The following is a 57671-nucleotide window of genomic DNA, read 5'->3' as shown; positions in this document are numbered from 1 at the left end:
AGCTGATACACCTACCAATAGACCGCTGATTATTTTGATGGAAGGTCTTTTAAAGAAATTCATTCGTTTTGATTACCTCCTGGATTCGTTTTTTCTATCTTAATTTTTCTATTGAAGAGTTTGTTTAATATCCCGCTTGCTTTAGTTTTCAAGAGTTTATTAGGAAGTAAAAGTTCTAATATAGGTACCAAAAGTTCATTTACTTTGCTTTTATAATCCTTATAGTCGTTAAGGAATATCCCTTGATACTGTGCTTCATATACATCTTCATCTTCAAAAGAGGGAATTATAGAGATTAATTTATCTTTAAATAAATCTTGAATTAAGGGATTTTTCTTTATTTTTTCATTGAAACGATTACCAATGATATGTGTTTTCTCAGATTCGATAAGGCTAGAGAATAGTGGATTTTCACCAAGCCCTTGAAGTTGGGTGACATCTGAGTCAAGAACAATGAATAGATGATCTGCTATCTCTAATAAATCAGTGACTACCTCATTGTCTAAGTTGCTACCAACATCAATAATCGTTACAAGTGATGAATTAGTGTAGAGTAACTTTATATAATCCTCAAAGCTAATTCCTACTGGTTCCTCACTTAAAGTGGGATTATGACATATAAGTTCAACACCATCACGAAACCACTCTGTTTGAATATCTGAAGTATTCTCTTGTTGTGCACTCCACTTATTTACGTAATTTGGAGCAAATTCATGGCCATAAAAACGGTCATATGTATAGGGATTTAGCAAGGGATCTTCCACATATAATGTGCTAACTTGGTAATTTGCTATGCTACGAGCTAATATATGTGAAATAAATGTTGTACCATTGCGTTGGTAAAAGCTACCTACAAGGATAGTTTTCTTCCTAACTGGAACACCTACTACTTTTTCACTGGGTGCATTATGTACGTGAATTGAGTATTCCCTTTTTATGACATTTTTTTGAACGATTCTTTGTACGATAGTTTTTTCTTTAGTGTTTTTTTCTTTGTGTGTTTTACCGTTCTCATTTTCGTTAACAGATTCCTCTTCCGAATCTTCTTCCAGTAGAGAGGGAATCACTTCACCATCGATACTAAGAGAGTTATTGATAAAACGTGCTACTTCTGCGAATGAGACTTTCCCTTTTAACTGGTTTATAAATTGTTCAATATCTATTCTTTGGGTATTGAATATATCAAGTACTCCCATACTAACTAGTCGAGAAAGAAGCGGATCATTGCTTGATCGTTCGCATAGGAAAACAATTCTTAATGCGTCGTCGAAATCAAGTCGGAGTTGTTTTATAATACTTAACAGCTCAATATCTTTATCTTTTTGATTTTCTTGCATGGATTCTAAATAAGTATCATGCACAATTAGTATTGAAGGAGTTTCTTCTTTAACAATTTCATAGAGATATTTTCGATGTAAAATTTCTTGTTTACTTAAAGTGAAATCTTCAGGATACTTTGAAAAGGTCTCAATTAAAATCTTGGTATAGGTTTTATCACCTACCGCTATAAGAACCTTCTTTGTCATACTAAAACTCCTTTAAAACAAAAAAACACCCGAACACAAGGCAATTACAAAGAATTGTCTTACATTCGGGTGCTTCCCGTTAGTCATTATATTAATTTGCGTATTTTCGGTATGAAAGTCTTCTAGAATCCTAGAAGACATTTACATTTAAAAGAGAAAGATTGACGACGATTCAATCTTTAAAATTATAGTATCATGTTACTACTCCACATTCAAGTTAATTATTAACAAAAAGTATTGAAAAATTTAATTATCGCTTAAATCAATTTCTGTTACATATGAAAAGTTATATTTAGCTTCTTTTAAGGAGTCTCTTACAAAGAATAAGAAAAAAGTATTAGAAGTTGATATTGAAAAAGCTAGAAAATGCTCCTTAACAATAAATAAGAGATTATTAGTTGTTTTAACATAATATATTTTGAAATATTCTAAATATACCTGTTAAATTACAAATATAAGATTAATTAATATAATAGATATGTATATAAAAATACCTGTAGTTAGCATTCTTTTTAAAATGTCCTAACTACAGGTATCTCTGTTTATTCTGTTTAATCAATTATTTTATCTTATAAAAGTTCCAAGTGTATTCTAATGTTCAGAATTATATTTATCTATCCCTTTTTGAATTTGTGCTTGATCTTTTGGATCATCGAAAAAACTCTTGTAAAATTTTATGTCAGAAGTTCCAACACCGATTTGTACTAACCCAGCTGCAGACTTTAAAGTTGTAGCACTAAAAATAGATCTTCCAACATACCCATAATGAAAATTACCAATTGCTTCACCTGTCATTAAAGATTTATTTAAATCTGAAACTGTATACTTTGTTGTTGTTCCTAATTGAACTTTATAATCCCATACTCCACCGGGTTTAACTCTTTGTGCGAAATATGAACCAGCAACTAGATGTCTAGTTCCAAATACAGCATTGTCATATACTTTTTTAAGTGATTTTGCATGACTTCTAGTTGAAGACATAATACTAATAATTTGCGCCATAGGTCTTATAACAATTTCCCTAGGTACATCTGTAACATAGTTAATTAAAAGATCTTTGTCTACGGTAATTGCTTTTTCAGTAATTAGTACATTTATTTTTTCAATAAAATTCTTTAAAGTATTAAGATCATTCTCCGATAATTTTTCAGCATCTACAAAACTATTATAATTAACATTGAGTGTTTTATCGGAATTTAATGAAACTAGATCTTTATGTTTAAGAAGTAGTGTATAAGCATCTTCATCAGAAGAAACGGCTGTAACATTTAAATCAATTGAATCATTATATATGTCTTCTATAGAATTATTAATTTCATTTAAAACACCATTTGAAGAGTCAGGTTCAGCAGCATAAATATTAGTAGGTGTAAGAATAAATAAACAAGCTATAACAATTATAAATTTAGTTAAAAAAATTCTATTACTCTTCATAACTTTATTACCTCACTATTAAATTATTTTTTAAGATTACTAACCATTGAACCAATCTGGACTAAAAAGTAACCAGACAATAAAAGTATAAGACATAATAAAAATTGAAATTAAGTACCCAATAGTCAAAAATATATCTACACTTTTAAATTTCTTTATAGTTATGGCATTTTTTAAATACATAAGAAATAAAACTAGACCAATTATTAAGCAGACAATATTTATAATTCCTAATAAATAATATCCAGGATATATTGGACTTATAATGTAAATAAAATAGATCAATAAATAAACAAAATCTACTAATAATAACTGAAATAATCTTTTTCTAATAGACATATTTCCCCCCCTTTCTATACTGTAAATTTATTGCTAACTATTCCATTATATAGAAATTTTGTTGTTTTTTCAATTTTTTTTGAAAATTATCAATATTTTAGGTTGGATAATTGATAATAGGTGGGGATAAATTTTGAGAAATTGAGGGGAAATTATTTAAGTCTTTAACTGGTAATAAAATGTAGTTCTTAGACTAACTTGTTCGTCATTATAGTCAATAGTCATTAATACACACAATAGCATAGGACGTTCATTATAGGTCCTTCAAAATATCGATTATAATAATTTTTCTATAAATAAACATGTATTACTAGGATTTCAATCTTGAAAGTTTATTTTGCCTTACTGTTGCAATCAGTGTAAGGCAAAACAAAGTAGTTAGTCCATTCTGATTTTTCTTTTTATTTATCAGCATTCAATCTTCTAATTATACCTGGTATTACGTTTCCTAAGTTACCTTTCTTATACTGTTGTATAAAATCACGATATAGTAATCTTAATATATCCTCTACTACAAATTCATTTTCTGGTTCAACATCTGTAATATCAGATAGCATTACCTCCAATCTAAGTGCTACTTTTCTTCTTAGTGAACATTTAATCTGTTTTGTTTTGGTTGTTTTATTTGGTTTAGCAAAAGTAAGAGGTTGATGCTTATCTTCCGAATAACTATATATTTTTACAAAATAATCATTTCTCTGTTTTAATTCATGATATAAGTCGTAAGGATTGTTCCTATCTTTAACTTGAAATAGAAAGTCATCGACTAAAATACTTATAAGATCTCGTTGGGTAAATTCATAATTTCCCATTGCCTCCGCGACATCTTCACAAAATAACTCCCCTCTCAAATATTCAGAAACAGGGATGAAAAAGGAATAAGGAAGTTTAACTGGGTTAGTTAATTTATTTAATGAAAAGTTTAATAATCTGTCAAAAAATCCATCTGGTCGATACGATAACTCATTAAGTTCCTCTTCATAAACAGGATATATTGGTTTATTTGATTTAGCCATATAAATGACCATCTCTTTCTTTTATTAACATGAATTTCAATAGGCGGTATGCTGCTTCTTTAAGGCTACAATCCCATTCAACTGTCTTATCAAAGAGTAGGTCATGATAGTAAACTTCTAATTTAGCAGGATAAGGCTTGCCTTTTGGGTCATAGGAGTCATCAAAAATTTGGGCATCTTTATATTCTGTTAGAGCTTTTTTTACTAAGAGTGAACAAAAAGGTGTTGGTTGTAGTCCTCTCCTATTTGCCAATCTTTTAATGAGTTTTCTTTCTTCATCTGAAAGAGGAATCTTAACATCCTTTTTTTTATCTATCCTCGTTTTGCGTCCCTCATCTTTTGTTATTGGTATTTTCCGAACATTCCTTATTAGTAATGGATCTTCTTTCTTTTTATGATTGTTGTTAAAAATAGGATTTAATGGCTTCCTTCCATCCATAGCCCTCTCTTCCCCCTCTTCTTTTTTTGTTTTGCCCTACTTTATCTCAGTGTCAGTATGCCAAATTGTTATATTGATAGAGTATGAGGAGGAGGAGAGGTTTAGAACGTATAGAAACTAGAATTTTGGACAAACTTTAAATAGACGAATAATTTTATATAAAAGGAGCTTTTTATATGGCAAAAAAAAACACTGTAATTAGTCCTGTATCTAAGGAAGTTTTAAAACAGTTTGGAGAGCTAGGGAAAAAATCAGCAGCAGTTAAGAAAGTAAAAATAAAAAAATAGCGGTTCTGGATAAGGGCCGCTATACATAATTAAAAGTTCATCTCTTTTAAGGTAATTTGTTCTTTTATGATACTTACAGCATTTTAATAATGATATATAATTACAGGGAAATTTAATTAATAATTCCCCTGCAAATGAACATTTATTCTTTGTAATTTTTGATGTTTCAGTGGTTGATAATAGGCACTCTCTAAATTTTCATTTATTAATTCTTCAACTAAGAAAAGAATATTAAATGGTAATGTATCTAATAACAGTTCTTTATGAATTGCTTCAGCAATAGATATGGTAGATGTATATATAATTACGATTTGCGGATTTTCAGGAAAATCTGAAATTGGTAAATTACCATATTTATTATAGACATATTTCCAATTCTCAAACTTATCTCTGAAATAACCAATAAAGTTTTGGTTCATTTGTGCTCTGTCAATAAGAAAGTTAATATTCCCATTAGGGGTTTTTACTTCTGCTGCACTCATTGGGAACTTATACCGAGCATTATTTGCTAGACGAGCATTCCATTTCCATTTAGAAACAACTTTCTTTTCTATGAATTGGCAGCGAAGCTCATTCATTGATACATATCGTTTTAATCCACCTACACCATAATTATCCCATCTATCAGGGGCCATAAAGAACTGATCGCTATAATAATGTTTTAGTAGCCTATAACCCGCTACCCCTAATGTAAAGGGAGCGGGAGGTCGTGTTTCTTCATCACCCCGTATTCTAACTTTCCATCTATCTACAACACCATTGGTTCTCAATCGATCTAAACGCTTAGAGGTTTCTGACCTACTCATTAGAGAAGACATATATCTCCTAATTTGGTCCTCATTTGCACAAACAGCGTCACCTAGAACTTTAATAAGGGTAAAATCCGCTTCATCAATAATTTTTCTGTTTAATAGTGTCATAGCACCTTCTATCCCTGTATATGGGTAATATTTCGAAGGTTTTACATAACTACTTTTAAGTAGTGGATGGTCCCAGAAAGGGATTTCACCATTTCTTGTGGTGAAAACAGGGAAATCGTCCATTACTAAGTTATTTTGTTCAGAAATATTCATTATTCAAAGAGGAATGAAGCGACATCTTTGATTTTCTTTTTACCCCTTGGATACCCCGTAATAGTTACTTTGGCATGTCTTTTATCTTTATCGATGGAGCGGATAGTGCAAGAAACAATATCTCCAACTACTGGCTCTGGCAAGTGACGGGGACGGATCCCTTTAACTTCTAATCCTGCATCTAATTTAACAAATATTCCATGTATGGGGTCTAGATTCGTTACTTTACCAGCGACTGTACTGTTTTGATTATAAAGTTCGATTAATTTTTTAAATGGATCATCTTGAGTATCCCTTCTGCTAACTTGAATAAGATTATTTTCTTTATCAAATCTCAAAACTTTTACTTGTATTGTTTCTCCTCGATTAATTTCATGCTGAATATTTCCATTTTCCCAGCTCCAATGTCTAGCGTTCATAAAGCAATCTGCACCATTAATACGGACAAAAACCTTCCTCGTGTTTGGATTATAACCTCTTACTACACCGTCAAAAATTGTTGACTTTAAGGAATCTTCAGCTTCTAGTGTTACTAATTGTTTCATGAATTCCGCTTTTCTGATATCATCCGCTTTCCTAACTGATACCAATACAATATTGTCTTCAATGTCTATTTGGTCTACAATCACTTCTTGAATTGATCCTGTAAAACCGTTTAATGAACGGAAATCATGATCAGAAAATTCGTTGCTTGGGCAATATGCTGTAATGTTTGTACCTTCTAAGAGAAATGTTGCTACTTCCATCTGTTTTTTTACATATTTTCCATCTTCTAATACTTTGGTTTCCCTTGTTGATACTGCAGTTACAGCTCCTTTAATTATAGTTCTATCTCGCTTAATCTTTGCTAGTTCATTTAATTGGTTGTCATTAACCCATGATGTTTTTAGTGTTTCAGCCATCATTTTCCCTCCTAATAGTGAATTTACTGTAAACATAAAAAACGACCCAAAACAAAAGCAGTTATTCAAACTACTTCGTCTTGGGTCGTTCCCATTAAATATTTAATTTTATTATTTGTTTTTTATGTTTACTAACTTATTGGAATTTTAACCTATATTTTTAATTTTTTCAATACTTACTGAAAATTACCTAGGATATATATTTAACTTTTATCAGAAAATGGAGTAATAAAGTCAAAAGGACTAGATTTTCCTTCTTCCTTTTTCTCAACCTTCCCCTCTTTTGTAGTATCATCAATTTCTTTTATTAAATCATTATAGAATGATTCTTCTTTTTCATCTAATTCTGATACTGATTGATTAGCTAATTCATTCGAAGGTGGTATATTTTTTGAAAATAGTCTTGATACATCAAGGTCAACCACCTCATCATTTATGTTAATTGCTTTTTCGCCTAAAGAAGTTCTTTTTTGTGATATAGGCTTCGTTTTATATGCTTCTTCTTTTATCTCTTTTTTAGATAAATATTTATCGGGGTATCTATCAAATTCAACTAATTCTAATTCTATATCCTCTACAGCATCTTTTTCTGGAAGAGGAATTCCTATTAATGGTTCTTCCTCTTGAAGTGGTATATCAATTATTTCGGATAGCGCTTTATCTGTTTCGTGAAACAATTCCGTATTTAAGGATTTTGACTCTAACCAAATACTAGCACTTTCCTGGATTACTTTTACTTTCGCTTCTTTAAATTCAGCCTTTGGAACAAAGTTTGCATCAATCTGCCTTACAGGTATCGGTTTATTATTAACAACTATTTTCACAGCAGCTTGGAATGGCTCCTGAAAAATTAACTTATTTGGTGTTAGAATGACATCTGTTTTTTGTTGATAGCTACTACCGGATCGCATAACAGGTTCTTCTTGAAGAGGGCTAACAGTCTGTTCGTTTTTCCCTTCTTCATAACTATCCTCTTCTCCTAATAATTTTGAGAATAATTGTGCGTCAAAATAAGAGATATCTCCATAAACCATTTTGTGTCTAAAACCAGTTAACAAAGTATGCATGTACATTTCTCCGTATTTGTCTGCCAATTGAGCTACTGTTTGTGCTGCAACAGTAATAATAGCTTTATATTTTCTAGCTTGCGATATAAATTCTTTAAATGGTAAATAAATATAGTCTGGAAATTCATCGATGATTATATGTGCAAAAGTACTAGTTAGAGGTGTTCTCCTATATACAGCATTCTGTAGGCTTAGCAAAACAAACTTCCCTAAAACGTTAGAAAGACCTCCTAAATCATCTTTTGCCGTATTGACTAATAATATACCGCCTCTATTTAAGTGCTCGTCAAAAGAAAACTCTGATTTATCAAATAGTACGCGTCTTATCAGTTTATTTGCTCCTATATCATTTAGAACGTTTCTTAGCCCCTGAACATATTCTCCTTGTGCGTCAAAATAAGCTGTTTCCCCATAGTATTCGCCTTCTTTAACTTGTTCATTAGCTCCATTTCGACTAGTTTTAGGAATATGGTTCATGTTAAACCAATTATCAATTTGTTTTACGATATCCCAATGGTTTCGTTCATCCCTATCTTTAATAAGGTGATAATCTTTAGGGATAGTTTCCTTTAACTTTAAATGCATATGCCTAACAATTTGAGGATCATTGTACATTTTTAATAAAGTATCAAATTGTGCCTCTGTAGACGGGTCGTGTAATTTTAATAGATAAATATAGTTTTTTAAGTGGTTTCTTTGACTTTGTTGAAAGAAAAAGTTTCCTGTTCCCCCTTCTTGAATTCCATCCATTACCATTGCAAATGCTTCGGCTACCTGGTCAACTGGTCCTTGCATGGGATTAATAGATGGTGTATTGGGGTTCGTAGGGTCAATATAGAATACAGCCTCTTCAGGTATATCATGAGCTTTAACTAATTGAAATGCTTTCTGACACAAATCGTTAGATGGTTCAATTATACTAATACTACTTAAATATGTTCCTCTTATTTCCTCCGTTTTATAATTGGATAATTTAGAGACTTTAGGAAATACATTGATAAACTTTGTTAGCCAGTGCAAATCCTGATTAATGATAGGTAATATTAATGCTGATGTTTTTCCTGTTCCTGGTGGTCCGAATATGCCATTATGTAATGATCTATCTTTACCAGGTTGAATAATAAGTTCTTTAGTTTGAGAATCGGGACCTAGAACAACGTCTGGCCAAACCTCTTCTTTACTATTTCTAAACCATTTTTGTAAATATACATTTTTAAATTCAAATTTTTCAAATGCTTCTTTAATTTGTTTAGAGTATTGGGAATATTGTCCACCCAACCAAATTAAAATAATACTTGTAACTATTGAGGGAGTAAAAACTAAGGTGTAAAACAAAGTGTTAATATCCCCAACAGCTACATTAAACCAAATATTATCTACATGTATGCTATTGATAAGATTTCCTAGGTAAGGAATGAGCGTATTATAAACAGGTGCTGTGATTAACCACATATAATAGGCTGTTATTCCAATGAACATATTCCAAAACCATAGGCTTCTCCACAACTTTTTTTGTGTTTTTTCATATTTTGTACTTACTAACCAAGAGATAATCAAGAAGACTGTACATGTAAGAAAACCAATTAAGCCTGGACTTAAGCTGTTACCAAATAAAACGAAGCTAGGAACACTATTGTAAAACTGCCCAATAACTAAGAAAAGATAGTTACAAATACTTCTAACTGATAAAAAAACAGAGACTAACCCAGTAACTAAAATAGTGATCCCAGGGAGCTTAGGATGAACCTTTAGTTCTTTCAAGTACTCTGCCCCCCTTTTTCTTCTCCAATGTTAGCTGCTTTTCTCCTTGGAGAAGTAATGGCCAATTTTTAGTATCTGTAAATTTTAGTGTTTCATAATTTTTCATTACAATGTCATTTTCTAGTTCTGATCTACTCTGATAAACAATAAGAAGGTGTGAAACCTCTTGTTTAAATTTATTATTTTTGTTCTCTTCTTCTAAAAAATTTATTTTGTTTAATGCAGCAACACTTGCCTCTTCCACTATATTCAAAACTAAAACTTGTTTTGAATTGGTTCTTTCTTTATGAATCAATTCATATTGTGCTATCTCTCCAATGTTATAACTATCATTATGAAATATTTCCTTTTTTGGAAGAGGCACCAATTGATAATTAGAATTGCTTATTTCCATTGATAGTTCAAAAAGTTCTTGTTCAGACTTAAAAGTAGATTTATCAAATGGATAAATTCCTTTTAATATATTGTTTGCAATAATTGGTGAGCGACTAGCTGTAGTAACATAAAAGTGAAGGTTAGAGATCTTATCAGCGCCTTTATGAATTATGGTGTCTTTTATATTTAAAACCCTAGTTCTTCTATCATCATAATACTTTACTGTATAGATATTGCTGTTATCTGCAACTGATATTAATACATAATGTTCTTCCTCAGGTTTGTGTTTACTTAATTTGATGTAATTTCTTATTTTTTCTTTGATTTTTGTCATTGTCTGTAAACCTGTGTCATATTCAATATTTAGAGTGCGACTACCTTTTCTAAATACCCAATCAGGGACAATAAATGGTTCACCAACTTCATTTTTGTAGGTATCTTTGTTGGGATGTATTGAAATTATGTTTTTCCTATTTGTTTTTAAAGCTATGAGAGTATCTATAACCACATCTTGAATTCCTAAATAATGAGAAGAGTTTCTAATGTAATTATTGATATTTATAGCTTTTTCTTCTTCCTTAATAATTCCTTCTTGTTTTAAAATGTTTATACCATTCTTTCCTAAGTAATAACATGATATAGGTGGTTTATTTAGAACGGACTGATATTCTATTTTTACAATAGCGTAATTTGACCACCTCTTTAATTTCTTTTGAATAGAATCCCCTTTATATCCAAATAATTGATTACCATATTTGGTTAATTGCTTATTAGTTAAATAACGGTTAGTCCAAATAAGTGATAATAGCTCCAAATCAGTTAAATTTATCCAGGCTCCTTTTCTTTTTTCATGTTCATTATCAAATCCATACCATACTCTGGCTGATTCCAAATTTCCTCCTCCTTAAATCAGAAAAACCCCCAAAATAGTGAAGAATCAATCTTCATCATTTTGAGGGTTTTTCCCTTTGTATTATTAAACTGTGACTAGTATATCATTTTGGGATGATCCTAACAACTAGAGTTTTATGCATAAATATTAGTATTATTCATTCATTAGGCATACTAATCACTAGTAAAAACACTCGAGAAAACTACTGTAAAAAATAAATTTTGATTAGAGTACAAAAAACATAAAATGATGTGTGTTTTCTAACTCTAAAAACATATGAAGTTGGGGTTTGAAAACATAAAAAAATATAAGTTTATCAAGGGTTAACATCATCCTCTGTTAAGGATGTCCGCTCACGGACAAATAACCTTATCCGTAATAGGATATCCGTAAGCAGTTGGAATTAATTAAAAAAGTCAGCATTTTTTATAAAATCACGAGTGTATAAAAAAGTGAATAAAATATGAACTGTTTCATCTAAATTTTATAGGTGAAGGACAATGAAAATGGGAGTCATCTATATTCGAGTTAGTAATCTAATTGCGAATAAACTGACTTATAAGTCTTCTTTTTAGAAGAAGCCATGTTAATCTCTCGTTTATGTTTGATTAATGTAAAAAGTATGTTTAGAGTAAGGAAAGTGTTTATTGAGTTGATGTAAGAGTTACGTAAAACATTGGTTTATATGAATGCTATTTGCAGTGCTTATATAATTTAGATGTAAAACCACTATGAAAAAACAAATTAAATAAGTAGTAACTAATAGTGGTAACCATATCATTTGCTACTTATTTATGGAACTGTAATATATAAAAAATATCAAGGTATATAAGGTTTTTAATATAGTAACTAAATATAGTTACTATATTAATTATTTAATATAAAAAAATACCTTCAAATGATAGCGAAATAACTAAAAATACTAATTTGTGACTTTTAGATAAATTAAATTTATTTTTCTAAGCAATAATTACTGAAAATTAAGTGAGATAACTTATAATCGATCCATAAAGTAACTTATTTTAGTAACTATGAGTAAATCGTTGATATTATTGGGTTTGTGAGATATATTTCATATGATATTTTATTTATTAAAAGTGTAGACACTTGAATTAGTAACTTTAATTGGTTATTATATATTTAAATTATAAGAATATCTTAGTAAAGGAGGATAATATTGGACTTAGAGCTTCATCAAAAATATAAAAATACAAAATTTGATCCAGAAACATTAGATTTATTCACCGATTTAATATCTAATGACACAGTATTAAAAAAAGTATTTCTCTTTATTGCAAAGAACGAAAAGGACAGTATTGTAACAGTTGGAGAAATATCTGAAAAAGTACAGGTAGAACGAAAACATAGAGTTGAAAAAAATAAACGTTATTCATTTGTTTGCAAGGATGATTACATACATAGAAAACAAGCGGAAAAAATAGTTGAGCGTTTGTTAGCAATGTCGTTGATATATTATAAAGCTGTTCCACCATATAAGCATTTGTTTTTAACTATTCGCGGCAAACAAGTAATTCAAAGACTTTATGGATGAAGAAGATTATTAGTAAATAAGGAGATGAAAATAATGGCTAAAACATTCACAAAAAATAAACCTGCTATTAACATTACTATGGTTGGGTTTGGACAAGCCGGTTCAAGAATGGCAGATCAATTTGCAGCTATAAAAAATGCTGATGGTACTTCTGTATATAATTGTCTAGCATTAAACAGTAATGATGGTGATTTAGCGGGATTAAAGCACATCACTCCCAATAATAGAGAGAGTCTAGAGCTGGGTGGTTTAGGTAAGAATCCTGAAGAGGCAATGCAAATTTTAGAAACAAATGAAAAAGTTAAAGAGCAACTAAAAAGTTTCATAAAAGATAGAGTTAGACCGACTGACGACTTAGTAATGTTTTTTGCTGGTCTAGGTGGCGGAACGGGTACCTCTACTATCGTAAAGGCAATTGAAGAATTTTATGAATATAACAATAAACCTAAAATTCAAGAAGAGTTTAATAAATTAAAAGAAAAATATGGTATAGATGAGATAAAAAAAGAGCCAAAAAAATACTTAATTGAGGCTACTAAAATTGCTCGTAAGCGATTTACAAAGATTGGTGTAGTGGCTACTATCCCTACTAGAGCGGATGGTCCTGATGTATTAAGACAAGTAAATAATTTCACTAAAAAAATTGATGATATTGCCAAAAACCCTAATAAAGGTGTAGCATTTGTAGTCTATCCTGATAACCAACTAATGTATGAAGAGTTCAATAGTTTACTAGAAAATGAGAGAAAAGGAATTGAAAATTACCGAGACTATGCAAATATTAAACTAGTTGAAGAGTTTCATGAACTAAATACTGCTACTACTGGTGGTGGAACCTCGGTTACTTTTGATAGTGCTGATTTTAGAAGAACAATTTTAGAGCATCAAGGTTGTTTATTCATAAGTAAGGTAACTAAACCTGCTTCTGAAATAAAAAATGGTCATGATATTAATAAAATGTTTTCTGAGTCTCTCGATAAAAATAGCTTTCACGATCCTATAGAATTGATTAATCCAGAGACAAATCAAATGGCCAAAATTCACCATATAGGGATTTTAGCTATTATTGATTCAAAATTAAAAGTTGGTAGTTCTTTTATTGATGATGCTAGAGATGAAATTATTAATAAATTACCCCTAAACGGTACTGTTTTTTCTGGGTATATTGAAGAACAAAATGATTTTTCTGTAACTGTTTATACATTTTTTAAAGCGGAGGCATTTCCTAAGCGATTGGCTAAGGGATTAGTGGAAGAATATAACGAATTTAAAGAAAGACAAAAACAAATAACCTATATGTCCCAAGGCATTGAGCAAATTAGTGAAACTAACGAAGAGGATGATTTTGATCTTTCTGAACTGGCTGCAGAACTAGGAGTGGAAGATCTTTTTGAAGAATCGGTTGGAGAAGTAGCATCTTCTAAGGATGATGAGGATATAGATATTGATGATATTTTACAACAAATAAATGAGAATGAATTAAAATAAGATAAAAAAAGCAAAGAATCGCCCTATTCTTTGCTTTTTTTTGACTTAGATACTTTTTTTCATGGAACAATTCCGGCATTCCCTAAGTAGTTTCCCCTTCGATATAGAACTTTTAAAATGTGCCATATTACAATTGTCGCATCTACCACTAATCCTGTCAGGATATAAATTATAATCATAGATTTTATTTATATCAATTTCTTCTTTCGTTAAATAATTATTCATCTCATTACTTCCTTAATTTATAGTCAATAATGCTATTATAATCTATTTGTTTCCCCTATTCGCTTAAATTCTTTCGGAAAGCGCATTCATTATAAGAGAAAGTTTATGTAAATGGTTGTTTTATGTGATGTTTACGTTGAATTTTATAGATAAAGTGTATATTAACATGGAATTAACGAACTCTATGAGATTTACCAATGAAAATACTACGTAATAATGATGTAATTTATATATTAATCTTATGTACTTATGTAAGTCTTACGTATTTATGATATAAAATTTATGTAACATAATATTTATTTTACGTAATGCTTACAAAAGTTTTTTATAAAGTTTATGTAGAGTTGTTGTAAGGTGATGATTAATGTAAGGATAATTTGCATTGATGGTATGTAAAAATGTCCTTTACTTCCTTTGATTTTTTGGTTCTTTCCGTGTAAAATCAATTGTAAAGTGTCATTTTTGACAATAAAAGTGGTAGGAGGTGGGGTGAATGAGTGAAATTTCTATGAGAGAATTATTAGAAGATGAATTTAAACTTGATCCTCTTTATAATGTTGCTATTATTCGTGAATTAGAAGATTACATTTGGACTGAAAAAATTTTAAGTATGAGTAATGAGCGAACTTACGATACTGTAGAAGCAAGTAAATTTATTGGACGTGCTGATGCAACTATAAGATATTACTTAAGACATGAGCTAAGTGATATTTATATAAAGCCGGAAAAACAAGGGAGATATTATAAATTAAGTTATTATACTATCTTTAAAATTCATTTAGTCTCTATATTAATAGATATAGGGGGGTTGTCTACAACTGAAATACTAACTGAGTTAGGTCATAAAACTACAACTGTTCCTTCTAGTAAAAATACACCTTTATATGACGATCTTAAAAAGTTATCTCAATTTGTTGAAGCTTCTTATAAGTTTAATAATCAGTTGTTAGTAAAAATGCAGCAGCAAACGGTTTTGTTATTATCTTATGAAAAAAAGTTGAGTAATTTAAGAATTGAGTCAGTAAACATTGATAGAAAAATTGCTGATGCTAAATCCGAGGTTACTGAACTTAAAAATGATTCTATGAGCAATTATCTCTTGGAAAGGCAAGACCAAATTTTAGTTGCCTCATTAAAGAAAAAACCAAAAGGTTTTTTTAGTAGATTTAAAAATGATTCTAAAGAAGAACTTATTAATATAGAAGTAGATAAACAACTTAAAGAAAAGCAAGAAGCTGCTGTTCAAAGTAAGACTGAGTTATTAAAAGAAAAGATTGATGGCTATTATAAAGAATTGAATAGTATACAAGAAGAAATAGCTGAAATGGAGCAAAAATATGAACTAGCTCTAAGGGAACAGGAAAGAATTCTTGAAGAGGGGAAATACTCGGTTCAAAACTTTCTAAATAATCCTTTAGAGAACAATATAATAGATTGAATATTCTGTCATATTGTTTTATAATAATGGTATATAAATGAACTGAGGTGGTTTTAATGTTTTTACTTAAAACAAAAAAATCTGAAAACATTATTTTAAATACAATTGTAATAGTATCTATTTTTACTCTAGTTGGATCAATACTAGTAAGCATATAAAGGGTACTTTTAAATAAAAAAGGCTAAGTTAATTGTACTTAGTCTTTTTTTATTGATTTGTTTATAATAATTTCTTTGTTAATCGTTATGTAATAGTAATTAAGAATTGGCTGTATGGATTATCTTCTGATAGGACTTAGCCTTTCTAAATTTTGGCGCGAGAACCGATAACCTTCTTTTTTAATTTTCATAAAATCATAGTAATATCTACTCATTTTACATTTTTTCCAAATAATTAACATTTTTCAAAAGGTATTTAATACCAAAAATAGAATAAGTACATTGTAACTAACAGTTATAAAAATATTAAAAAGGAGTGTTCCCAAAAATGAAAATTAAGAAACTAGTTCTGAGTGCTACTGTAGCAATAGCTATTGTAGGTGGTTCTGCTATTCCAACTTTTGCGGCATCAGGAAATACTGAAAGCCAACTAACTTCAGCAAGTAACGAACTATCTACTCCATATGTGAATTTAACTGCATATGCTGCAGATTCATCAAGTGTTACTATAAGTCCGCCTGAATGGAAAGCGGTGTCAGGATCTGTGGTTGGTAAAGGTCAGTATGGTAAAATAAAGCTTTATTCTACTGGGGTTGCAGGTTTATGGGTGCAAGAAAAGATCGGAAATAATTGGGTAACTATGGGTGGATCTGCTGGTTTACAATTGTTCGAAGAGGGTGGCGAAGCTACGCAAGATTATTGGATGGAAAAAGGTAAGGAGTATAGGATCGAAATAATCTCAGGTACTGCGTCAAAAACAACTGGAACTATAAGAAATTCACTATAAAAATACACTCAATTGAATCAATTTCATACCAATTTCCCTTATTTTGTATCAAAAACCAAGAAGTCGTCTTGCTAAAAGCAAAAGACGGTTTCTTGGTTTTTTTCAAGTCAAATTAAAAAGTCGATGCCGTATGGACTGACTTACTATAGGTGGTCCATTTTTACTTTGTCGGATACCCCTTAATGACATATTATCTTTTAACAATTACGTTAGAGTACATATATACTCTAAGCTTTTTAAAATAAATAACCAATACACATCATTAATGGGTATTTCCCTTTTAAAAACGTTAGATTAAAATGACATATTACTATCCATAATTTATACTAAAATATACTAAGGACTAAGTAAATAAAATTCTCGAAGTAGAGATTATAAGTTGAAATTACTATATAGTTTTTAAAAGGGGGATAGAAGATGAAGTATGATGGTTTTATTTCGTTTTTAGAAGAAAAGAATTATAGTGAAACTACTATAGCGAGTTATGAACTTGTTTTAAATCAATTCTTCTCATTCCTAAGACAACTCTATAAAAAGAAAATAGAATTATATGAAATCAAATCTAAAGATATAAGAGACTATCTTTCAACTCAGGGAGATAATCAGAAGGCAATCTCCACAATTAATAAAGAGTTGGCCATTTTAAAATCCTATTTTGATTATTTATGGGAAAGAAACAAAGTACCTATTGATCCAGCAGCAAAAATAAAAAGACTAAAGGTACAAAAACACCTGGATATTAGTTTGTTTTATGAAGATTTACTTAAGGTAAAGGAACTTGTAATAGCAAATACCAATTATACAGCAAAGCGAAAAGCATTGTTTATACTTGCTATGGAAGGATTAAAAGCCTCCGAATTTAAGTTTAAAAAGGATGATGTTTCTATAATCGATGATAGAATTAAGATTAATCTTTCCAATAGAGTCATTACATTGGATAACATTGATGCAAGTATTTTTCTTGAGTTTTATTATAATAATTTACTAAACGAGTCAGAGTATCTATTCACTTATACGGATTCAGTAAATAATAGAATAATACCTATTACTTTTATGGGAATACACTATCACTTAAAAAATATACAAAAGGATTATGATATTAATCAAGACCTGCAGTTAACAACTATTAGAAAAGCTCTGTGCTACTATTTATATATTAATAAAAAACTCGCAGTCCAACGTATAGCTTTGATTATGGGTATAGAAGAACAAACTGTTTCTATCTATTTAAGTAAGTTAACGAAGAGTATGAAAAGCATCTAAAACTTAATTAGAATCTAATATTATTAATAGGTTGAAATATAATAACTTTATAGGCTATAATACATTTAAATAAATCATTCAATGGGAAGAACCCAGAATAAACAGTTCTATAATAGAGCTGTTTATTCTGGGTTCTTTTTTTAGGGAGAGAAGTTGATTAATGGAAAGGGAAAACAGCTTTATTAACAAAGTTATTACTGCGTCCCTCTTAAGTGAAGGAGAAAAAGAAATACAATCAAGTTCGCGAAAACTTAAAGTTCCATTTAATAAGAAAAAAATTCTTTATTTATCTAACTTATTAGCAGAATACAAATTAGAAAATAGCGTGTCAGTGCAATTCAAAAAAGGAGAATTCACTATTCATAGTAATGCTTTAGGATTCTTCCTAAGCAATTGGTACATTAAAGACCATAAGATATTTAGTTATCGTGTTGATCCATCATTAATTGATAAGGAAGCTATCATAATTGCTGCTATTTTGTTTGGGGAACGAAAACAGGATTATATTAGCATACACTCCAGCATTCACAAGGATCATCTTAAAACTTTGTGCTTATGTATAAATAAAAACATCAATGTCCCAGTTTCTTTCCATGGGGATCGAATTAGAATTTTTAATGTTAAACAGTTCTTTATGAATGTTTTTAGAAATTCTTCGACTATTCATACAGCGGAACTTGTTGATTTTCTTACAGAACAAGAGAAAAAAGAAATAAAGGAAGGGAGTTTTTTATGAGATTTAAACCATTTTACTCTTCACTTTTGATCTCAGGTTTTATCATACTCTCAGGTTGTAGTAATGATCCATTTGTTAAGGAAGCGAAAAAAATAAATGAAACAAAGGATACACATGAAGAAACTGAAACTGATAGTAAATCCCAGGACTTAGAATCATTCTATAAGGATCAGGTACGGCCTTTAGATGAGGTTGTTGCTGAATTGGACGGTGAATCTGTCAAAATACTAGATAAGAAAGAAGTGGAAGTAAAATCTTCTTATGAAGATCCAGAGGAGTTTGCAAGGTATGCAGCCGATATCTTATACAAATTCCAATCTCTGCAAATTTCTCCTGAGGACTTCTACAAATTTATTTTAGACTATGGTAGTATTCAGACCGTTGAAGAATTACCACAAAAACACGATGCCATAAATATTTTCAAATCAATACAAGATTCCTATTTACAAGCTAATGTCAAAGGGGAGTCTTATGATATTACAGTAGTAAACTTAGATAGATTTAAAAGACAGGGGTACTTTTATCGCAAAGTATTAAGTACAGAAGGAATTAATTATTTTATTACTTCTATTTATAAAGAAGATGGTGCTTGGAAATATATTACTGATGAGCCATCAGATCCTTTTTATGAAGAATCCCAAGGAGGAAAAGAAAAATGAAAACTTTAGAAGAAATTCAGCAAAAAACAGAGGAAATGTTGATGTTACACTATCAAACAAATGGAGAGTTTAACAAAGATTTTTTTCTTTTGAACCAATATGTGCGTATACACCTTGAACAATTTATGGACGCAGAGAAAATTAAGGAATATGAGAATCATCTATTTAAAGTATCAAAATCTCTTTTATTTAATGGATATTTTATTGGGATGGAAATATTAAACAATCTAGAAGAGATATTTAAAGATGATGAAATATTTGAACAAAGTAATGCCAACCTTAAACAACAAACTTTTGATATGCTCCGTCAGGTCTTAGGTGAAAATGTAGAGGATACATTAATTACAGAACCACATAGAAAATTAACTGCAAAACTAGTAATAGAATATGAAAATATTCTTCCTACTTTATTGAACTATGCATTTTATACAACCGTTTTGGGTGTACAACTTGCCTTTCAAGATGAACGGGATAGAAGAGACATAAGTTTACCGAATCAAAATAAAGAGGGAGGAATATTAGCGAATATAGAAGATACACACTTCCTTTTTCCAGATGTATTTATGAATATTTCAGTTGTAAATAACAATGTAGAAGTATGGACAATTACCCAATCTTTTTGGAATGCTTTCGACAAGATAGGTGACATATTCGTGGCCGAAAATTCAGTTGGTGATCTCTATTTAAATGTGATAATGAAAAATTCATTATCTCTCGTTCAAAGAAACATGATTTTTAATCAAATTGAAGGTTTACTTAAAGAAAAATATAAGACGGGAAAATTAATTAAGACTATGGCAGTCGTTGAAGAGTTCTTTGATATTAGTGAAGAAGATTTCGGTGACATTGCATATTGAAATAAATTAAATAGAAATTTAAGACGAGTGTTGGTAAATAATAAAGTTCTTTAAAAATAAGGAGTATATTGTGATGATTCAATTAAATCATTATAAATATGAGCCAACATTGCATACTGGAAAACCTCAATGTGAAAAAGTGTTAGAATACCGATTCGCATACGAATACGAAGGTAATAGTTATCTTGTAGAAGGCCCAGTACCAGCGTTCGTGCAACCAGGGGCAAAGTAAATCTTTTTATTGATTCAGTCCTGAATCTAGGGACTTTTTTTATATTCTGAATTCCTATAAGATTTTGCTGATACGTATGATAAGGAGGAAAAACAAAGTGAAGCAAAATTGGGACTTAGAAGAACTTATTGAACATTTTACCGTTATTCCAGAAGAAATGCGTTTACTCGGAAACAGATATGGAGGAACACGACTGGGGTTTGCCGTTCTACTAAAGTTCTTTCAATATCAGGGACGTTTTCCAAAAGGGAAACAGGAAATAAGTAAAGATGTTATTCAATACATTGCCAAGCAAGTAGATGTACCTGCGGATTTATTTCAAGCGTACGATTGGGACGGAAGGTCAATTAAATATCATCGTGCTCAAATTCGCGATTACATGGGATTTAGGGACAGCACCCTTACTGATATGGAACAAGTAAAATCCTGGCTTCAGGCTAACATCTTACCGCAGGAGCTACAAATAGACAGAGTAAGAAAACATGTACTACATCACCTAAGAAAACAACAAATTGTTCCCCCAGCTCATGACCATTTAGATCGAAACATCAAGTCAGCCATTTATCAGTATGAGGACCGGATTTCTCAATCCATTTACTCTAAACTTTCTGATCACTCTCAATCTAAGTTAGATACATTTATACGTACTTGGTCCCATACAGAACAGATAGAAAAAGATCAAACCATTCTCAGTTTCCGAGAGCTTGTATCTGATCCTGGAAGAATCGGGTTAGACAGTTTATTTCAAGAGATAGAAAAACTACGAACAGTACGAGATATACAGCTTCCACCAAATTTATTCTACGGTGTTTCACCCAAGATGATCCGAACGTACAGACAGCGAGCTGTTTCTGAAGATATTAGAGAGTTGCGCAGGCATCCTGATCCGATCCGTTATACTTTATTGGCAGCTTTCTTTTGGTGTAGAGGTAGAGAAATTACGGATAACTTAGTTGAGCTCATTATCCAAATTGTTCATCGAATCGGTGCTCGGGCGGAACGAAAAGTAGAAAAAGAATTTTTACGGGATTTTCGTAAAGTAAGTGGGAAGACAAACGTATTGTTCCGCATGGCTGAAAAGGCAGTGGAACAACCAGACGGTATTGTGCGAGATGTTTTATTTCCTGTCGTAGGCGAAGATAAATTAAAAGATATTGTGAAGGAAATGAAACATACAGGTCCCTCCTATAAACAAAAAGTACATACTGTTATGAGATCCTCCTACGGTACTCATTACAGAAGAATGGTTCCAGCTTTACTTGATATTCTAGAATTTCAATCCAATAATGATGTGCATCGACCTGTGATAGATGCAATTGATTTACTTACACAATATAAGCTTACCAATCAGTATACATATAATGAAACAGATTATATCCCAATTGAAGGAATCGTTAAGCCAGGTTGGATTGATACGGTCATTGATAAAGAAACAAACCGTGTAAACCGAATGAATTATGAAATCTGTGTACTCCAAGCTCTGCGAGATCGATTACGTTGTAAAGAAGTATGGGTAGTCGGAGCTGATCGGTATAGAAACCCAGAGGAAGATTTACCAAAAGATTTTGAACAAAATAGAGAAAAACATTATGAAGCGCTTTGTAAGCCCCTTGAAGTACAAACACTTATTAACGAACTGAAACAGAGTATGAATACGGCTCTCGAGAAATTAAATAGAAGTGTTAAAAATAACTCCAAGGTACGTATATTGAGTAAGGGAAATGGCTGGATTTCTGTGTCACCTTTACAGGCACAGGCTGAACCGGTTAACCTAAATCTCGTAAAGGCAGAGGTCATGAAGCGTTGGCCCATGACCAATCTTTTGGATATTTTAAAAGAGGCAGATTTACGTGTACATCTGACAGATGTGTTCCAAACGCTAGGTAATCGTGAGATCCTTGATAAGGAAACACTGCAACGAAGACTTATTCTTTGCTTATATGGATTGGGAACAAACACAGGATTAAAGCGAATTGCGGCTGGTGAACATGGGGGAAGTTACAAGGACTTACTCTATGTACGGCGGAAATTCATCCATAAAGAGAACCTACGGCAAGCCATTTCAAAGGTAACCAATGCCATTCTAGATGCTCGTGTAACAGAAGTATGGGGTGAAGGAACAACTGCATGTGCGTCTGATAGTAAAAAGTTTGGGGCTTGGGATCAGAACTTGTTGACTGAATGGCATATTCGATATAGGGGACGTGGAGTAATGATTTATTGGCACGTGGAAAAGAACTCTACATGTATTTATTCGCAACTAAAATCCTGTTCTTCATCAGAAGTAGCTTCTATGATCGAAGGGTTACTTCGTCATTGCACAAATATGGAAGTAGAAAAAAACTACGTGGATACACACGGTCAAAGTGAAGTTGCCTTCGCTTTTTGTCATTTGCTTGGATTCCAACTAATGCCGAGATTTAAAGCCATTCATGCTCAAAAACTGTATCGTCCAGATGTAGGCATGCAAGACTCATATCCAAACTTACAGCCTGTTTTAACAAGAGCGATTAATTGGAGTTTAATTGAACAACAGTATGATCAAATGATTAAATATACAACTGCTTTACGATTGGGTACAGCTGAAACAGAGGCGATTCTCAAGCGTTTCACTCGTAATAGTGGGCATCCAACGTATCGGGCACTCAGCGAATTAGGAAAAGTGTTAAAAACGATCTTCCTTTGTGAGTATTTATCATCAGAAGAAGTCCGAAGAGAAATCCATGAAGGGTTAAATGTCGTTGAAAACTGGAACTCAGCCAATAGCTTTATTTTTTACGGAAAAGGAGGAGAAATTCAAACAAACCGAATGGAAGATCAAGAAGTCGCTGTACTTGCTCTCCATCTTCTTCAAAACTGTTTGGTGTTAATTAATACACTGATGATTCAAGAGGTACTTTTGGAACAAAATAAATCTCTTCTTCAAAAGTTAACTCCTGAGGATTTTAGAGCCTTAACACCATTAATCTATGCCCATGTAAACCCGTATGGGACATTTAAGCTAAACATGCAAGAACGTCTGCCAATTGAAAGATCTTCCTAAGAATTACGATATATCTTTTCTTTTTAAAGAGAAACTTACCGTCATGGGGTCCGGAAACGATTTAAAGAATAAGGGGTCACTATGAAAAACATCACCAAAAATCAAAAATTAGATGTTAAATGACCATAAATTGTGACAATTTGAACCCCCTTAGCGATTAAGGGGGTGATAACTAGAAATGTATAGAGTATTTATTATAACTAAATTATTAATTTAGATAGGCATGTTTAAACTTGACACCAAGTAAATATATATACTATGCGTGGTTATCTTATGGAGGTGTATGTATGCATAAATGTCATTGCTGCCAAGGCGCAGGATGTTGTCGTTATTGTGGTGGTGCTGGTATGTGCTGTTGTTGTAGTGGGAGAGGATGTCCTCATTGTCAGGGAAGTGGATGTTGTCCGTGTTGTCATGGTGGCAAAAGATGTGGTTGTTGTGGTGGATCAGGTGTTCAACCAATATAAAGCTTACTAATTCTATTAAAACGGGAGCTTGTTATCCTAAGCTCTCGTTTCTTATGTTTGTAGTGTTAGAAATCTAGTGAGTGTTAATTAGCGGTATAGTATAATACCATTGGACACATCAATCATTTTTACATAAGGGGGAAAAGGGTTGAGAAAAATAATATTTTCTTTAGCATTTTTAGTAGTGATGGCATTTAGTGGTTCTGTTTATGCAGCACAATCGGAAGAGATGGATTGTTGTCAATCAAAAAAAGAATGTATGGAAATGTGTGAGGAAATGAACTGTCAAATGGATTGTTGTGAAATGACAAAAAATGGAAAAATGAAAATGAAAGATTGTAAGAAAATGATGAAAAAATCAAATATAGATTGCTGTTAATTTAGTATAAAAGGATCTTCCAGTCGAAACAACCCATTGATTTTACTACATTTTAAACAGGGCACACTCAGAATAAACAAAAAAAATAAAAAGACCCTAATTTGGATTAGGGTCTCAGGCTGTCGACAAAGTCGGCAGCCATTTTCTTTATCTTGATAATGTTCAATATGTGGTATGTGATTCAAGTTTTTTTATGAGTAAATAGGGAAAAGTTACAAAGAATAAAAACATCACTAATGAAAATGGAGATGAATGATATGGCAGATACAAATCAAATGCCTCGGGAAGAGGGCATAGATCATAGCTTAAGCCTTATGAGAGAAGGATACATGTACATTTTGAACAGACGTAAAAGTTTTAATTCTGATATATTTGAGACCCGATTGCTAGGAAAGAAAGCGATTTGCATGGTAGGAAAGGAAGCTGCGAAAGTTTTTTATGACACTGAAAAATTCAAAAGGAAAGATGCAGCACCGAACCGGGCGGTTCAAACATTGTTTGGGAAGAATGGTGTGCAGGCATTGGATGGACAAGATCACAAACATCGGAAAGAAATGTTTATGTCCATCATGTCTCCTAAAGGACTTCAAAACTTAACAAACATTACAAAAATACAGTGGAAGACAGCACTAAATAAATGGGGACAGATGGATGAAGTTATTCTTTATGAAGAAGTAAAAGAAATCCTATGCAGAACAGCCTGCCAGTGGGCAGGTGTCCCGTTGGAAGAAGACGATGTTAAGGAATTGACAAAAGACTTGGCGGCGATGTTCGAGTCTCCGGCTGCCGTTGGTCCAAATCATTGGCTAGCGAGAAATGCAAGAAATAAAGTAGAAAATTGGATTGGTGAGTTAGTTGATAAGGTGCGTAATGAGGAAATAAATCCTCCAGAAGATACAGCTTTACATATATTTGCCTGGCATCGCGATTTAGAAGGGAATCTTTTGGATACCGAGACTGCTGCTGTGGAAGTGATCAATATCTTGAGACCTATTGTGGCGATCGCTATATTCATCAATTTCACTGCGCTGGCATTGTATCATTATCCGGAAGAAAGGGAGAAACTTGAATCCCGTGATGAAAAATATGCTCAGATGTTTGTACAGGAAGTTCGCCGTTTTTATCCGTTTTTTCCGTTTGTCGTAGCATTGGTAAAAAAAGATTTCACCTGGAACGGCTATAAATTTGAAGAAGGCACATTAACTTTACTGGATCTTTATGGCACAAATCATGACCCTGAAATTTGGGAAAACCCAGATTTGTTCAGTCCTGATCGGTTTGCTAAATGGGAAGGAAGCCCATTTGGCTTCATTCCGCAGGGTGGTGGTGATTACTTTATGGGTCATCGCTGTGCTGGAGAGTGGGTCACCATTGAAGTCATGAAAGTAAGTCTTGATTATCTGGCCAAGCGTATGGAATATGAAATTCCTAACCAGGATTTAAGTTACAGCATGGTGAGCATGCCAAGTATTCCCCATAGCAAAGTAGTGATAAAGAATGTTAAACGAAAGTTATAATTACACTAAATTTTCGTAGATAATTAGCTTATTAAGTACGCCTTTTGCCGAACAAGATAAATGACAAAAGTTGATTTCTTAATCACAGAAGTCTGTTTTATAAGGAAGACACCTTAATTAATGGAGAGTCAGCCGCAAAGCCTATTTTTCTCTAATAAAGAGATAAATTGGGCTTTTTATATTGAAAAACTCTTCAAGTTTTAAAACTGGCACCCTGACAATATTTCTAGTGTATCCAACATAAAAAGGAAATTAAATTTAGTTATAAGAATAATTAATTACTGCAAACTAAAGAAAACCTGCTTTTTATGCAAATTATATTCAAACGTATATTTGACTATTTGTTTTTGTTCACATATAATAATATTCAAATGAATATTTGATTGATATGAGGTGAAAAATTTGCAATATGATGCATGTGAAGTTACGTGTATAGATGAAGAAAAAGTCAAAAGAGGTAAAAATGAACTACTCCAACAAAATCCTATGGATGTAGCCAAAGTTTTTAAAGCTTTATCGGATGATACTAGGATTAAGATTGCGTATACTCTTTCTTTGGAAGATGAATTGTGTGTATGTGATGTAGCAAATATTGTTGGTGCTACAACTGCCACAACATCTCATCATTTGAGGTTACTTAAAAATCTTGGATTAGCTAAATATCGAAAAGAAGGTAAGTTAGTTTACTATTCATTAGATGATGATCATGTAAAGCAACTAATACAGGTTGCATTTGCACATCAGAAGGAGGTTGTAAAAATTGTCTGAAGCAAAAGCATTAGAGGCTGAAAAAAATGTTTATCGCGTTCAGGGGTTTACATGCGCAAATTGTGCAGGGAAGTTTGAAAAAAATGTTAAAAAACTTCCAGGAGTTCAAGATGCAAAAGTGAATTTTGGTGCATCTAAGATATCCGTTTACGGTGATACAACGATTGAAGAACTAGAAAAAGCTGGTGCATTTGAGAACCTTAAAGTGGCTCCTGAAAAACCAAGGCGGGAAGCTAAACAAGAGGTTAAAGAGGATAAAAATGTTTACCGTGTTGAAGGATTTACATGTGCAAACTGTGCTGGGAAATTTGAGAATAACGTAAAACAGCTTCCAGGAGTTCAGGATGCAAAAGTAAATTTTGGTGCATCTAAGATATCTGTTTACGGTGATGCAACAATTGAAGAACTAGAAAAAGCCGGTGCATTCGAAAATCTTAAAGTGACTCCTGAAAAATCGGCTCGCCAAGTTTCACAAGAGGTAAAAGAAGATACGAAAGAAGAAAAAGTGCCGTTTTATAAAAAGCATAGTACTCTACTTTATGCTTCCTTATTGATTGCTTTTGGTTACCTTTCCTCGTCTGTGAACGGAGAAGAGAACATTGTTACTACCTTATTGTTTTTAGCATCCATGATTATTGGAGGGTTGTCACTTTTTAAAGTCGGTTTGAAAAATTTACTACGCTTTGAATTTGACATGAAAACCCTTATGACAGTAGCTGTTATAGGTGGTGCTATTATTGGAGAATGGGCAGAAGTTGCCATTGTTGTTATTCTCTTTGCAATCAGTGAAGCACTTGAGCGATTCTCTATGGACAGAGCAAGACAATCGATTCGTTCATTAATGGATATCGCTCCTAAAGAGGCACTCGTTAGACGTAATGGGCAAGAAATAATGATTCATGTCGATGATATTGCTGTTGGGGATATTATGATTGTCAAACCTGGTCAAAAGATTGCGATGGATGGTGTAGTCGTAAGTGGCTACTCTGCAGTCAACCAAGCAGCTATTACCGGTGAATCAGTCCCTGTTGAGAAAACAGTTGATGATGAAGTATTTGCAGGTACATTAAATGAAGAAGGATTACTTGAAGTAAAAATAACGAAACTTGTAGAAGATACAACGATTTCTAAAATTATTCATCTTGTAGAGGAAGCACAAGGAGAACGGGCTCCTTCGCAAGCATTTGTCGATAAATTTGCAAAATATTACACACCGATCATTATGATCATTGCAGCATTAGTTGCTATCGTCCCTCCTATATTCTTTGATGGTAGTTGGGAAACATGGGTTTATCAAGGATTAGCTGTTCTTGTTGTTGGTTGTCCTTGTGCGTTGGTCATATCGACTCCGATTTCTATCGTTTCAGCGATTGGGAATGCCGCAAAAAAAGGTGTCCTTGTAAAAGGCGGAGTGTATTTAGAAGAAATGGGTGCCTTAAAGGCTATTGCATTTGATAAAACAGGTACATTAACAAAAGGTGTCCCAGCTGTAACTGATTTTAATGTGTTGAACAAACAGATAAATGAAAAAGAATTACTATCCATCATTACTGCATTAGAGTATCGTTCTCAGCATCCACTTGCATCTGCGATTATGAAAAAAGCAGAAGAGGAGAACATTTCTTATTCTGACGTACAGGTAGAGGACTTCTCTTCTATTACAGGTAAGGGTATCAAAGGTATTGTAAACGGGACTACTTATTACATTGGAAGTCCGAAACTCTTTAAAGAATTAGCAATTTCTAATTTCGATAAAGACTTAGAACAAAATGTTACTACACTTCAAAATCAAGGTAAGACAGCCATGATTATTGGAACCGAAAAAGAAATACTTGCAGTTATTGCAGTTGCTGATGAAGTTCGTGAATCAAGTAAGGAAATTATTCAAAAGTTACATCAACTTGGAATCAAAAAAACAATTATGCTTACAGGTGATAACAAAGGTACTGCTAATGCTATCGGAGGGCAGGTTGGAGTATCTGATATTGAGGCAGAACTAATGCCACAGGACAAATTAGACTTTATTAAACAGTTGAGATCTGAGTATGGCAACGTAGCTATGGTAGGAGATGGTGTCAATGATGCACCTGCATTGGCGGCCTCAACAGTTGGAATTGCAATGGGTGGAGCTGGTACAGATACAGCCCTGGAAACGGCAGACGTCGCTCTAATGGGTGACGATCTAAGAAAACTTCCATTCACTGTAAAACTTAGCCGAAAAACTCTAAATATAATCAAAGCTAACATTACTTTTGCAATTGCTATTAAATTTATTGCCTTACTATTGGTTATCCCAGGTTGGTTAACGCTCTGGATTGCTATCCTTTCTGATATGGGTGCAACCCTTCTGGTAGCACTAAATGGTTTGCGACTAATGAGAGTGAAAGAATAAAGGGAAAAGGGCTAAAAAGGGCTTTCCAGACAGATTGGAAAGCCCTTTTCTAAAAATGATCTCATTAATAGTATAACTTCTAAATATCCAGCCTAATTAAAAATGGAAAGATTGGGTATAAGTAAAACAGCAGCTTTTATATTACATATTGGTATCCACATGGGACAAAAACGCTTTCATCCTTAATTTAAAATAATTCTTTTCATTCTTTATAAAATCGAAGGAGGAAACTGAAATGACTGTTGAAGGAAAAAATGATGTAGATCTGTTAGTTATAGGCGCAGGATCAGGAGGTTATGTAGCTGCCATACGTGCTGCTCAGTTAGGGAAAAAAGTGGTTTTGGTGGATAAAGCAGAACTAGGAGGGGTTTGCCTTAACCGTGGTTGTATACCTTCAAAGGCTCTTATTAGTGCTTCTGAACGAGTAAAACACATAAAACATGCCAACTCAATGGGAATAAAGGTTTCTGGTGAAGTTGAAGTAGAGATGCCAGAAGTAGTGAAGTGGAAGGACGGTATAGTAAATAAACTAACGAATGGAGTTCGGACTTTACTGAAAGGCAATGGAGTGGAAGTCATTAGTGGGGAAGCTTATCTTACTGAACCCTATGTTGCCAAAATCAAAATTGGTAACGAAGAAAAATTCTTTTCATACAAAGACTTAATCCTTGCGATAGGATCATTACCTACTGAGTTAAAAAGTATGCCATTTGATAGAAAAAGAATTATCTCTTCAACTGAGGCATTGATGCTTCAAGAAGTACCAAAACATTTAGTTGTAGTAGGTGGTGGTTATATCGGTTTGGAATTGGGTACTGCTTATGCTAAATTCGGAGCTAAAGTGACCATCCTTGAAGGATCAGATACAATTCTTCCAGGTACGGACCCTATGCTTACAAATGTAGTAAAACGTCATTTAAAGGAACTTGGAATCACAGTTATAACGAATGCTTTAGTCCAAGGTGGAGAAAATACAGGCGATGAAGTAAATGTTCAAGTTCAGGTTAATGGGAAGGAAGAGATAATTAAAGGGGATTATTGCTTAGTTTCCATTGGAAGAAAACCGAACACAGGAAAAGTTGGATTGGAAAATATCGGGGTTGAATTAGATCAACGCGGTTTTATTAAGATAAATAATACATGTCAAACAAATGTTGAACATGTATATGCGATCGGGGACTGTGCTGGTGGTTACCTCCTTGCTCATAAAGCTAGTTATGAAGGTAAGATAGCTGCAGAGGTAATAAGTGGGCTAAAAAGTGTAATTGATTTTCAGGCAATGCCTTTTGTTATTTTTAGCGATCCTGAAGTAGCCTATACAGGTTTAACGGAGAAGGAAGCAAAGGAAGAAGGATATGAAACGGTCTCTAGCCGTTTTCCATTCCAAGCTAACGGCAGAGCTTTATCTGTTTCGGATGCCGATGGTTTTGTACAAGTTGTGGCGGATAAAGAATCTAATCGGGTTTTAGGTGTACAAATGGTAGGGCCAGAAGTATCATCTCTTATTGCTGAAGCAGTTTTTGCAATTGAGTCAGGGGCAACGGCAGAAGATCTCAGCCTTACAATTCATGCACACCCAACTTTACCTGAACCACTCATGGAAGCAGCTGAAGGCGTTATGGGACATGCTATTCATATGCTGAATAAAAAATAATTCGAACAGTTAGAGCATATTTAATTTAACTAGGCCTGCACAATCATACGTGCAGGTCGAATTATTTATTTTGGAGTGACGATTAATGGAAATCATTAATGTTGGATGTATTAAAGAATGGATTGAAGTGTGAATGTCTTACTTGGTCGGAATGTTTCACAAAGGTTCATTCAAATGGCACTTGTTGTTAAAACGTGATAGAAGAATGAAGGTATTTTGAAAAAGATAAAAGCTTACTTAACTGAGAAACAATTCGAAAAGATAGTATTAATAAAGGATGATTTTAAAAGTGAATATTACTAGAGAAAAGTTAGAAAATCAACAAATTTGGATCTATGGTATATCGCTTCTGTTTGGAGGGATTCTAGGTATCTCAAACGAGGATTTAGGAAAAGGCTTAGATTGGGCTATTTCGCCACTCATAGCCATTCTCATGTATGGAATGTTTGCACAAATTCCATTCTTAAAACTACGTGAGGCAATTTCAAATCTCAGATTCATGGCGGCATTACTAATTGGAAATTTTATAGCTGTGCCTATAATTGTTTGGATATTAACAATGATATTTCCACAATCTCCACCAATTTTATTAGGCGTTTGTTTGGTTTTACTTACGCCATGTATTGACTACGTAATAGTCTTTACTCAACTTGGAAAGGGAAATGAGAAATTAATGTTAGCTTCCACGCCTATTTTGTTTGTAGTACAAATGATATTACTTCCATTGTATTTATGGCTATTTATAGGTGAAGAAATGGGAGGAGTTGTTCATATAGAGCCATTCCTAGAAGCTTTTTTATTACTAATAGTTACGCCTTTAATATTAGCGATCATTACTCAATTGTGGGCTAAAAAGACAGCACTAGGTGAGAAGGTATTAGATATTACAACGTGGTTCCCCGTACCATTTATGGCTTTAGTATTAATTGTGGTAGTGACTTCCCAAATTGGTAAGGTATACAGTGATTTCGAAATTATTGTGCGTGTGATTCCGATATATATTTTGTTTTTAATCATTACACCATTTATATCGCGTTTTATCGCATTTGTGTTCAAATTAGATATAGGTGCAGGAAGAGCATTAATCTTTAGTACTGGAACAAGGAACTCCCTTGTAGTTCTTCCTTTAGCATTAGCTTTACCCGATTCTTGGGCAACGTTAGCTGCAGCTGTGATTGTTACACAGACCATTGTGGAGTTGATCGGAGAATTATTCTATATCAAGGCTATACCTAAATTGATACTGAAAGATCATACTGATTACAAAGAGGGACTTTAAGTAATATTAATGTTTGATTGAGAGAGGGAAATGAATATATCAATAGTTTCTTCTTTTACTAAACCAGTTAATAGAAGCTTTAGTGATCTACAACAATCATGCGCGATTGTAGAGCAACATAGGTAGAAAATGATCAAACTTTTTTATAAAAACCAAACTTAAATCTGCTGGATAAGAATCCATTTTGATCAAACTTTTTTCAAAAATGGATTCTTTTTATTTATCGTAAAATATGGGTTTGCGAGGTATTTTTGATCAAACTTTATTTCAAAGCAACACTTAAACAAGATACTTCCACAAACGGACGCTTTAATGAAGCAACGAAAAAAGCCTAATTTCTCAATTTATTGGGACATTGGGCTTTTTATATTTACTTATAGTGCAAAATCGCGTTTAAAAAACGTGCAATTTATCTCTTAAAGTCACAGTTAATCGATAAAATATAAATAATACTATTCTTGACCCTATACCATGGTACAGGGTTTATACTTTATATGAGGTGAGATAAATGCAATTTCGTATTGGAGAACTGGCTGAAAAGTGTAGCGTTAACAAGGAGACCATACGATATTATGAACGTTTAGGATTAGTTCCAGAGCCTGATCGTACCGAAAAAGGGTACCGAATGTATTCAGAACCAACCGTCGATCGGTTGAATTTTATCAAACGGATGCAGGAACTGGGATTTACCTTAAACGAAATTGATAAATTGCTAGGGGTCGTCGATCGCGACGAAACCAAATGCCGTGATATGTATGATTTCACTGTTCTTAAGATAGAGGACATCCAGCGTAAAATTGAAGATCTTAAGAGAATTGAACGAATACTGGTGGATCTTAAAGAAAGATGTCCCGAAAACAAAGATATTTACGAATGCCCTATTATTGAAACACTGATGAAGAAATAAGAGGTGAAACAGGATGAAAAATACAATAAAAAGCACAGGTTGGTTTCTTGTCGCTCTAATCACATGCCCATGCCATCTGGTTTTACTGCTTCCGTTGTTTGCAGGAACAGCATTGGCATCATACTTCACGGAATATAAAGATATTATTTTCATCATGATGGGTCTGTTGTTCGTTTTTGCTCTTTTTATGGGTTGGAGGAAACTTAATCCAGAAACAAAGAAAGAAAGCACAACGACACATGATTGTTGTAGCATGGAGAGGTTTAAAGCATGAAGGAAAGAGTGTCGCAATTAGCTACCATCTTTTCGGCTTTTGTTATGGCTGGATGCTGCCTGGGCCCGTTGATTTTTATCCCCCTGGGATTAACCGGTTTTGCCGGAGCATTAGCCTTCTACTCATTGAAATATCGATTATTGTTTAGCATCGTAACGATTATCCTTCTTGCTTACTCCTTTTACATGGTTTATGGAAGAAAGGGAAAAAGAAAAAGTTCTATCATCGGCTTATGGATCACGACATTTTTCGTTTTTTGTATGTTTCTTTTTTTATTTCTAGTTGAAGGTGGATTATAAAAATGAGGTGTTTATATGAGAGTACACTTAATTAGGATTAATTATCCCTTCTGTTAGTGGTTAGTGCGTGTAGTAACGAAAAAGAAGCACAAAATACTATAGATGCTAAGGAGCATGTAAAAGCTACCATTGAAAAAACTAAAACAGGGACATTTACGGTTTTGGGGATGGATTGTTGTCCGCCTTCAGTTGTCAAAGATGTTTTGAAACAAGTGAATGGTGTTGGCAAAACAGCCATTAAAGTCAGTGGAAGTAAGGGGAAAGTAACAGTATCTTATGATGATAAGAAAACGGATTTAAAATCAATTAAGTTGGCAGTGTCGGATTTAGGGCTTGGAGTCGAGTAAAAGGAGGGCTTTAACATGAAAAAATATCGAGTAAACGTTCAAGGAATGACCTGTACGGGTTGCGAAGAGCATGTTGCTGTTGCTCTTGAAAACATGGGAGCAAACGGGATTGAAGTGGATTTTCGCCGTGGGGAAGCTGTATTTGAACTTCCAAATGACGTAGAAGTTGAAACAGCGAAGAAAGTGATTGCTGAAGCTAAATATCAACCAGGAGAAGTTGAAGAAATACAATTGCAAGAAATGGTACAGTTAGGTGATGAAGGTGACTATGATTACATCATCATTGGTTCCGGCGGAGCTGCCTTTTCATCAGCCATTGAAGCCGTGAAATATGGAGCAAAAGTGGCGATGATTGAGCGTGGAACAATTGGTGGAACATGTGTAAATATTGGTTGTGTTCCTTCAAAGACCTTGTTACGTGCTGGCGAAATTAATCATTTAGCAAAAAACAATCCGTTTGTAGGATTGCATACATCAGCCGGTGAAGTTGATTTGGCGCCATTGATTAAACAAAAAAATGAGTTGGTAACAGAGCTTAGAAACTCTAAATATGTTGATTTAATTGATGACTATGGTTTCGAATTAATAGAAGGTGAAGCAAAATTCGTAGATGAAAAAACTGTTGAAGTGAACGGAGCACTTATATCGGCTAAACGATTCTTAATCGCGACAGGTGCTTCACCAGCTAAACCAAACATTCCTGGGCTTAATGAGGTAGATTATTTAACTAGCACGTCTTTACTTGAATTAAAGAAGGTACCAAAACGTCTTGTGGTTATTGGTTCTGGTTATATTGGCATGGAATTAGGACAACTATTTCATAATCTCGGCTCAGAAGTTACGTTAATGCAACGAAGTGAACGCCTCTTAAAAGAATATGATCCAGAGATTTCAGAATCAGTTGAAAAATCTCTAGTCGAACAAGGAATAAATCTTGTAAAAGGAGCAACCTATGAACGAATCGAAAAAAATGGAGACATAAAAAAGGTTCTTGTAGAAGTTAATGGCAAGAAGCGTATCATTGAAGCAGATCAATTGCTAGTTGCGACAGGCAGAACACCAAACACGGCTACTTTAAACTTACAGGCAGCAGGCGTGGAAATAGGTTCTCGTGGTGAAATCATAATAGATGATTATTCAAGAACAACAAATACTCGTATTTATGCCGCAGGAGATGTCACGCTAGGTCCCCAATTCGTGTATGTGGCAGCCTATCAGGGTGGAGTGGCAGCAGGAAATGCTATCGGAGGACTGAACAAAAAGCTAAATTTAGAAGTGGTTCCAGGGGTTACGTTTACGGGCCCGGCAATTGCAACCGTTGGTTTAACGGAGCAACAGGCAAAAGATAAAGGCTATGAGGTTAAAACATCCGTTTTACCGTTAGATGCCGTTCCGAGGGCCTTGGTTAATCGGGAAACAACAGGCGTGTTTAAATTAGTGGCAGACTCGAAAACAATGAAAGTTTTGGGAGCTCATGTGGTGGCAGAAAATGCAGGAGACGTAATTTATGCAGCTACATTAGCTGTCAAATTCGGTTTAACCATAGATGATATTCGCGAAACCCTTGCCCCATATTTAACAATGGCAGAAGGGTTAAAATTAGCTGCCCTTACGTTTGATAAAGATGTTTCAAAATTATCTTGTTGTGCTGGTTAAATCTTCTTTTTTGGAGCTTTTTTACCTTACCTTTTGCTACTAACGGGTCGCTTTAGTATAGTAAGAAACATTACTTCAATATTGATTCTTTTATACTAAGATCTTCCACACTCAGACGCTTTTCTAGAGTAACGAAAAAAGTCCAAATTCTCAATTTTAATACTGAGAAATTGGGCTTTTTATTATTGTAATTTCCTTATCGTTGTAAATCCGCATTTTCCTGACGCTACCCCATCAAAAAGATGATTCTTCCGTTGTTCCAGTCTGCTATTGTTTCGGTTGGACAAAAGAAAAAATTAAACAATATATTGAAAAAGGACTTACTCCTAATCCAGTAAAACATATTCGTGAAAACATAAAAGGAAACCGATGTGGTTGTGAGGTGAACAACCCTCAAGGTAGTTGTTGTTTAGGGAATGTTATTGGCTATATCAAAGAACTAACCTAAATAAAAATTCACCTTCAACGAAATGATCAAACTTTTTTATAAAAAATTGAACTAAGTATTGATATGAGAATCCATTTTTATCAAACTTTTAACATTTCAAAGCTACAATTAGCATGAAAGACGTAAATATTGTGTAAGGATATAGGAAACTGTTTTTTTATTTATAAAAAAAAGAAAGAGCTTGGACATTTATTGTAGCCCATGCTCTTTCTGTTGTTATTTTCTACCAACAATCGTCATACATAGAATGGTTTTGGTTCTGGTGGTTATTCGTGGTACTATTATTTGAATTTGTCTGTCCTGTATTTAAATTCTTTGATGTTGAGGTTTCATTAGGTATATTGTTTTGATGATTATTCATGAAAGAATCCATCATTTCAGAACAATAATCCATCATTTGTTGCAAATTTCCATTCCCATTCCCTTGACTAGGAGTGTTGTTTGAATGTGCAAGAGCAGCAGTGCCAATACCTAGAAATAAAGCAATAGCTACAAAAGACGTAAGTAATTTTTTCAATACTTCCACCCTCCTTTGTCTTCATTATACCCATATATATAAAATACGAAAAAAGGGAAGATTGAATTTTACAAAAATTCAAAAATGATAAAGCTTTCTTTATAAGTAAAATAAACTTTTTTAAACAAACACTGAGTTTTACCTATATACATATTTTAGATTGATCGCTCGTATGAAAAGGAGGGTAAAAATGTATTATTATCCTAATCAATGGTATCAATATCCATATGTTTATCGATTAGAAGAAAATAATGGACAAGAGGAAAAGGAATGGGAAATTGAGAAAAAATTTATGGATGATATGAGGAAAATGATGTATCAGCAATTGTTGATGCAAAAGGAAATATTAGAAAAGATCCATCATATTGAAAGGAGATTATGTAATTTAGAAAGAAAGTATAAAGGCCTTTCATAATATATAAACAGGTTACTCCTTTTTTTCACTAAAAAAATTCTATGGGTGTAGCTCTTAACAAGTTACACCCATAGAATTTTTAACCTTCGAATTGATAAAGAGGTGTGCTTAAATATCTTTCTCCATTACTTGGAATAATCGCAACAACTTTTTTTCCTTTACCAAGCTTCTCAGCTACTTTCAAGGCAGCATATATGGCAGCTCCTGAAGAAATCCCACCAAGAATCCCTTCTTGTTTTGCTACCAGACGTGAAGTTTCAAAAGCTTGCTCATTCTCTACTGTAATGACCTCATCATAAATTTCAGTATCTAAAATTTCCGGTATGAATCCAGCTCCAATTCCTTGAATTTTATGAGGTCCTGGCTTACCGCCAGAAAGGACTGGGGATGCTACTGGCTCAACGGCAACAATATGTATTGCTGGAAACTTTTCCTTAAGGACCTGACCAGCACCTGTAACCGTACCTCCTGTACCAATTCCAGAAACAAAAGCATCAATTCCACCAATTTCTTCAGCTTGACCAACAAGCTCTTGTCCAGTTGTTTCTTGATGGATTTTTGGATTGGCTGGATTATTAAACTGCTGAGGAACAAAATACTGTGGATTTTCCTCCAATAACTCTTGAGCTTTGCGAATTGCTCCCCCCATACCTTCCGGTCCAGGAGTTAAAACGAGCTCGGCACCATAGGCACGGAGTAAATTTCGACGTTCCATACTCATGGTTTCTGGCATGACGATAATCGTTTTGTATCCCTTTGCGGCAGCTACCATTGCTAACCCAATTCCTGTATTTCCACTAGTTGGCTCAACAATCGTACTTCCCGGCTTTAGGATTCCATCTTTTTCAGCTGCTTCAATCATGGCTATAGCAATACGATCCTTTACACTACTTCCTGGGTTAAAATATTCAAGCTTTAAATAGACATCTGCATGATCAGGATTTACAACGCGATTTAGTTTAACAAGTGGAGTATTCCCGATAAGTTCTACAATTGAATTAGCCACTTTCATCAAAATCTCCTCCAATACTAGTAATTGTTGGTATATAGGCTTACCAACCACTGCCCTTCACAGTGATAGGGCTTATCTTTCCTGAAATGGCGATAGCTATTTATTACCACCCTATATCACAGTCGTTATCACGTATTGTCTATGACTTAGTTCAACTTTCATTGCATTTTGCTCATTATTTTTCGTACTGAGCATAGCGTTTAAGGCTTGTCCCTGGTCGCTGAGACACAAATCATACATATTTTTGATTTCTTGTTCGGTTAGATTTGGCTGCATTTCCTTCATAAATGGTAGTGTGTACGATCGAACATTGAGTGATTATTGCTATTGTTATTACTGTTGTGTGCTAACGCAGTAGTTCCGATTTCAATCAATAATACAATTTATCACCTCCTTTCGAAAGGATGATAAAAAAACTTAAAAGCTCTTTCCTGAAGAGTTTTACGGAATATTCATATAAAGAAAAACACACTTCATTTCAATAATAAAATAATCGTTTAATTAATAAAGTTATTTTGTCAATTTCTTTAAAAATCGAATGAGAAATGGATTTGTGTCTATAATCTAGGATAGATTTTTTTGTGTTTTAGATTCTCTATAAGTACTTATCATTAATAAAATAGCTCCACTAACTAAAAATACATCCGCAGTATTAAAAATTGGATAATTAATAAATGTAACTTCGAACATATCTGTTACTTCCCCAAAAATTAAACGATCTACAACGTTTCCCATTGCACCTCCTATAAAAAATCCAAAGGCTATACGTGTTAGCTTATCGGAGACTTTACGAGAATAAATAAGGCCAAAGACAATAACAATAATTGCAATACTAATCAAGAATATTTTTTGTCCCGAAAAAATTCCCCAGGCAGCACCCGCATTACGATGAGATGTTAATTGAAAAACACCATTGATAAGTGGAATGGATTGTCCGTAGTCCATAAAATTTCGAACTAAATATTTACATAATTGATCAATACTTACTGTGAGAATAATGATCCAATACAAAGTCGTCACCTCGGAGTTCTATTTTCTATAAAGAATTGTACTTAATACTTTAAAAGTAAAGGGGATTTATCAGTAAAATGATCGTAAGTCATTACGGTTAATTGAGAATTTAATTATTTTCAAAATTTACGAAGTGAGACCACAGGTTAGAAAATATATTATTTTCTGCCATGATATAAAGGCCTAATCCTATAAACACAATTGGAATAACCCATCGGCCGTATTTCTCAAGTGTTTCAGAAACATATCTGAATCTTGCTAGACGATATCCGATTAAACACCAGACCGCAACCATTATAAAGAAAGTAACAACTGTAATGACCAGTTGGTTGTTATTTAAAGTAGAAAAGAACGGAACATAAATTCCAATATTATCTCCACCATTAGCAAAGGTGATAAAGGCTACACTTAAATAGAACTTATTAAATTTATTTAAACTGGAAAGAATAGCACCTTCATTTTCATCTTCACCCTTTATAAACAGTTTAACTCCTAGGTAGATCGGGATTAGTCCTAATAATCCTACCCACTGATCAGGAATGAGTGTTACTCCAAATGTAGCTAAAAGGCTAATTAAAACTAAAAGTGCAAAACCAAGATATTGGCCAATGACTATATCTTTAGGGTAAATACGACTTCCCTTCGGCTGCATGTTAACCGTTCGGCCATTACTTGCTTTAGCTTGTGAACTTGCCTGAGAGAACAGCAACATCAAGACAAAAATATCATCGATATTGGTTACTATAAAAGACCCTAAAGCAGAGAGAATAGTTAAAATTAAATTCATAAAAAAACTCCTTTTTAAAATACGGAATAGAATATATTTTGTTGTGTTAGTTTGTTACACATTCTATTATTTACCCTTCATGTAATGATTTAGAATTTCACTTTGCACGATCCTAAAATTAATAGATAGTATTTTAGGTGAAAATATTGGAAGTTATTATTCAAATAATCATTTGAGTATATTGTGCTTTTAGATTAAAATTATTAATGTAAAATGTCAACATTAAAATGTTGGTTTGAATGAAAATAAAAAGGGAGAGTAAAATGAAAAACAAAAGAACCAGATCTATTGTACGTATTAGCCTTCTACTTCTTATGGCTTTAGCAGTAGCCTATACTCTTTATCAAAACTTTTTCACTGAAAGAATACGGGTTCAAGCAGGGGATCAAGCACCTGATTTTGTTCTTGAAGATATGAACGGTAACAACGTTCAACTTTCTGATTTAAAAGGAAAAGGAGTTTTTCTAAACTTTTGGGGTACTTGGTGCAAGCCTTGTGAAAAGGAAATGCCATATATGGAAAGACAGTATAACCATTTTAAGAATCTTGGTGTAGAGATATTGGCGGTTAATATTGCAGAAAGTGATATTGCTATTGAATCGTTTGTAAATAGGCATGGGCTTACATTTCCTATACTTAAAGATAAAGATCGAGCTGTGACGGAAGCATATGACATAACCCCGATTCCTACAACATTTTTGATCGATAAGAAAGGAAAAGTGTTAAAAGTGATCACAGGAAGTATGACCGAAAGGGATATAGCAAATTACATGGAACTCATTAAGCCATAGAATTAATAAACAGTTAGGTGGTATCTTTTTGGAACAACTAAGCTTATTTCTTGCATTTGGTGCAGGTCTTTTATCATTTATTTCGCCTTGTTCACTTCCTTTGTATCCAGCTTTTCTTTCCTATATTACAGGAGTGTCTATAAATGACCTAAAAGAAGGAAAAGGTATTTTAAGAAGGAAAGCTTTTATACACACCATCTTGTTTTTGGTAGGATTTTCCATCATATTTTTAGCTTTGGGACTTTCTACTTCTTTTATCGGTACATTTTTTATGGATTATCAAGATTTGTTAAGGCAACTTGGAGCTATTGTGATGGTGTTTTTTGGTTTAGTTCTAACAGGGGTTCTTAAATTTGATTTCCTACTTTCTGATAAGAAAATTCATTTTCAAAAGAGGCCTTCAGGTTATATTGGATCAATTTTAATTGGGCTTGGTTTTGCTGCTGGATGGACTCCTTGTACAGGTCCAATTCTTGCAGGTGTCATTGCATTAGGTGTATCAGACCCAGGAAAAGGATTACTATACATGCTGTTCTATGTCTTAGGTTTTTCTATTCCATTTCTATTAATGTCTTTATTTATCGATAAGATGACTTTTCTAAAGAAACACAGTGCAATCTTTATGTCAATAGGAGGCATTTTGATGATTGTGATGGGGGGATTATTGTACTTTAATATGATGACAAAAATTATTGCAGTCTTAACAAGTTTGTTCGGAGGATTTACTGGATTTTAAGGGGTTTTTAGAATCATTCTTTTTAATGGATTAAAAAGCAAATCTGAAAAATTAAAAGTGTAGTTAAGTATATTTAAATGATTAAATCGTAAGGAGTTATTAGAATGGAACATGTCAAATGCGAATGTGGTCACTCCATTCCACATGGAACGGTTCTTTGTGAATCTTGTGGACGAACTATCGGGAATAAGAAGGATGAAGTTTCTGAAAAACTATTGGATATGAGATACGATGGAGGCGCAAGACGCTCACAAACATATAAAAAGTCACTTATCGATAAGATTTGGAACTTTTTCTCATCCGTTAAAGTAGGAATTTGGATAATTGTTCTTCTTTTAATTGCTTCTGCGATTGGAACCATTTTTCCTCAAGAGATGTATATTCCTCCAACCGTTGTCCCACAAGAGTTTTATAAAGATGAATATGGATTTCTTGGACAAATGTATTATGAATTAGGTTTTCACAATCTATATAGTTCATGGTGGTATTTTTTATTAATAGCAGCTCTTGGGATATCACTTGTTGTCGCGAGTTTGGACCGGTTTATTCCATTGTATCGCGCTTTGAAAAAGCAAGGGATTACACGTCATGAAAGTTTCTTGCGTAGACAACGTCTTTTCAGTGAAACAAATGTCGAAGAGAACCTTGATGAACAACTGGATTTGATAATATCCAACTTGAAGAGGAAGCGTTATCAAGTACGTGAAGAAAATGGTCATTTTCTAGCTGAAAAAAGTCGATTTTCAAGATGGGGACCTTATGTGAACCATGTTGGACTAATTATTTTCCTCATTGGAGGAATGCTGCGATTTGTGCCGGGGATGTATGTAGACGAAATGCTTTGGATTCGTGACGGTGAAACAAGTGTTATCCCAGGAACCGATGGAAAATACTATTTAACCAGCGATAAGTTCATTATGGATACCTATCAAAAAGATCAAGAGGATGAAGTTTTTTCTAATACTCTTTCACGAGTCGGAGATGGAAATGTCGTTAAAAACTTTCAAACAAACGTGACTTTGTATGAACGAAAGGGTGAAATTGTTCACGGGGCAGAACCTGAACTTGAAAAGATAAAAGATGAACAAATTAGAGTTAATTACCCCTTAAAACACGATTCATATGCTCTTTATCAAACCTCTTATAAATTAAATGAACTAAATAAGTTTAATTTTAATTTAGTAGACAAAGAGACAGAAGAAAGTTTTGGCAAGATTAAAGTTGATTTGTTAGAGCCAAACAAGGAGTATGATTTAGGCAATGGGTATAAAGTTGAAATTGTGACTTATTTGCCAAACTTCTATTTCAATAGTGAAGGTGTACCTGATACAAAAAACCGTGTTCCCGACAATCCAGCATTTGTATTTAACATGATATCTCCTGAAAAACCAGAAGGTGAAAGAAGCTTTATTGCCATTAAACAAACATTTGACCCAGACGAAGATAATCAATTAAAAATGAAATTTGAAGGCGTTGAAACAAAAAACCTGTCAGCCCTTACAGTTCGGAAAGATAATACGTTATGGTTTCTAGGAGTTGGCGGTGCTATTTTCATGATTGGAGTTATTCAAGGAATGTATTGGAATCATAGACGTATATGGATTAGACGGGATGGTGACAACGTATTAATTGCAGGACATACAAATAAAAATTGGTATGGTATACAAAATGAAGTGAACGGTATTTTAAAAGAAACCAGCATTCAAGAACTAACCGATCAAACAAACGAGAAAAGCTAAAATTCGTAAAGGAGGAAATGATGTGGTAGCCCTTAGCAGTAACTTATTATATGCAGCATTCTTACTATATCTAGTTGCAACATTTTTATTTGGAGGAGCTATTCGAGATAAGAGAAAACAATATGAAAAACCAAGTAAATGGGCAAAAGTCGCAATAACTATCACTATTCTAGCTTTTGCTTCCCATTTGGGATATTTTATTACTCGATGGGTCGCTTCTGGACAAGCGCCTGTTAGTAATATGTTTGAATTCATTACAGCCTTTAGCATGATGATGGTCCTGGCTTTCATAATTCTTTATTTTATCTATAAGGTAGCAGTATTAGGTTTGTTTACTTTACCAATAACATTATTGATTATTGCTTATGGGAGTATGTTTCCGACAGACATTTCTCCATTAATACCAGCACTTCAAAGCGATTGGCTTGCTATTCACGTAACAACAACTGCACTAGGTTCAGCTATTTTGGCCAGTAGTTTCATTTCAGGGGTCATTTATTTACTTCGTTCTGTTGATCAGACGAAACGCTCAAAAGGGACCTTTTGGCTAGAAGTTGTCATGTACACGATTGTGGCGACACTTGCTTTTGTAGTGGTTACAAGTGTTTTCAGAGGGATGGAGTATGAAGCCGTCTACAAATGGGTTGATAAAAATGATCAAGAGGTTGAAATGACATATAATCTACCTTCCATTGTAGGTCCAAATCAAGGTGAATTACTTACAAAAGGTAAAATGGAAGCCTTTGTTGAAGTACCAGCTATCATTGCAGCAGGCAAACTAAACACAGTTATCTGGTCATCTGTTACAGGTTTATTTTTATACGGGGTGCTAAGACTGATTTTAAGAAAAAGAATTGCTGCAGCGCTTCAGCCATTAACGAAAAATATCAAACTTGATTTGGTCGATGAAATCGGATACAGATCCGTTGCAATAGGTTTTCCAATATTCACTTTGGGTGCTCTTATTTTTGCGATGATCTGGGCTCAAATTGCGTGGACGCGTTTCTGGGGATGGGATCCTAAGGAGGTATGGGCCTTAATTACATGGTTATTTTATGCTGCCTATTTACACCTCCGCCTATCGAAAGGTTGGCATGGTGAAAAATCAGCATGGCTCGGAGTAATAGGTTTTGGAATTATTATTTTCAACCTAATTTTCGTTAATCTAATTATTGCTGGTCTACACTCTTATGCATAAAGAAATAAATTCTTTTAAAGCTAACTAAAAGTTTATGTGATAAATCTAAATTCATTTTTATCTATGTTATTGGAGGGGAATAATCTTGTAGATCCCCTCCACTTATGTAAATTGACAGTATTTTTGAAAATGTATTTTAAACATATCCGAATTTCTATTCTTATTCAACTCTCCTTATGATGAAAAGAAAGTAGAACCATCGATTTAAAAATTTCATCATCGATATAGTAAAATGCTAATTTACCTTCCTTTCTATAGTTAGCTACACCTGAGCGTTTTAAAAACCTCAAATGATACGAAGCTGTAGCTATAGAGGACTGAATAATATTAGCCACATCACATACACAAAGTTCCCCTTCTATAGCTAATGAAAGAATAATCTTTAATCGTGTCTCATCAGCAAGAAGTTTAAATTTTTTTGATAGATGAAGTGTACTTTTAGAACTTAACAAATCTTGTAACCTTGATACTTTTATAGGGTCATAACAATAGATCTCACATTCATCTTTTAGAGTATCTTTTATATTTTTATCAACTAATGACAATTTTCCCACCTCATTAAAAATATGTGATTAGCTTATAATGAGCAAGCTTTAATGTCAATATTCAAATATTTACTTGAATAAAGAAGCGAAGTGTTTCATATTCTTTTATGTCACAAATCGTAAGATCAACATGTTACTTTATTTTCGCTCTTAGTTTATAAGTAATCCAAAAATCATCATAAGTTATTATAAATGAAGGGATGCATGTTTAATGGATAAAAACAAGAAAGGTGATTATATCCCTGCACTAAAATACCATTGGATGACTCGATTTTATGATCCGTTAATTCAATGGGGAATGCAAGAAAAAAAGTTTAAAACGCATTTAGTTAAGCAAGCAAACCTCCAACAAAAGGAAACGATAATGGATTTAGCTTGCGGTACAGGTACGCTGGCACTTTTAATACAGCAATCACAACCTGGTGTGCAAGTAATTGGGGTTGATGCTGATCCTGAAATATTATCAATTGCTATGGAGAAAATTAAAGAAACTCAAGTTAATAATATCACCTTTGAGGAAGGGTTTTCTTATAAACTTCCCTTTTCCAATAATCTATTTCATCACATATTTACAAGTTTATTTATTCATCATTTAACTCTGGAAATGAAAAAGAAAACATTTGAAGAAGTTTATCGGACACTCAAATCTGGTGGCCAATTCCATATTATTGATTTTGAAAAGCCACAAAATTGGTTGATGCGTGTTGCATTTTTTCCTATTCAATTTTTAGATGGGTTTGAAACAACTTCAAATCATGTTAAAGGGGTTATCCCTAGCCTATTAAAAGAAACAGGATTTGTTTTAATAGAAGAAACTGGACAATTTTCAACTATCACGGGCACACTAAGGGCATATAAAGCTTTTAAGCCATAAGCTGTTTGATTTTTTATCAGACTTCTTGCATTATGTAATTTTTAAATGTCCATTTTACTGTAAATAGTATTGACCATAAAAAATTAAAACAGAGAGATGGGAATGACATACATGGAGAATATTTCACCTTTAAAAGCAGTTACGGATATCTGGAAGGTTAAACGAGGCAAACCAGAAGACATTCTCTCTCGGCAACTATCTCGTTTAACTGACCTTATTAGTTTTGCAAGATCAAACTCTCAATATTACGCACAAAAATATAGCGAGTTGCCTGAACGGATTTCAAGCATACAGCAAATCCCTCCAGTCACCAAATCAGAACTCATGGACCATTTTAATGATTGGGTAACTGATCCAGAAATCACCATAGAAGGTGTAAAGGAATTCGTGTCAAATATGTCATTAGTTGGACATCTTTATTTAGGGCGCTATATGGTTTCGACCACTTCAGGGTCAACCGGAGTACCTGGAATCTTTATTCAGGATAAAGCTTCAGATACTATCATGAAAACATTAATGGCTATTCGCGGAACAACAAAATTAAAATGGAGTGACATATTGAAAGTAGCAGCCAAGGGCGGACGAAATGCGGCGGTATGTTCTACGGCTGGTCATTTTACGGCATTCAGCACAGCTGAACGTCTGCGTTTAAGAAATCCTTCGAACGGAAAAATTAGAGCTTTTTCTATCCAATTCCCCCTTTCCACGCTTGTAAAAGAATTGAATGAATATCAACCAGCCTTAATTGGGGGGTATGCAACAGCGATGGAAATTCTAGCAGAGGAACAAAAAGCAGGTCGGTTACATATTCAGCCTGTTGCAATCCTTTTGGGGGGAGAAAAGTTATATCCAAATGTTCGTGCGAAACTAGAATCTGTTTTCCAAGCTCGCGTTCTAGATCTTTACGGCGGTACAGAAGCAACAGCCATGACTTTCGAATGTGAAGAAGGTCAGTTTCATGTAAATACCGATTGGATTATATTTGAACCGGTAGATGAATTTTACCAACCTGTGCCATCAGGAAAACAATCCCATTCGGTTTTAATTACAAATCTGGCCAACAGAATTCAGCCCCTAATTCGTTATGAACTAACTGACCGTGTCACCATGTTTTCGGAACCATGCAAATGCGGGAGACCATTCCCGGTCGTTCAAGTCGAAGGGAGAACGGATGACATTTTAAAATTCTCTACCTCCAACGGTCAAATCGTTCATATTCTGCCCTTGGCTCTAAAAACCATTGTGGAGGAAATACTAGGCGTAAGGCGTTTTCAACTAATTCAAACGGCACCAGATAAATTAACAGTACGTTTAGAAGTAGACGAGGGTAATCTTAGAGATCAAGTTTGGGAAAATGTTAGAGAAGCCCTATTAGATTACTTTGCTACCCAGGGACTAACTAACCTTTCAATAGAAAAATCGGAAGAATTGCCACAAAGGCACCTTAAAAGTGGAAAGTACCAGCATGTTTTGATTGATTATCTTAAATAAAACAAATATTAAATAACATTGACGTATATTCTGTACGCTAAGAGATTTCAAATTTGCTTACAGTATTAAATTCACGTTTTTGCTCTGGACATATAAAGACAAGGCTAATTCACCTTAGTGTTGGAGAAATCAGTCTTATCTTTTCTATTTATTATATTAGATCCCAAATAGTACATAAAATAAATATCATAAACATTATTACTTTTAATAATAAGCTTTTTTTGTACTACACGTAACAAAAACGAACATTTTTGTTACGTGTAGTGATGATCAACTTTTAGTCTAGCTAACTCGTATAATGAGCGTAACAAAAATATGTCACAATATTATTCGTAACAATATTTATCACGAATGGATTTTGGTACAATATTTGATAGAGGAGAGGATGAACATGAAGTTTGGCTATATGCGTGTTTCTACATTTGATCAAAATTTGGATCGCCAAAAGAAACAACTTGAAGAATTTGGGTGTGATCGCATTTTCTTTGAAAAAGTAACTGGTACGAAACGAGGGCGACCGGAGTTGAATCGTATGTTGGAATTTTTGCGAATGAACGATACGGTTGTTGTGACGGATCTGACTCGTCTATCCCGTTCTACGAAAGACCTTATTGAAATTACAGAACTCATCTCACAAAAGGGAGCGCATTTAAAAAGTTTAAAGGAATCCTGGCTTGATACAACAACAGCACATGGGAAAATGTTGTTTACTATCTTTGCGGGTATTGCTCAATTTGAGAGAGATTTAACTTCTGAACGGACAAAAGAAGGGATTCTGGCTGCAAGGAAACGAGGAAAATATCCTGGAAGACCGAAAACCGATGAGGAAAAGGTTAAGTATGCCTTGTATCTTATGGACCAAGGGTTGAGTCGTACTGATGCTGCCGAGAAGGCTGGTATTTCTCGCATGACTTTGTATCGTAAGATGCAAAATAACAATAAAATCGAGTAGCAACCATCGGACAAAGGAATTCTGTCGATCATTTCTCAGATTTACTTTGCCCCTGGTTGCACGAACGCTGGTACTGCCCCTAGAAGGTGAATTGGATTATCAAAACTTATTATTGATTTGCCTTTTTGAATTATATGATATTACCGTTAAATATGCAGGGGATAGTGGTAAAAATCTATATCTAGTTTTTGATAAAATGACGATTACAGAAAATGAATTAATAAAGTATTGTAATGAATGGATAAGGGGGATAATTGGTATTGTATTTGAAAATTAACGACTTTATTATTCTTTCAAACAATTATTTGATTTTTTAATCATCTTTATTATTCCTATTACTAAAAAATTTAGAAAGAGAAAAAGTTAAATGAAGCTTGCTAGAAAAAAAAGATGTGGAAGTATTTCGCACCTGCCGTTTAGAAGGATTAATGAACATCCACCAAAATGGACATAAAATACGGACTGTTGGTTCGCAAATATAAAAAGGTTGTAGAGGAGTTGCTTCTTTCTCTACAACCTTTTATATTTATTTGTAAAATGATATTTGTAAAATACTATTATCTTTATCATCTATTATAAATACAATTTTTTTATAAATTGATGATAGTAAGTTTATACCCAAATTATTATTAATATCGCTATTTAACGAAATATTATCCGGTGAAGGAATAGCAAAGCTAATTGGATAATGACTTTGTAAAAAATTCAGTAAGTGTTTATGTTCTGAATCTATTGATGAAGAATTAGTAGATAGTGTGTCAAGTAAATAGTAACTTAATATTCTTTTCTCTGGTACAATAGGATCGGTTTCAGTCATCTCTAATGACACCATTTCTTCAGGGTCACTAACCAATGTATTTATCGTTTTTTTCTTATAAAAACAATTTAAAAAAGGGCTTAGAGTATTCTTTTTCACCGAGTCTCTAAAATTATCAATAGCTTGCTGTTTGGGGTGTGATAATAGAATAGCAATTTTATTATTGTCCTTATAACAATAATATCCTTTATTAAATAAGCATATAATATTATCATATTCGTATTTATTATTTTTATTTATATATATTAACTCTTGGAAATCATCAGAAATATAGTAGTATTTTGAAATTATCATTTGTTGCACAATCGATAAATTATTAGGTACTTCAATATTTCTTATGTTTGTTATTTTTTCTTTATGGTCGAAGTTAACAATTACATTATTTTCTGTATCTAAAATAACTAATTCTTCTCTAGAAATTTTTTTGAAATTTTTCATTTTATTTTACTGTCACTTTATTGGAGAAAATTTGTTGAACTATTAAAGTACTGTCTGGAGCTGTAAGTGCCGTTAAAGTACCTCCTACTTTTATTCTATAAGTTCCTGGCTTAAGGACCCAATTTATTCCCTGTGAAAATATTCGAGAATTAGAACCTGAGGAAGACCTTGTTGCTCTACCATAAAATAGCCATGTACCCTTTTCATTTTGTTTTTCAAAAGTATAGGTTAGACTTCCTCTTTGAATACTATGCACAGGGGAAATTAATTCTACAGTTGTTTCTGCTCCACCTTTTATTGGCCATGCTTTTGCTACTCCACCACCAACAATAGAGCTAAACAGCTGAATTTCTTTTTCTGGATTTTTTTCATCTACAGGTATTTCTTCATTTGCTACTTCATCTAAATATTGGAGAACTTGACCATCCTCATTTACATAAACTGATTCATTTGCAGATATATTTGGTACCAATGCAAATGATAGAACAAAAACTACTAATAATGCTAGAAAACTTTTAAATTTCAAAGAAAACAACCTCCTATTATATTAGTTTCAATTTCATTATATATCATAAAAGGATAATAATGGAAGTGTTTTCAGAAAATTTATTTGTTGTTCCATAGGAGCTATATAGATTGTTGAATGAGGGGGGAAAACTGAATAGAGGTGAAGTAAAAAAAGTTAATCATACATAGATTATTAAGTAGCACAAACAAGTTCTTAGTCTGTGCTACTTTTTTATTACCCTAAAATTGGTTCACTCTTCATATAACCTCTTTTTGCATGATATAGAATCCTGTGAGTTGATAGACTTTTAGTTTCAAATATTTCATTCAGTACAGTAATTACAGATATAGCACTATAACGATTAGTTATTAATCTCTGAGGATTGGATGCAGCTAGTTCCTGACAACTTAATTGAGAAGGAGCTATTTCATCATTGTCCTCTAAAATATCTGGATATAACGTACCTATTGGTTCTGAGAGTATTTTCCAATCAGACTTAAAACCACAAACCATTTGTCCAGTGAAACCTGAATCTTTATATTCTTCCAATTCCTCTTTCGTCCAGGACTCAATTGGTCTATTTCTGTGATCCTTTGGTAAGATAACATTTTCATTGCCCACATCAAAATATAGTAGGGTCTGAGCGGTGTTAAAATACTCATGGAATATCTTTCTTGAATAGTTATTATCAACACAAGAAATAAGAATAGGGACTATTCTATAGTTATATGGAATTCTTTCATAATTGAGTTGGAACAATGTGTCTATTGTTTTAGTGTCTTCTACATAACCTCCAGTGTAAGTGGCTATGTCTAGTTGATAAGCAGCACGATACCTTTTAGCTAAGACATCTGCTTTATTTTTACCTACATCTTTTGCTAAGCATAGTTGGTTATTTCTATTTTTTTCTTCATAAATATCTGGTTCAGCAATTATTAACTTTGCCGATATCTCAAACATACTTAACATTTGGCACAATTGCTGAATAACAATTCCTCCAGTACCTCCTGCGCCTATAACTAGAATCTGATAATATACTTCCCTTTGATAAGAGCGGCTTAAATCTATAGAAATAGGTTGCATCTATTCAACCTCCACTACAGTTAGATCATAGCCATTTACCTTTTGTTTAGTTGTCAATGTAAATTCAAATACTTTGCTACTATCTATAATAATATGTTCATTTAATTCTTTATTGAATGTACGAACTAGCACATCAGGGAATAATCCATTAATATTACCAATAATGGCATATAAAATAGGAGCACGCTGGTTGTCATCGTCTATTTTGGACGGAGTAGGACTTAAAATATGATGTGAATGTATTTCCATTACCTTTGAATACCTTCTCTCTATGAGTTTAAGAGCGGTCTCTTGTGCCTCTTCTGTAATAGTGACTAAATATCTGCTAACTCTTTGGGAAGGAATATCCATAAAAAATTCCTCAGTGTCATGATCAAAGTAAATATTAGCAAATACTTCAGTACCGTGATTATCTGAAAAGTACTTTGCAATATGGATAAAATCTAATAAGATTTGAAATGGAATCTTCTTTTTTTGATGTTTTAAAGAAGAGTCCTCGAAAGAGAACTCTTTATTATCCATGCTGCCATTTTTCTTTGCTTGCATAATAGGAATAACCACATCTTGTTTTTCTACATATACCAAGGTGGTATATTTAGGTACTAAGATTGGAAAGTCTTTTTCTAATTTCTTTCTAAGTTGTTCCTCACTAATAGGTTTATATTCAATTTCTCCATCCTCAGACGTTTTTTTAGATGGAAGTCCTCTTTCAATTTCGTCCTTGGAGAAATAATTAGTAACTGGATATTCATTCATCCCAAACCGAATAATGGTTTTACTTGTTAATTTAAAGTTATCTTTCTTATTTGTTGAACTCTTTGTAGAACTAGAATTAGTATCAGTCTTTAGCTTTGGTTTATTTTCCTTTATATCATTCATTTTATTAAGGTCAACTTTTTTAGTCTCCACTTCAATATCAAATAGTGAAAAGATATCATCCTGTTTTATTGTCATTTTCAATTCCTCCATATTGTATTTTTATTATAGATTCTCTAAAATTTGAATTTTCGAATGTGGTAATAAGATTTCATCATCAAATTGTTTATTTTCATATTTTTTAAATAATGCTGCCACACTTAAATTAGTAGTTGTTTTTGCTCCATAATCTTCTCCAAAAGGTGCCTGCAAAAACAATAAATGCAAACTGTTTAATTGATAGATGTCATCTATTTCAGGAAAAGTATTTCCTCCCATGCAAACATGACCATCTAAAGATACATGTGAAAAGGGGAAAAGAAATACTTCCTTATCTTTTGTCAAAAATTTGGAGCCTTTAACAGCAACAATGTTTTTCAATTTTACTTTTTTCTCCATTACTTCATATAAGAAGATTAGTCTTGGTAGTCCAACCTGTTTAAATAGTGTTTTTCCATACCGCATATCAAGTTGTTGTTTTGGTACCTCTATATATACTAGTTGATGCTTTACTAATTCATTAATCCAAACATGTTTCACGCAATTTTTTGGAAGAATTGGAGTTTGAGAATCAATTATGTAATCCTCTATACTTTCTTGAAGAATACTAAAAAGATTAGGGAGGGTAATGTTATATAATCCCTCTACCATTCTTCCATTTAACTTAATCATTTGATCCAATGACTCTAAAGTATTATTGAAATCAGAAGTGATTTGTAACACTTCGACTTGTGCATTTAAGTGCTGTGGTTCATCACTAAGCCGAAAGATAATGTCCATTTTGCTGTTCCTCCAGTTTTTCGTAAATATTATTAGTCTCATCAGCCACCTCTATTAAAGCTGATAATAATTCATGATAAAATCCATCAAAAATGAATCCAATAATAATACCCAAAGACTCCTCTACAAATGCTTCACATTCTAAATCAATGTGATTCAAAGTTGACTTAATAAAGGCTATATACTCATCTTTTTGACTAGAAAGTAGTATTTTTTCCACTTTAAAGCTATTCAACACTATATACCATTCTGCATTTGGGTTGAATACACTCTCGATTTGTTTAGCAAGTGAGATTTCTTCTGGATCATCCGTATAAACTGTTGCGTGTTTTGTATCAAAACCTAAATCATTCATACCTCGCATTAAAAAATCGTATCCAGGATTAGACATAAAACCTACTTCTACTCGATAGTTACCGTATCCACTTACATCCACTTTAGCGTCATGGAGAATCTTTAACATTAATAAGTTAGAAATTGAATAGTCATAACTTGCTTTAGACTCTGCATCCATCAAAATTGATGTCATTTTCTTCACCTCTCCTAAATAAAATCATCCTCATAACAATATATTTTTTTGGTTTCTTGACTCCAACGGACAAAAAATTCTTGGGTTTGCATATAAGAGGACCACATATTATTTTTTATATTGTCATAGTCTTCTTCAGAAAAATCATCCGTATATTCATCCGATGGTAAATAATAGAATTCATTGAAGGCAAGAATTGCTTCATCATAGGTAAATGAATTGAAATTAATACTTTCTGTTGCAGAATGGTTAATAACTATATCCATAAAGTAGGCCATTCCTGCTTCCGATGAATTTGGTTTAACAATAATATTTTTATTTTTAATTTCCTGTGAGAGTTTCCTCATATTTATTTTCATAAATCCTCCAATAGAAAAAGAAGAAAGGAGAGCCTTTCTTCTTACATTTTGTTATTTATTTCTCACCGGAAGAATCAATTGTATTTCCTCATGAGAAGAATCACATGGTGTTAATAAAAATGGACGCATAGAACCTTGGTATTTAAAGGACACATACTCTGATTCCATTGCTTTTAATGTATCGATCATATAATTATTATTAAAGGCAATATCAAAATTATCTTCACCTTCTAAACTTTCATAATCGATTTCAATTTTTCCGCTTCCAGTTTGCGCTTGATATGTTGATAAAGTCGCAACTCCATTTACATGGAGTTTAACGATTCCTTTAGTCTCATTATCTGCTGCATTAGTCAAACCATTAATCATTTCAAAGCCTTCCAAAAATTCTTTTCTGCTTATTTTCATTTCAGCAAGATGCTCTTTTGGAATTAAGCGGCTTACATCTGGATAAGTTCCTTCTAATAGACGGCAATAAAAAGTGAGATTATTATTTTGTAAAATAAGCATTCGATCATTTTCACAAAACACAGTAACTTTCTCACTTAAATCAAAGGATTTCAAACTTTCCAATATTGATTTTGCTGGGATAATAATCTTCCTGGACTCCTTATGAGATTCTGTGACGTCAATAACGCCTAAACGGTGAGAATCCGTACAGACAAGTCGTAGCTTATCTTCTGTAATTTCAAAACAAATTCCTTGTAGAACTGGTCTAGCATCAGAACTTGAAGCTGCATACCCTGTTTTTTTGATAAATGAATTAAATTCGGTTCCTTTAATAGACAGAGTTGGCTCTATACCATCAAATCTAGGTAATTTAGGATACTCTTCTGCCTTAAAAACTGATAGTTTAAATTCACTCTTTTTTTTCTTCCCATGTTTTATTACTAATTGCGTATCATCTAACGAAATGCTTAATTCGGTTTTAACTTTCTTAGCAATTTCATATAACTGATAGGGAACAACTACCTTACCTTCTTTATTAATAAGTATTGACTCATCTTCGAATAAAACTGGTAATTCATAACGGATAGTAGTGTTTAAATCAGATCCAATAACGATTATCTTATCTGACTTAACTTCTAAATAAAAACCTTGTAGTATTGGATTTGATGTTTTAGTTTTTACTAATTTCTCTACTTTTGAAAGGACCTCTAATAAACTCTCTTTATTAATAATAAATTCCATGTAATTTCCTCCTAAAAAAGGTTAAAAAAATAACACAAAAGTATTTTTGTGTTTGTTTACGCTGTTTGATGTTCAAACATATTATTTTTTATATCACCTTCAATAAATCCATTGATTTCTTTAATATCTTCTCTGTTCAAACGTATTAAACAAGAATGAAGGCTATCGATTTTCTCTTGTGGTTTTAAAATTCTCACATAATTTAATACATTTTCAACAGGTATTTTATAATGAATACTCATTTTAACTAAGTCACTTACGGGTTTTAAAGTATCATAGTATTTAATTAACTCTTTGTCAGTAGCCTTTTCCTTAATATCTTTTATTTCAACACAATCAGATTTAGTATCAGAATTTATATGATGAAATAACTCCATTGCTGCTCTTGGTTTAAGATTGATTTTATTTATAAATTCTGTGATGGAAATAAAATAAGAATTCCTATTGAAATTGTTATTTCCAGTCTTCTTATCAATTTCTCTTTTTTTATTGTTATTATCGGTAGTACTAGTTGTTTCTTTGTTTTTTCCTTGTTTTTGCTCATTAGGTGGTAAAGCCCAATCAGGTAAACGCGGTGGATCATAATATCCCACTACTTTATTTTTTTTATCATTCAAGTAGATAGAATTATTACTTTTAGTTTCAGAGATTTTAACATATATAGGCTCTAATTTGTATAAATAACGCCCAATACCAAACTGTACAGCAGCTCGCTTCATCGCATTCGATAAACCACCCTTAAAGGCTTCAAAATTAGAAGGTTCAGAACCATCCGATTTGGTAATCCATTGGCCATTAATATAACAACTAAGTTCACAAATTATACCACCGGAGAATTCTACGTATGAGTTTTTCCAGCCGCCAATACCAAATACTTCATCTAGTCTATTTTGAATAGCTCTGTTATTCACGTAAGCTACTACAAAAGCATAAGCTCCGTTGTTACCTTTGTTACTTGTTTGAACTTTCCATTCTATATCATTTTGTGAGAATGGTTGTCTTAATTTGTTAAGAATTTCTTCTGTAGATTGCGTCGTCATTTTTTTCTCTCCCTTTCTTAGAATAATTTATAACTCTTTTACATCGATAAACATAAAAAAGCCTTTGGAGAGATAGGGAAAGAATAGCAAAATGCTATTCTTAAAATCTATCAACCCAAAGGCTGTATGTTTATTTTAGAAACCGCAAATCCAAAAGGATCGCCAAAAAATTAAAAAATATAAAAAAGTTATAATTAAATTATACATTTTGTCTCCAACTGTAACAACTATTAAATAATTCATTCTATATATTTTTTAAAGTCTATGATATACTCTATTTAGATTAATAGTAAACATGAAAGCGATAACCGCTAGTATCCTCTTATCTAAGGGGGTATTAGCGGTTTTTTTTATTTTTTTGGAAAGAAGGGGAAAAATGATGAGAAATTTAAACCAAATTTGTATTGAAGATGATGTTGAAAGACTTATTATTTTGAGGAAACGATTGAAGTTAAATCAATTTCAATTCGCGAAAGAGATAGGCATCAGTAGCAGCTATTTAAGAAAAGTGGAAAGTAGAACAATTCCTTTTCCATTTAAATTCCGAAAAAAAATTGATGAATACTTAAAACAGGAGCATTTAATCTATGAAAAAGGTTCTAACCTCTATAAGTGATGAACAGATCATCGGGGCAATACAATCAAATGATGTAGAAATTGTATTCTATGATTCTAACTTCATTAACCATGAAGAAGAAAATTACATCTTTAATTTGTTAATTATTACTTCAGATGAAATAAACAATCAGTTCCTTACGTCTCTTAAAGTCCATGATATTTACATTTTGGGTAATTCAAATGACAATAAAGCAAATAGGAGAAACATGTATTTCTTTGAGAATGAGGATTCGCTCAGAAAGGCTCTATTCATCTGGCCAAAGAAAGTAAAAAATAATCAAGATAAAGATATTAGTACTTCTGAGAATACACTCAATATGGAGATTCAAGTTGACCAGGGACCTTTACATACTTCAATTACAGGTGAGGCACAAGAAAATAAAATAACTGACTCCATTGAAACTTTTGATTGTAATAATGCACCACCGGTGAATATTAAAGATGATTTCCCATCGACGGAATATCCTATTAGTATTAGTCATTTCAGTACAAATAAAATTGAAGCTATGAGAAAGCAATATGTATACAAAGGGAAACAATACCCACAAAACAAAACGATTGCTGTATGGTCTCCACTTCATCGTATAGGAGTATCGAGTTTTATTCTAAACTTTGCAATATACCTTCAAGAACAAAAAATACAAACAGCTGTTATAGAGGCAATGCAACCTCCAAAATTATCTAGTGTTTTGTCTAGATATGAACCAATGCCGGTTAATTTTCGTTCTTTTATAGAAGTGTTTCATTTAGAAGAATATGAACTTATGGAATTAGATTATCACAAAACGAATTGGCAATATATGGGAGTTCTGTGGCTGCCTATTGGAGAAAAAGATTATGTTTATAACTGGACTGAGGACTTTTTAGAGGTGTATTTTCAATTTTTTCGATATCATGATGTAATTTTAACAGATTTGCCAAGTGGAAAGATGACCGAAGAAACAGAAAAAGTACTTCAAAATATAGATGAACTTTGGGTAATGGTAGACAATTCAATTGTAGATATTTTAATGTGGAAAAAATATATTCACCAATTAAGAGAAAGACATGGAATATCAATGAAATTAATCTATAATCGTAGTTTTCCATTTAGTAAGATTAACTCTTTAGTGAATGGCCTTGAACTCCCGATAATAGGCACCCTTCCGGATCTAACAGAAGAATATATTCGATTACAATATAAAAAGAAGCCTCTTATCTCATTTGATGAAGTAAGGGAAAAAGTAAAAGAGAATTATGAACATCTTATTAAGGCGGGATTTCAATTGGATTCCATATCAAATCCAAAAAAATTGCCTCTCAAAACAATTATCAAAAAACTTTTCCAATGAAGAGGTTGAATAGAACTTAAATAAAGTGCTATGATAAATACATAAATTGTATATATTT

At 32.9% G+C, this 57671-nt stretch carries 56 protein-coding genes and 1 pseudogene (1 of these 57 only partly in view); 34 read left to right on the top strand and 23 right to left on the bottom strand.

The genetic code is table 11. The features are described from left to right. The 9 genes from F9279_RS09145 to F9279_RS09105 form a co-directional block, all read right to left on the bottom strand. Nucleotides 1–63, bottom strand: the beginning of a protein-coding gene (locus tag F9279_RS09145) for a hypothetical protein (RefSeq protein WP_016205137.1). 687 nt of this gene lie to the left of the window's left edge; the window shows 63 of its 750 coding nt (coding positions 1–63); the start codon lies at nucleotides 61–63; its stop codon lies off the left edge, out of view. Next, complete coding sequence (locus F9279_RS09140; protein ID WP_016205138.1) at nucleotides 60–1526, bottom strand: hypothetical protein; 1467 nt, start codon at nucleotides 1524–1526, stop codon at nucleotides 60–62. The genes F9279_RS09145 and F9279_RS09140 overlap by 4 nt, the downstream gene beginning before the upstream one ends. Before the next feature lie 591 nt (nucleotides 1527–2117). Beyond that, nucleotides 2118–2960 carry a polymorphic toxin type 44 domain-containing protein gene (locus F9279_RS09135; RefSeq protein WP_053215730.1) on the bottom strand — a complete coding sequence of 281 codons (843 nt, stop codon included), beginning with the start codon at nucleotides 2958–2960 and terminating at the stop codon, nucleotides 2118–2120. Nucleotides 2961–3700: 740 nt separating this feature from the next. Then, nucleotides 3701–4315: a hypothetical protein gene (locus tag F9279_RS09130; RefSeq protein ID WP_016205276.1), complete on the bottom strand. Its 615-nt coding sequence runs from the start codon at nucleotides 4313–4315 to the stop codon at nucleotides 3701–3703. Further along, nucleotides 4308–4754 (bottom strand): hypothetical protein, encoded by a 447-nt coding sequence (locus F9279_RS09125; protein ID WP_016205275.1) that lies wholly within the window; start codon nucleotides 4752–4754, stop codon nucleotides 4308–4310. Before F9279_RS09125 ends, F9279_RS09130 begins: the two co-directional genes overlap by 8 nt. A gap of 403 nt (nucleotides 4755–5157) precedes the next feature. Then, nucleotides 5158–6114, bottom strand: a complete 957-nt coding sequence (locus tag F9279_RS09120; protein ID WP_016205274.1) for a replication-relaxation family protein — start codon at nucleotides 6112–6114, stop codon at nucleotides 5158–5160. Then, complete coding sequence (locus tag F9279_RS09115; protein WP_047943191.1) at nucleotides 6114–7016, bottom strand: S1 RNA-binding domain-containing protein; 903 nt, start codon at nucleotides 7014–7016, stop codon at nucleotides 6114–6116. The genes F9279_RS09120 and F9279_RS09115 overlap by 1 nt, the downstream gene beginning before the upstream one ends. A gap of 203 nt (nucleotides 7017–7219) precedes the next feature. Continuing rightward, on the bottom strand, nucleotides 7220–9844 hold the full coding sequence (locus F9279_RS09110) for a type IV secretory system conjugative DNA transfer family protein (protein ID WP_047943192.1): 2625 nt from the start codon (nucleotides 9842–9844) through the stop codon (nucleotides 7220–7222). After that, nucleotides 9819–11111, bottom strand: a complete 1293-nt coding sequence (locus tag F9279_RS09105; protein ID WP_047943193.1) for a replication-relaxation family protein — start codon at nucleotides 11109–11111, stop codon at nucleotides 9819–9821. The genes F9279_RS09110 and F9279_RS09105 overlap by 26 nt, the downstream gene beginning before the upstream one ends. 1177 nt (nucleotides 11112–12288) lie before the next feature. Here F9279_RS09105 and F9279_RS09100 point away from each other — a divergent pair. The 23 genes and pseudogenes from F9279_RS09100 to F9279_RS25660 form a co-directional block, all read left to right on the top strand. Then, nucleotides 12289–12663, top strand: coding sequence for a hypothetical protein (locus tag F9279_RS09100; protein ID WP_047943194.1), 375 nt, complete (start codon nucleotides 12289–12291; stop codon nucleotides 12661–12663). A gap of 33 nt (nucleotides 12664–12696) precedes the next feature. Beyond that, nucleotides 12697–14151, top strand: coding sequence for a cell division protein FtsZ (locus F9279_RS09095; protein WP_047943195.1), 1455 nt, complete (start codon nucleotides 12697–12699; stop codon nucleotides 14149–14151). A gap of 718 nt (nucleotides 14152–14869) precedes the next feature. Further along, a complete protein-coding gene (locus F9279_RS09085) occupies nucleotides 14870–15814 on the top strand; it encodes a hypothetical protein (protein WP_047943196.1) in 945 nt (314 codons plus the stop codon). 486 nt (nucleotides 15815–16300) lie between these two features. After that, entirely contained in the window at nucleotides 16301–16759 is a 459-nt protein-coding gene (locus F9279_RS09080) for a hypothetical protein (protein ID WP_047943197.1), read from the top strand. 417 nt (nucleotides 16760–17176) lie between these two features. Beyond that, on the top strand, nucleotides 17177–18022 hold the full coding sequence (locus F9279_RS09075; protein WP_047943198.1) for a tyrosine-type recombinase/integrase: 846 nt from the start codon (nucleotides 17177–17179) through the stop codon (nucleotides 18020–18022). A 160-nt stretch (nucleotides 18023–18182) separates the two neighbouring features. Beyond that, a complete protein-coding gene (locus F9279_RS09070) occupies nucleotides 18183–18758 on the top strand; it encodes a hypothetical protein (RefSeq protein WP_047943199.1) in 576 nt (191 codons plus the stop codon). Continuing rightward, nucleotides 18755–19417, top strand: coding sequence for a hypothetical protein (locus tag F9279_RS09065; RefSeq protein ID WP_047943200.1), 663 nt, complete (start codon nucleotides 18755–18757; stop codon nucleotides 19415–19417). Before F9279_RS09070 ends, F9279_RS09065 begins: the two co-directional genes overlap by 4 nt. Continuing rightward, nucleotides 19414–20274, top strand: coding sequence for a hypothetical protein (locus F9279_RS09060; RefSeq protein WP_047943201.1), 861 nt, complete (start codon nucleotides 19414–19416; stop codon nucleotides 20272–20274). The genes F9279_RS09065 and F9279_RS09060 overlap by 4 nt, the downstream gene beginning before the upstream one ends. A 73-nt stretch (nucleotides 20275–20347) precedes the next feature. Continuing rightward, a complete protein-coding gene (locus tag F9279_RS25125) occupies nucleotides 20348–20506 on the top strand; it encodes a hypothetical protein (protein WP_161798403.1) in 159 nt (52 codons plus the stop codon). Nucleotides 20507–20582: 76 nt separating this feature from the next. After that, nucleotides 20583–23549: a Tn3 family transposase gene (locus F9279_RS09055; RefSeq protein ID WP_220040970.1), complete on the top strand. Its 2967-nt coding sequence runs from the start codon at nucleotides 20583–20585 to the stop codon at nucleotides 23547–23549. A gap of 273 nt (nucleotides 23550–23822) precedes the next feature. Beyond that, nucleotides 23823–24026, top strand: coding sequence for a hypothetical protein (locus F9279_RS09050; RefSeq protein ID WP_047943203.1), 204 nt, complete (start codon nucleotides 23823–23825; stop codon nucleotides 24024–24026). Nucleotides 24027–24164: 138 nt separating this feature from the next. Further along, the gene (locus F9279_RS09045) at nucleotides 24165–24395 is read left to right on the top strand and encodes a hypothetical protein (RefSeq protein ID WP_047943204.1); all 231 of its coding nucleotides are present in this window, start codon (nucleotides 24165–24167) and stop codon (nucleotides 24393–24395) included. Between the two features lie 257 nt (nucleotides 24396–24652). Continuing rightward, nucleotides 24653–25912, top strand: coding sequence for a cytochrome P450 (locus F9279_RS09040; protein WP_047943205.1), 1260 nt, complete (start codon nucleotides 24653–24655; stop codon nucleotides 25910–25912). A gap of 402 nt (nucleotides 25913–26314) precedes the next feature. Then, a complete protein-coding gene (locus F9279_RS09035) occupies nucleotides 26315–26680 on the top strand; it encodes an ArsR/SmtB family transcription factor (RefSeq protein WP_047943206.1) in 366 nt (121 codons plus the stop codon). Further along, nucleotides 26673–29072: a heavy metal translocating P-type ATPase gene (locus F9279_RS09030; RefSeq protein WP_047943207.1), complete on the top strand. Its 2400-nt coding sequence runs from the start codon at nucleotides 26673–26675 to the stop codon at nucleotides 29070–29072. Before F9279_RS09035 ends, F9279_RS09030 begins: the two co-directional genes overlap by 8 nt. Before the next feature lie 235 nt (nucleotides 29073–29307). Next, nucleotides 29308–30726 carry a dihydrolipoyl dehydrogenase gene (gene lpdA / locus F9279_RS09025; RefSeq protein WP_047943208.1) on the top strand — a complete coding sequence of 473 codons (1419 nt, stop codon included), beginning with the start codon at nucleotides 29308–29310 and terminating at the stop codon, nucleotides 30724–30726. Between the two features lie 289 nt (nucleotides 30727–31015). Continuing rightward, entirely contained in the window at nucleotides 31016–32005 is a 990-nt protein-coding gene (locus F9279_RS09015; protein WP_082138368.1) for an arsenic resistance protein, read from the top strand. A 508-nt stretch (nucleotides 32006–32513) separates the two neighbouring features. After that, on the top strand, nucleotides 32514–32912 hold the full coding sequence (gene merR1, locus F9279_RS09005; protein ID WP_047943210.1) for a mercury resistance transcriptional regulator MerR1: 399 nt from the start codon (nucleotides 32514–32516) through the stop codon (nucleotides 32910–32912). Nucleotides 32913–32925: 13 nt separating this feature from the next. Further along, a complete protein-coding gene (locus F9279_RS09000; protein ID WP_047943211.1) occupies nucleotides 32926–33186 on the top strand; it encodes a hypothetical protein in 261 nt (86 codons plus the stop codon). Beyond that, nucleotides 33183–33485 carry a mercuric transport protein MerT gene (merT, locus tag F9279_RS08995; protein ID WP_047943212.1) on the top strand — a complete coding sequence of 101 codons (303 nt, stop codon included), beginning with the start codon at nucleotides 33183–33185 and terminating at the stop codon, nucleotides 33483–33485. Before F9279_RS09000 ends, merT begins: the two co-directional genes overlap by 4 nt. Nucleotides 33486–33535: 50 nt before the next feature. Next, nucleotides 33536–33832, top strand: a complete 297-nt coding sequence (merP, locus tag F9279_RS08990; protein WP_220040973.1) for a mercury resistance system substrate-binding protein MerP — start codon at nucleotides 33536–33538, stop codon at nucleotides 33830–33832. 15 nt (nucleotides 33833–33847) lie between these two features. Further along, nucleotides 33848–35488, top strand: coding sequence for a mercury(II) reductase (gene merA, locus F9279_RS08985; protein WP_047943213.1), 1641 nt, complete (start codon nucleotides 33848–33850; stop codon nucleotides 35486–35488). A 232-nt stretch (nucleotides 35489–35720) separates the two neighbouring features. Further along, nucleotides 35721–35936 (top strand): annotated as a pseudogene (locus tag F9279_RS25660) ((2Fe-2S)-binding protein); the annotation flags it as partial. A 223-nt stretch (nucleotides 35937–36159) separates the two neighbouring features. On the opposite strand, the gene F9279_RS08975 reads toward F9279_RS25660, so the two are convergent. Next, nucleotides 36160–36462 carry a hypothetical protein gene (locus F9279_RS08975; RefSeq protein WP_226752556.1) on the bottom strand — a complete coding sequence of 101 codons (303 nt, stop codon included), beginning with the start codon at nucleotides 36460–36462 and terminating at the stop codon, nucleotides 36160–36162. Between the two features lie 181 nt (nucleotides 36463–36643). On the opposite strand from F9279_RS08975, the gene F9279_RS08970 reads away from it, so the two are divergent. Next, on the top strand, nucleotides 36644–36868 hold the full coding sequence (locus F9279_RS08970) for a hypothetical protein (RefSeq protein WP_047943215.1): 225 nt from the start codon (nucleotides 36644–36646) through the stop codon (nucleotides 36866–36868). A 79-nt stretch (nucleotides 36869–36947) separates the two neighbouring features. On the opposite strand, the gene cysK is transcribed toward F9279_RS08970, so the two are convergent. From cysK to F9279_RS08955, 3 genes are all read right to left on the bottom strand, one after another. Beyond that, entirely contained in the window at nucleotides 36948–37883 is a 936-nt protein-coding gene (cysK, locus tag F9279_RS08965) for a cysteine synthase A (RefSeq protein WP_173427269.1), read from the bottom strand. Nucleotides 37884–38444: 561 nt separating this feature from the next. Then, nucleotides 38445–38900 (bottom strand): signal peptidase II, encoded by a 456-nt coding sequence (gene lspA / locus F9279_RS08960; protein ID WP_226752555.1) that lies wholly within the window; start codon nucleotides 38898–38900, stop codon nucleotides 38445–38447. 100 nt (nucleotides 38901–39000) lie between these two features. Next, the gene (locus F9279_RS08955) at nucleotides 39001–39678 is read right to left on the bottom strand and encodes a CadD family cadmium resistance transporter (protein ID WP_047943217.1); all 678 of its coding nucleotides are present in this window, start codon (nucleotides 39676–39678) and stop codon (nucleotides 39001–39003) included. Between the two features lie 263 nt (nucleotides 39679–39941). On the opposite strand from F9279_RS08955, the gene resA reads away from it, so the two are divergent. The 4 genes from resA (at nucleotide 39942) to ccsB (ending at nucleotide 44142) form a co-directional block, all read left to right on the top strand. Further along, entirely contained in the window at nucleotides 39942–40469 is a 528-nt protein-coding gene (gene resA / locus F9279_RS08950) for a thiol-disulfide oxidoreductase ResA (protein ID WP_047943218.1), read from the top strand. A 28-nt stretch (nucleotides 40470–40497) separates the two neighbouring features. Continuing rightward, the gene (locus F9279_RS08945; protein ID WP_047943219.1) at nucleotides 40498–41205 is read left to right on the top strand and encodes a cytochrome c biogenesis CcdA family protein; all 708 of its coding nucleotides are present in this window, start codon (nucleotides 40498–40500) and stop codon (nucleotides 41203–41205) included. A 104-nt stretch (nucleotides 41206–41309) separates the two neighbouring features. Further along, the gene (locus tag F9279_RS08940) at nucleotides 41310–42944 is read left to right on the top strand and encodes a cytochrome c biogenesis protein ResB (protein WP_047943220.1); all 1635 of its coding nucleotides are present in this window, start codon (nucleotides 41310–41312) and stop codon (nucleotides 42942–42944) included. 22 nt (nucleotides 42945–42966) lie between these two features. Next, entirely contained in the window at nucleotides 42967–44142 is a 1176-nt protein-coding gene (ccsB, locus tag F9279_RS08935) for a c-type cytochrome biogenesis protein CcsB (RefSeq protein ID WP_047943221.1), read from the top strand. Nucleotides 44143–44306: 164 nt separating this feature from the next. Here ccsB and F9279_RS08930 read toward each other — a convergent pair whose 3' ends face one another. Further along, nucleotides 44307–44687 carry an ArsR/SmtB family transcription factor gene (locus F9279_RS08930; RefSeq protein ID WP_082138369.1) on the bottom strand — a complete coding sequence of 127 codons (381 nt, stop codon included), beginning with the start codon at nucleotides 44685–44687 and terminating at the stop codon, nucleotides 44307–44309. Nucleotides 44688–44898: 211 nt separating this feature from the next. Between F9279_RS08930 and F9279_RS08925 the strand changes: the two genes are divergently transcribed. The 4 genes from F9279_RS08925 (at nucleotide 44899) to F9279_RS08910 (ending at nucleotide 48281) form a co-directional block, all read left to right on the top strand. After that, entirely contained in the window at nucleotides 44899–45561 is a 663-nt protein-coding gene (locus F9279_RS08925; RefSeq protein ID WP_047943222.1) for a class I SAM-dependent methyltransferase, read from the top strand. 111 nt (nucleotides 45562–45672) lie between these two features. Next, complete coding sequence (locus F9279_RS08920; RefSeq protein ID WP_053215731.1) at nucleotides 45673–47052, top strand: phenylacetate--CoA ligase family protein; 1380 nt, start codon at nucleotides 45673–45675, stop codon at nucleotides 47050–47052. A 391-nt stretch (nucleotides 47053–47443) separates the two neighbouring features. Beyond that, entirely contained in the window at nucleotides 47444–48004 is a 561-nt protein-coding gene (locus tag F9279_RS08915; protein WP_047943224.1) for a recombinase family protein, read from the top strand. Nucleotides 48005–48095: 91 nt separating this feature from the next. Further along, complete coding sequence (locus F9279_RS08910) at nucleotides 48096–48281, top strand: hypothetical protein (RefSeq protein WP_047943225.1); 186 nt, start codon at nucleotides 48096–48098, stop codon at nucleotides 48279–48281. Nucleotides 48282–48530: 249 nt separating this feature from the next. Here the strand turns inward: F9279_RS08910 and F9279_RS08905 are convergent, their stop codons facing one another. The 9 genes from F9279_RS08905 to F9279_RS08865 form a co-directional block, all read right to left on the bottom strand. Next, complete coding sequence (locus tag F9279_RS08905) at nucleotides 48531–49259, bottom strand: hypothetical protein (protein ID WP_047943226.1); 729 nt, start codon at nucleotides 49257–49259, stop codon at nucleotides 48531–48533. Nucleotide 49260: 1 nt separating this feature from the next. Further along, nucleotides 49261–49785: a hypothetical protein gene (locus F9279_RS08900; protein WP_016204963.1), complete on the bottom strand. Its 525-nt coding sequence runs from the start codon at nucleotides 49783–49785 to the stop codon at nucleotides 49261–49263. Between the two features lie 216 nt (nucleotides 49786–50001). Next, entirely contained in the window at nucleotides 50002–50850 is an 849-nt protein-coding gene (locus F9279_RS08895; RefSeq protein WP_047943227.1) for a ThiF family adenylyltransferase, read from the bottom strand. After that, on the bottom strand, nucleotides 50851–51804 hold the full coding sequence (locus tag F9279_RS08890) for a hypothetical protein (RefSeq protein WP_047943228.1): 954 nt from the start codon (nucleotides 51802–51804) through the stop codon (nucleotides 50851–50853). It abuts the gene before it with no gap. 27 nt (nucleotides 51805–51831) lie between these two features. Further along, entirely contained in the window at nucleotides 51832–52545 is a 714-nt protein-coding gene (locus F9279_RS08885; RefSeq protein ID WP_047943229.1) for a hypothetical protein, read from the bottom strand. Continuing rightward, complete coding sequence (locus F9279_RS08880) at nucleotides 52523–53074, bottom strand: hypothetical protein (protein WP_047943230.1); 552 nt, start codon at nucleotides 53072–53074, stop codon at nucleotides 52523–52525. Before F9279_RS08880 ends, F9279_RS08885 begins: the two co-directional genes overlap by 23 nt. A 14-nt stretch (nucleotides 53075–53088) precedes the next feature. Next, nucleotides 53089–53433 (bottom strand): hypothetical protein, encoded by a 345-nt coding sequence (locus F9279_RS08875; protein WP_047943231.1) that lies wholly within the window; start codon nucleotides 53431–53433, stop codon nucleotides 53089–53091. 51 nt (nucleotides 53434–53484) lie between these two features. Further along, nucleotides 53485–54624, bottom strand: a complete 1140-nt coding sequence (gene dnaN, locus F9279_RS08870) for a DNA polymerase III subunit beta (RefSeq protein ID WP_016204957.1) — start codon at nucleotides 54622–54624, stop codon at nucleotides 53485–53487. Nucleotides 54625–54680: 56 nt separating this feature from the next. Further along, complete coding sequence (locus F9279_RS08865) at nucleotides 54681–55664, bottom strand: Rad52/Rad22 family DNA repair protein (RefSeq protein WP_053215732.1); 984 nt, start codon at nucleotides 55662–55664, stop codon at nucleotides 54681–54683. Nucleotides 55665–56043: 379 nt separating this feature from the next. Here F9279_RS08865 and F9279_RS08860 point away from each other — a divergent pair, with 379 nt between their 5' ends. Beyond that, entirely contained in the window at nucleotides 56044–56280 is a 237-nt protein-coding gene (locus F9279_RS08860; RefSeq protein WP_226793382.1) for a helix-turn-helix domain-containing protein, read from the top strand. Further along, on the top strand, nucleotides 56252–57613 hold the full coding sequence (locus F9279_RS08855) for a hypothetical protein (protein ID WP_047943232.1): 1362 nt from the start codon (nucleotides 56252–56254) through the stop codon (nucleotides 57611–57613). Before F9279_RS08860 ends, F9279_RS08855 begins: the two co-directional genes overlap by 29 nt. Nucleotides 57614–57671 lie beyond the last annotated feature (58 nt).

The sequence above is a fragment of the Bacillus sp. B1-b2 genome (assembly GCF_009183415.1).
Taxonomy (GTDB): domain Bacteria; phylum Bacillota; class Bacilli; order Bacillales; family Cytobacillaceae; genus Niallia.
The sequence above is the reverse complement of the archived record's forward strand: the minus strand, read 5'-3'. Positions and strand labels throughout refer to the sequence as shown.

Coding starts and splice junctions, on each gene's coding strand:
- F9279_RS08925 (WP_047943222.1), top strand. CDS start 44,899: ATGGATAAAAACAAGAAAGGTGATTATATCCCTGCACTAAAATACCAT.
- merR1 (WP_047943210.1), top strand. CDS start 32,514: ATGCAATTTCGTATTGGAGAACTGGCTGAAAAGTGTAGCGTTAACAAG.
- F9279_RS09085 (WP_047943196.1), top strand. CDS start 14,870: ATGAGTGAAATTTCTATGAGAGAATTATTAGAAGATGAATTTAAACTT.
- F9279_RS09140 (WP_016205138.1), bottom strand. CDS start 1,526: ATGACAAAGAAGGTTCTTATAGCGGTAGGTGATAAAACCTATACCAAG.
- F9279_RS09055 (WP_220040970.1), top strand. CDS start 20,583: ATGATAAGGAGGAAAAACAAAGTGAAGCAAAATTGGGACTTAGAAGAA.
- F9279_RS09050 (WP_047943203.1), top strand. CDS start 23,823: ATGGAGGTGTATGTATGCATAAATGTCATTGCTGCCAAGGCGCAGGAT.
- merA (WP_047943213.1), top strand. CDS start 33,848: ATGAAAAAATATCGAGTAAACGTTCAAGGAATGACCTGTACGGGTTGC.
- F9279_RS09080 (WP_047943197.1), top strand. CDS start 16,301: ATGAAAATTAAGAAACTAGTTCTGAGTGCTACTGTAGCAATAGCTATT.
- F9279_RS08855 (WP_047943232.1), top strand. CDS start 56,252: ATGAAAAAGGTTCTAACCTCTATAAGTGATGAACAGATCATCGGGGCA.
- resA (WP_047943218.1), top strand. CDS start 39,942: ATGAAAAACAAAAGAACCAGATCTATTGTACGTATTAGCCTTCTACTT.
- F9279_RS08865 (WP_053215732.1), bottom strand. CDS start 55,664: ATGACGACGCAATCTACAGAAGAAATTCTTAACAAATTAAGACAACCA.
- F9279_RS08915 (WP_047943224.1), top strand. CDS start 47,444: ATGAAGTTTGGCTATATGCGTGTTTCTACATTTGATCAAAATTTGGAT.
- F9279_RS09060 (WP_047943201.1), top strand. CDS start 19,414: ATGAAAACTTTAGAAGAAATTCAGCAAAAAACAGAGGAAATGTTGATG.
- F9279_RS08955 (WP_047943217.1), bottom strand. CDS start 39,678: ATGAATTTAATTTTAACTATTCTCTCTGCTTTAGGGTCTTTTATAGTA.
- F9279_RS09135 (WP_053215730.1), bottom strand. CDS start 2,960: ATGAAGAGTAATAGAATTTTTTTAACTAAATTTATAATTGTTATAGCT.
- F9279_RS09070 (WP_047943199.1), top strand. CDS start 18,183: ATGGAAAGGGAAAACAGCTTTATTAACAAAGTTATTACTGCGTCCCTC.
- F9279_RS09115 (WP_047943191.1), bottom strand. CDS start 7,016: ATGGCTGAAACACTAAAAACATCATGGGTTAATGACAACCAATTAAAT.
- F9279_RS09075 (WP_047943198.1), top strand. CDS start 17,177: ATGAAGTATGATGGTTTTATTTCGTTTTTAGAAGAAAAGAATTATAGT.
- F9279_RS08920 (WP_053215731.1), top strand. CDS start 45,673: ATGGAGAATATTTCACCTTTAAAAGCAGTTACGGATATCTGGAAGGTT.
- F9279_RS08895 (WP_047943227.1), bottom strand. CDS start 50,850: ATGCAACCTATTTCTATAGATTTAAGCCGCTCTTATCAAAGGGAAGTA.
- F9279_RS08875 (WP_047943231.1), bottom strand. CDS start 53,433: ATGAAAATAAATATGAGGAAACTCTCACAGGAAATTAAAAATAAAAAT.
- F9279_RS08860 (WP_226793382.1), top strand. CDS start 56,044: ATGAGAAATTTAAACCAAATTTGTATTGAAGATGATGTTGAAAGACTT.
- F9279_RS08880 (WP_047943230.1), bottom strand. CDS start 53,074: ATGACATCAATTTTGATGGATGCAGAGTCTAAAGCAAGTTATGACTAT.
- F9279_RS08970 (WP_047943215.1), top strand. CDS start 36,644: ATGTATTATTATCCTAATCAATGGTATCAATATCCATATGTTTATCGA.
- F9279_RS09065 (WP_047943200.1), top strand. CDS start 18,755: ATGAGATTTAAACCATTTTACTCTTCACTTTTGATCTCAGGTTTTATC.
- F9279_RS08940 (WP_047943220.1), top strand. CDS start 41,310: ATGGAACATGTCAAATGCGAATGTGGTCACTCCATTCCACATGGAACG.
- F9279_RS09120 (WP_016205274.1), bottom strand. CDS start 6,114: ATGAATATTTCTGAACAAAATAACTTAGTAATGGACGATTTCCCTGTT.
- F9279_RS09095 (WP_047943195.1), top strand. CDS start 12,697: ATGGCTAAAACATTCACAAAAAATAAACCTGCTATTAACATTACTATG.
- F9279_RS09000 (WP_047943211.1), top strand. CDS start 32,926: ATGAAAAATACAATAAAAAGCACAGGTTGGTTTCTTGTCGCTCTAATC.
- F9279_RS09040 (WP_047943205.1), top strand. CDS start 24,653: ATGGCAGATACAAATCAAATGCCTCGGGAAGAGGGCATAGATCATAGC.
- F9279_RS08905 (WP_047943226.1), bottom strand. CDS start 49,259: ATGAAAAATTTCAAAAAAATTTCTAGAGAAGAATTAGTTATTTTAGAT.
- dnaN (WP_016204957.1), bottom strand. CDS start 54,624: ATGGAATTTATTATTAATAAAGAGAGTTTATTAGAGGTCCTTTCAAAA.
- F9279_RS09125 (WP_016205275.1), bottom strand. CDS start 4,754: ATGGATGGAAGGAAGCCATTAAATCCTATTTTTAACAACAATCATAAA.
- F9279_RS08890 (WP_047943228.1), bottom strand. CDS start 51,804: ATGACAATAAAACAGGATGATATCTTTTCACTATTTGATATTGAAGTG.
- lpdA (WP_047943208.1), top strand. CDS start 29,308: ATGACTGTTGAAGGAAAAAATGATGTAGATCTGTTAGTTATAGGCGCA.
- merT (WP_047943212.1), top strand. CDS start 33,183: ATGAAGGAAAGAGTGTCGCAATTAGCTACCATCTTTTCGGCTTTTGTT.
- F9279_RS09130 (WP_016205276.1), bottom strand. CDS start 4,315: ATGGCTAAATCAAATAAACCAATATATCCTGTTTATGAAGAGGAACTT.
- F9279_RS08885 (WP_047943229.1), bottom strand. CDS start 52,545: ATGGACATTATCTTTCGGCTTAGTGATGAACCACAGCACTTAAATGCA.
- F9279_RS25125 (WP_161798403.1), top strand. CDS start 20,348: ATGATTCAATTAAATCATTATAAATATGAGCCAACATTGCATACTGGA.